General features: G+C 70.8%; 58 protein-coding genes and 1 pseudogene (2 of these 59 cut by a window edge). 28 read left to right on the top strand and 31 right to left on the bottom strand.

The window, feature by feature from the left end:
- Positions 1-1275, bottom strand: partial view of an elongation factor G gene (gene fusA / locus HNR30_RS12580; protein ID WP_181609935.1) — the 5' portion only. 669 nt of this gene lie to the left of the window's left edge; the window shows 1275 of its 1944 coding nt (coding positions 1-1275); the start codon lies at positions 1273-1275; its stop codon lies off the left edge, out of view.
- Between the two features lie 249 nt (positions 1276-1524).
- Entirely contained in the window at positions 1525-1992 is a 468-nt protein-coding gene (locus HNR30_RS12575) for a Clp protease N-terminal domain-containing protein (protein ID WP_181609934.1), read from the bottom strand.
- Positions 1993-2175: 183 nt separating this feature from the next.
- Here HNR30_RS12575 and HNR30_RS12570 point away from each other — a divergent pair, with 183 nt between their 5' ends.
- The 5 genes from HNR30_RS12570 (at position 2176) to HNR30_RS12550 (ending at position 6207) form a co-directional block, all read left to right on the top strand.
- Positions 2176-2805 (top strand): DedA family protein, encoded by a 630-nt coding sequence (locus HNR30_RS12570; RefSeq protein ID WP_181609933.1) that lies wholly within the window; start codon positions 2176-2178, stop codon positions 2803-2805.
- Positions 2789-3901 carry a sensor histidine kinase gene (locus tag HNR30_RS12565; RefSeq protein ID WP_181609932.1) on the top strand — a complete coding sequence of 371 codons (1113 nt, stop codon included), beginning with the start codon at positions 2789-2791 and terminating at the stop codon, positions 3899-3901. The genes HNR30_RS12570 and HNR30_RS12565 overlap by 17 nt, the downstream gene beginning before the upstream one ends.
- A complete protein-coding gene (locus HNR30_RS12560; RefSeq protein WP_181609931.1) occupies positions 3892-4536 on the top strand; it encodes a response regulator in 645 nt (214 codons plus the stop codon). The genes HNR30_RS12565 and HNR30_RS12560 overlap by 10 nt, the downstream gene beginning before the upstream one ends.
- Before the next feature lie 121 nt (positions 4537-4657).
- Positions 4658-5740 (top strand): winged helix DNA-binding domain-containing protein, encoded by a 1083-nt coding sequence (locus tag HNR30_RS12555; protein WP_312894371.1) that lies wholly within the window; start codon positions 4658-4660, stop codon positions 5738-5740.
- An 11-nt stretch (positions 5741-5751) separates the two neighbouring features.
- Positions 5752-6207, top strand: a complete 456-nt coding sequence (locus HNR30_RS12550; protein ID WP_181609930.1) for an SRPBCC family protein — start codon at positions 5752-5754, stop codon at positions 6205-6207.
- A gap of 19 nt (positions 6208-6226) precedes the next feature.
- On the opposite strand, the gene HNR30_RS12545 is transcribed toward HNR30_RS12550, so the two are convergent.
- On the bottom strand, positions 6227-6934 hold the full coding sequence (locus HNR30_RS12545; protein WP_181609929.1) for a CTP synthase C-terminal region-related (seleno)protein: 708 nt from the start codon (positions 6932-6934) through the stop codon (positions 6227-6229).
- A 70-nt stretch (positions 6935-7004) separates the two neighbouring features.
- On the opposite strand from HNR30_RS12545, the gene HNR30_RS12540 reads away from it, so the two are divergent.
- On the top strand, positions 7005-7937 hold the full coding sequence (locus HNR30_RS12540; protein ID WP_181609928.1) for a LysR family transcriptional regulator: 933 nt from the start codon (positions 7005-7007) through the stop codon (positions 7935-7937).
- A 2-nt stretch (positions 7938-7939) separates the two neighbouring features.
- On the opposite strand, the gene HNR30_RS12535 is transcribed toward HNR30_RS12540, so the two are convergent.
- Complete coding sequence (locus HNR30_RS12535; protein WP_181609927.1) at positions 7940-8899, bottom strand: CE1 family esterase; 960 nt, start codon at positions 8897-8899, stop codon at positions 7940-7942.
- A 78-nt stretch (positions 8900-8977) separates the two neighbouring features.
- Between HNR30_RS12535 and recD2 the strand changes: the two genes are divergently transcribed.
- Entirely contained in the window at positions 8978-11185 is a 2208-nt protein-coding gene (gene recD2, locus HNR30_RS12530) for an SF1B family DNA helicase RecD2 (RefSeq protein WP_312894370.1), read from the top strand.
- Here recD2 and HNR30_RS12525 read toward each other — a convergent pair.
- Entirely contained in the window at positions 11160-12431 is a 1272-nt protein-coding gene (locus HNR30_RS12525; protein ID WP_181609926.1) for an acyltransferase family protein, read from the bottom strand. The two genes, recD2 and HNR30_RS12525, sit on opposite strands and share 26 nt — an antisense overlap.
- Before the next feature lie 178 nt (positions 12432-12609).
- Here HNR30_RS12525 and HNR30_RS12520 point away from each other — a divergent pair, with 178 nt between their 5' ends.
- Positions 12610-13755 (top strand): L,D-transpeptidase, encoded by a 1146-nt coding sequence (locus tag HNR30_RS12520; RefSeq protein WP_181609925.1) that lies wholly within the window; start codon positions 12610-12612, stop codon positions 13753-13755.
- Here HNR30_RS12520 and HNR30_RS12515 read toward each other — a convergent pair.
- Entirely contained in the window at positions 13752-14666 is a 915-nt protein-coding gene (locus HNR30_RS12515; RefSeq protein WP_181609924.1) for an alpha/beta fold hydrolase, read from the bottom strand. The genes HNR30_RS12520 and HNR30_RS12515 overlap by 4 nt on opposite strands.
- A gap of 34 nt (positions 14667-14700) precedes the next feature.
- Positions 14701-15909, bottom strand: a complete 1209-nt coding sequence (locus HNR30_RS46745; protein ID WP_220133424.1) for a sigma-70 family RNA polymerase sigma factor — start codon at positions 15907-15909, stop codon at positions 14701-14703.
- A 158-nt stretch (positions 15910-16067) separates the two neighbouring features.
- Between HNR30_RS46745 and wrbA the strand changes: the two genes are divergently transcribed.
- Positions 16068-16679, top strand: a complete 612-nt coding sequence (gene wrbA / locus HNR30_RS12505) for an NAD(P)H:quinone oxidoreductase (RefSeq protein ID WP_181609923.1) — start codon at positions 16068-16070, stop codon at positions 16677-16679.
- A gap of 16 nt (positions 16680-16695) precedes the next feature.
- On the opposite strand, the gene HNR30_RS12500 is transcribed toward wrbA, so the two are convergent.
- Entirely contained in the window at positions 16696-17397 is a 702-nt protein-coding gene (locus tag HNR30_RS12500) for a TetR family transcriptional regulator (RefSeq protein WP_181609922.1), read from the bottom strand.
- A gap of 79 nt (positions 17398-17476) precedes the next feature.
- On the opposite strand from HNR30_RS12500, the gene HNR30_RS12495 reads away from it, so the two are divergent.
- Positions 17477-18406 (top strand): alpha/beta hydrolase, encoded by a 930-nt coding sequence (locus tag HNR30_RS12495; protein ID WP_181609921.1) that lies wholly within the window; start codon positions 17477-17479, stop codon positions 18404-18406.
- Here the strand turns inward: HNR30_RS12495 and HNR30_RS47640 are convergent.
- The 3 genes from HNR30_RS47640 to HNR30_RS49195 all read right to left on the bottom strand — a co-directional run bounded on the left by HNR30_RS47640 (position 18385) and on the right by HNR30_RS49195 (position 19613).
- A complete protein-coding gene (locus HNR30_RS47640; protein WP_246378035.1) occupies positions 18385-18543 on the bottom strand; it encodes a hypothetical protein in 159 nt (52 codons plus the stop codon). The genes HNR30_RS12495 and HNR30_RS47640 overlap by 22 nt on opposite strands.
- Before the next feature lie 702 nt (positions 18544-19245).
- On the bottom strand, positions 19246-19464 hold the full coding sequence (locus HNR30_RS47635) for a hypothetical protein (RefSeq protein ID WP_181609920.1): 219 nt from the start codon (positions 19462-19464) through the stop codon (positions 19246-19248).
- Complete coding sequence (locus HNR30_RS49195; RefSeq protein WP_181609919.1) at positions 19458-19613, bottom strand: hypothetical protein; 156 nt, start codon at positions 19611-19613, stop codon at positions 19458-19460. Before HNR30_RS49195 ends, HNR30_RS47635 begins: the two co-directional genes overlap by 7 nt.
- 51 nt (positions 19614-19664) lie before the next feature.
- Here HNR30_RS49195 and HNR30_RS50085 point away from each other — a divergent pair.
- Positions 19665-21326 (top strand): annotated as a pseudogene (locus HNR30_RS50085) (LuxR C-terminal-related transcriptional regulator); the annotation flags it as partial.
- A 24-nt stretch (positions 21327-21350) separates the two neighbouring features.
- Here the strand turns inward: HNR30_RS50085 and HNR30_RS12475 are convergent.
- The 4 genes from HNR30_RS12475 to HNR30_RS12460 all read right to left on the bottom strand — a co-directional run bounded on the left by HNR30_RS12475 (position 21351) and on the right by HNR30_RS12460 (position 24661).
- Positions 21351-22043: a carboxymuconolactone decarboxylase family protein gene (locus HNR30_RS12475; RefSeq protein ID WP_181609918.1), complete on the bottom strand. Its 693-nt coding sequence runs from the start codon at positions 22041-22043 to the stop codon at positions 21351-21353.
- 12 nt (positions 22044-22055) lie between these two features.
- A complete protein-coding gene (locus HNR30_RS12470; protein WP_220133422.1) occupies positions 22056-22868 on the bottom strand; it encodes an SDR family oxidoreductase in 813 nt (270 codons plus the stop codon).
- Between the two features lie 108 nt (positions 22869-22976).
- Entirely contained in the window at positions 22977-23339 is a 363-nt protein-coding gene (locus tag HNR30_RS12465; protein WP_181609916.1) for a hypothetical protein, read from the bottom strand.
- Entirely contained in the window at positions 23336-24661 is a 1326-nt protein-coding gene (locus HNR30_RS12460) for a DUF8832 domain-containing protein (protein WP_181609915.1), read from the bottom strand. Before HNR30_RS12460 ends, HNR30_RS12465 begins: the two co-directional genes overlap by 4 nt.
- A gap of 123 nt (positions 24662-24784) precedes the next feature.
- Between HNR30_RS12460 and HNR30_RS12455 the strand changes: the two genes are divergently transcribed.
- A complete protein-coding gene (locus HNR30_RS12455) occupies positions 24785-25357 on the top strand; it encodes an HXXEE domain-containing protein (protein ID WP_181609914.1) in 573 nt (190 codons plus the stop codon).
- Positions 25358-25443: 86 nt separating this feature from the next.
- Positions 25444-26196, top strand: a complete 753-nt coding sequence (locus tag HNR30_RS12450; RefSeq protein ID WP_181609913.1) for an SDR family NAD(P)-dependent oxidoreductase — start codon at positions 25444-25446, stop codon at positions 26194-26196.
- A 67-nt stretch (positions 26197-26263) separates the two neighbouring features.
- On the opposite strand, the gene HNR30_RS12445 is transcribed toward HNR30_RS12450, so the two are convergent.
- Positions 26264-26764: a GNAT family N-acetyltransferase gene (locus tag HNR30_RS12445; RefSeq protein WP_181609912.1), complete on the bottom strand. Its 501-nt coding sequence runs from the start codon at positions 26762-26764 to the stop codon at positions 26264-26266.
- A 21-nt stretch (positions 26765-26785) separates the two neighbouring features.
- Between HNR30_RS12445 and HNR30_RS12440 the strand changes: the two genes are divergently transcribed.
- Positions 26786-27541, top strand: a complete 756-nt coding sequence (locus tag HNR30_RS12440; RefSeq protein ID WP_181609911.1) for an MBL fold metallo-hydrolase — start codon at positions 26786-26788, stop codon at positions 27539-27541.
- On the opposite strand, the gene HNR30_RS12435 is transcribed toward HNR30_RS12440, so the two are convergent.
- On the bottom strand, positions 27483-28208 hold the full coding sequence (locus HNR30_RS12435) for a phytanoyl-CoA dioxygenase family protein (protein ID WP_220133421.1): 726 nt from the start codon (positions 28206-28208) through the stop codon (positions 27483-27485). The genes HNR30_RS12440 and HNR30_RS12435 overlap by 59 nt on opposite strands.
- A gap of 200 nt (positions 28209-28408) precedes the next feature.
- Complete coding sequence (locus tag HNR30_RS12430; protein WP_220133420.1) at positions 28409-29308, bottom strand: radical SAM protein; 900 nt, start codon at positions 29306-29308, stop codon at positions 28409-28411.
- A gap of 104 nt (positions 29309-29412) precedes the next feature.
- On the opposite strand from HNR30_RS12430, the gene HNR30_RS12425 reads away from it, so the two are divergent.
- The 4 genes from HNR30_RS12425 to HNR30_RS12410 are packed head-to-tail and all read left to right on the top strand — an operon-like array spanning position 29413 to position 31734.
- The gene (locus tag HNR30_RS12425) at positions 29413-29736 is read left to right on the top strand and encodes a DMT family transporter (RefSeq protein ID WP_181609910.1); all 324 of its coding nucleotides are present in this window, start codon (positions 29413-29415) and stop codon (positions 29734-29736) included.
- A gap of 50 nt (positions 29737-29786) precedes the next feature.
- Entirely contained in the window at positions 29787-30344 is a 558-nt protein-coding gene (locus HNR30_RS12420) for a GNAT family N-acetyltransferase (RefSeq protein WP_181609909.1), read from the top strand.
- A complete protein-coding gene (locus HNR30_RS12415; protein WP_281389585.1) occupies positions 30329-31444 on the top strand; it encodes an aminotransferase class V-fold PLP-dependent enzyme in 1116 nt (371 codons plus the stop codon). The genes HNR30_RS12420 and HNR30_RS12415 overlap by 16 nt, the downstream gene beginning before the upstream one ends.
- A complete protein-coding gene (locus HNR30_RS12410) occupies positions 31441-31734 on the top strand; it encodes a DUF952 domain-containing protein (protein ID WP_181609908.1) in 294 nt (97 codons plus the stop codon). Before HNR30_RS12415 ends, HNR30_RS12410 begins: the two co-directional genes overlap by 4 nt.
- 19 nt (positions 31735-31753) lie before the next feature.
- Here HNR30_RS12410 and HNR30_RS12405 read toward each other — a convergent pair whose 3' ends face one another.
- From HNR30_RS12405 to HNR30_RS12395, 3 genes are all read right to left on the bottom strand, one after another.
- On the bottom strand, positions 31754-32581 hold the full coding sequence (locus tag HNR30_RS12405; protein WP_181609907.1) for an ABC transporter permease: 828 nt from the start codon (positions 32579-32581) through the stop codon (positions 31754-31756).
- Between the two features lie 94 nt (positions 32582-32675).
- A complete protein-coding gene (locus HNR30_RS12400; RefSeq protein WP_181609906.1) occupies positions 32676-33431 on the bottom strand; it encodes an ABC transporter permease in 756 nt (251 codons plus the stop codon).
- Positions 33431-34357: an ABC transporter ATP-binding protein gene (locus tag HNR30_RS12395; RefSeq protein ID WP_181609905.1), complete on the bottom strand. Its 927-nt coding sequence runs from the start codon at positions 34355-34357 to the stop codon at positions 33431-33433. The genes HNR30_RS12400 and HNR30_RS12395 overlap by 1 nt, the downstream gene beginning before the upstream one ends.
- Before the next feature lie 77 nt (positions 34358-34434).
- Here HNR30_RS12395 and HNR30_RS12390 point away from each other — a divergent pair, with 77 nt between their 5' ends.
- A complete protein-coding gene (locus tag HNR30_RS12390; RefSeq protein ID WP_181609904.1) occupies positions 34435-34788 on the top strand; it encodes a nuclear transport factor 2 family protein in 354 nt (117 codons plus the stop codon).
- 76 nt (positions 34789-34864) lie between these two features.
- Here the strand turns inward: HNR30_RS12390 and HNR30_RS12385 are convergent, their stop codons facing one another.
- Positions 34865-35002 (bottom strand): hypothetical protein, encoded by a 138-nt coding sequence (locus HNR30_RS12385; protein WP_181609903.1) that lies wholly within the window; start codon positions 35000-35002, stop codon positions 34865-34867.
- Positions 35003-35328: 326 nt separating this feature from the next.
- Between HNR30_RS12385 and HNR30_RS12380 the strand changes: the two genes are divergently transcribed.
- The 5 genes from HNR30_RS12380 to HNR30_RS12360 all read left to right on the top strand — a co-directional run bounded on the left by HNR30_RS12380 (position 35329) and on the right by HNR30_RS12360 (position 39733).
- Positions 35329-35790, top strand: a complete 462-nt coding sequence (locus HNR30_RS12380) for a hypothetical protein (RefSeq protein ID WP_181609902.1) — start codon at positions 35329-35331, stop codon at positions 35788-35790.
- 60 nt (positions 35791-35850) lie between these two features.
- Positions 35851-36105, top strand: a complete 255-nt coding sequence (locus HNR30_RS12375) for a hypothetical protein (RefSeq protein WP_181609901.1) — start codon at positions 35851-35853, stop codon at positions 36103-36105.
- Between the two features lie 112 nt (positions 36106-36217).
- The gene (locus tag HNR30_RS12370) at positions 36218-37117 is read left to right on the top strand and encodes a hypothetical protein (RefSeq protein ID WP_181609900.1); all 900 of its coding nucleotides are present in this window, start codon (positions 36218-36220) and stop codon (positions 37115-37117) included.
- A gap of 70 nt (positions 37118-37187) precedes the next feature.
- Positions 37188-38714, top strand: a complete 1527-nt coding sequence (locus HNR30_RS12365; RefSeq protein ID WP_181609899.1) for a helix-turn-helix domain-containing protein — start codon at positions 37188-37190, stop codon at positions 38712-38714.
- Positions 38715-38737: 23 nt separating this feature from the next.
- Positions 38738-39733, top strand: coding sequence for a phosphotransferase family protein (locus HNR30_RS12360; RefSeq protein WP_181609898.1), 996 nt, complete (start codon positions 38738-38740; stop codon positions 39731-39733).
- On the opposite strand, the gene HNR30_RS12355 is transcribed toward HNR30_RS12360, so the two are convergent.
- Positions 39730-40056 carry an ArsR/SmtB family transcription factor gene (locus HNR30_RS12355; RefSeq protein ID WP_181609897.1) on the bottom strand — a complete coding sequence of 109 codons (327 nt, stop codon included), beginning with the start codon at positions 40054-40056 and terminating at the stop codon, positions 39730-39732. The genes HNR30_RS12360 and HNR30_RS12355 overlap by 4 nt on opposite strands.
- Positions 40057-40250: 194 nt before the next feature.
- Between HNR30_RS12355 and HNR30_RS12350 the strand changes: the two genes are divergently transcribed.
- Positions 40251-41228: a tyrosine-type recombinase/integrase gene (locus HNR30_RS12350; RefSeq protein WP_312894374.1), complete on the top strand. Its 978-nt coding sequence runs from the start codon at positions 40251-40253 to the stop codon at positions 41226-41228.
- Between the two features lie 244 nt (positions 41229-41472).
- On the opposite strand, the gene HNR30_RS12345 is transcribed toward HNR30_RS12350, so the two are convergent.
- The 6 genes from HNR30_RS12345 to HNR30_RS12320 form a co-directional block, all read right to left on the bottom strand.
- Positions 41473-42471, bottom strand: coding sequence for a hypothetical protein (locus HNR30_RS12345; protein WP_181609895.1), 999 nt, complete (start codon positions 42469-42471; stop codon positions 41473-41475).
- Entirely contained in the window at positions 42468-43235 is a 768-nt protein-coding gene (locus tag HNR30_RS12340) for an RNA polymerase sigma factor (protein WP_181609894.1), read from the bottom strand. Before HNR30_RS12340 ends, HNR30_RS12345 begins: the two co-directional genes overlap by 4 nt.
- 270 nt (positions 43236-43505) lie before the next feature.
- A complete protein-coding gene (locus HNR30_RS49190) occupies positions 43506-45308 on the bottom strand; it encodes a carbamoyltransferase family protein (RefSeq protein WP_181609893.1) in 1803 nt (600 codons plus the stop codon).
- Between the two features lie 142 nt (positions 45309-45450).
- On the bottom strand, positions 45451-48756 hold the full coding sequence (carB, locus tag HNR30_RS12330; protein WP_181609892.1) for a carbamoyl-phosphate synthase large subunit: 3306 nt from the start codon (positions 48754-48756) through the stop codon (positions 45451-45453).
- Positions 48743-49858 carry a glutamine-hydrolyzing carbamoyl-phosphate synthase small subunit gene (gene carA, locus HNR30_RS12325; RefSeq protein ID WP_181609891.1) on the bottom strand — a complete coding sequence of 372 codons (1116 nt, stop codon included), beginning with the start codon at positions 49856-49858 and terminating at the stop codon, positions 48743-48745. Before carA ends, carB begins: the two co-directional genes overlap by 14 nt.
- 55 nt (positions 49859-49913) lie before the next feature.
- Complete coding sequence (locus tag HNR30_RS12320) at positions 49914-50168, bottom strand: helix-turn-helix domain-containing protein (RefSeq protein WP_181609890.1); 255 nt, start codon at positions 50166-50168, stop codon at positions 49914-49916.
- Positions 50169-50234: 66 nt separating this feature from the next.
- Here HNR30_RS12320 and map point away from each other — a divergent pair, with 66 nt between their 5' ends.
- Positions 50235-51002: a type I methionyl aminopeptidase gene (map, locus tag HNR30_RS12315; RefSeq protein WP_181609889.1), complete on the top strand. Its 768-nt coding sequence runs from the start codon at positions 50235-50237 to the stop codon at positions 51000-51002.
- Positions 51003-51026: 24 nt separating this feature from the next.
- Positions 51027-53399, top strand: coding sequence for an ATP-binding cassette domain-containing protein (locus HNR30_RS12310; RefSeq protein ID WP_181609888.1), 2373 nt, complete (start codon positions 51027-51029; stop codon positions 53397-53399).
- Here HNR30_RS12310 and HNR30_RS12305 read toward each other — a convergent pair.
- Positions 53365-54150 carry a MerR family transcriptional regulator gene (locus HNR30_RS12305; protein ID WP_181609887.1) on the bottom strand — a complete coding sequence of 262 codons (786 nt, stop codon included), beginning with the start codon at positions 54148-54150 and terminating at the stop codon, positions 53365-53367. The two genes, HNR30_RS12310 and HNR30_RS12305, sit on opposite strands and share 35 nt — an antisense overlap.
- A 55-nt stretch (positions 54151-54205) precedes the next feature.
- Between HNR30_RS12305 and HNR30_RS12300 the strand changes: the two genes are divergently transcribed.
- The gene (locus tag HNR30_RS12300) at positions 54206-54991 is read left to right on the top strand and encodes a MerR family transcriptional regulator (RefSeq protein ID WP_181609886.1); all 786 of its coding nucleotides are present in this window, start codon (positions 54206-54208) and stop codon (positions 54989-54991) included.
- Here the strand turns inward: HNR30_RS12300 and HNR30_RS12295 are convergent.
- Positions 54936-55045 carry the 3' end of an alpha/beta fold hydrolase gene (locus HNR30_RS12295; RefSeq protein ID WP_181609885.1) on the bottom strand. The gene runs 739 nt beyond the window's last position, so the window shows 110 of its 849 coding nt (coding positions 740-849); its start codon lies off the right edge, out of view; its stop codon occupies positions 54936-54938. The genes HNR30_RS12300 and HNR30_RS12295 overlap by 56 nt on opposite strands.

Raw genomic sequence — 55045 nt, 5'->3', positions numbered from 1 at the left:
CTCGCCCAGGCCCGACAGCAGCCGCTGCCCGGTCTCGGCGTCGGTGCGCACGGCCAGCGACGGGTCCTGCTCCACCAGCCGTGCCAGCGCCGTGGCCAGCCGTTCCGACTCGCCCGCCCGCCTGGTCTCGATCGCCACCGACACCAGCGGCTGGGCGGCCTGCGGCGGTTCGAGCAGGACCGGCGCCTCGGGCGCGCACAGCGTCGTGCCCACCCGAGCGCCACGCAGGCCCGCGACCGCGACGATGTCACCGGCCTCGGCCTGCTCGGCCTCGGTGTGGCGGTCGGCCTGCACGCGCAGGATCCGGCCGATGCGCTCGCGGCGGCCGCTACCGGCGTCCAGCACCGTCTCGCCCCTGCGCAGGGTGCCGGTGTAGACGCGCACGAACGCCAGGCGTCCGGCCAGCTTGAACACCAGCGCCGACAGTGGCCGCCCGGCCTCGCCCTCGGGGCCCGGCAGGAAGGCCGCCACGGCGTCGAGCAACGGCTCGATGCCGCGGTTGCGGTAGGCGGACCCGCACAGCACCACCACGGCCGAACCCGCCAGGGTCAGCTCGCGCAGCGCCGCGTGCAGCGTGGCCGCCGACAGGGCGCCGGTGGCGTAGAACTCCTCCAGCGCCCGCTCGTGCAGCCCGGCCACCGCCTCCTCCAGGCCCGCGCGGCGCCGTACGGCCTCGGCGGCCAGCTCGGGCGGCACCGGGCCGTCGGCCAGGACGCCCGTCTCGTCCCACCGCAGCGCCCGCATCGTCAGCAGGTCGACCACGCCGGTGAAGCCGTCCTCGCGCCCGATCGGGAACTGCACCGGCAGGGGAGCCGGGTGCAGGCGTTCGCGGATCGAGGTGACGGCGGCGTCCAGGTCGGCGCCGGCGCGGTCCATCTTGTTGACGAACGCGATGCGGGGCACGCCGTGCCGGTCGGCCCGGCGCCACACCGCCTCGCTCTGCGGTTCGACGCCGGCGACGGCGTCGAACACCGCCACCGCGCCGTCCAGGACGCGCAGGCTGCGCTCGACCTCGTCGGAGAAGTCGACGTGGCCGGGGGTGTCGATGAGGTTGACACGCACCTCGCGCCAGGTGCAGCTGACGGCGGCGGCGAAGATCGTGATGCCGCGTTCGCGTTCCTGGGCGTCGAAGTCGGTGACGGTGGTGCCGTCGTGGACCTCGCCGCGCCGGTGGGTGGCGCCGGTCAGGTACAGCACACGTTCGGTGACGGTGGTCTTGCCGGCATCGACGTGGGCGAGGATGCCGATGTTTCTTACTTCGCGGACAGCACGCATGGCTGTGACAGGTCCTTTCGAGCAAGGATCTGGACAGGACAGCGCGATTGACGGCCCCCGGGTCGAGGGGGGCCGAGCCGGTGTCGGCCGCGCAGCCGCTACCGGGCTGCCGGAGAGATCAGGATCACCTCGTGGCGATGCCGGGAAACGCGGGCGACGCTCAGGTACGGCACGGCGTTCTTCCTCCCGCTCGGCCACGGATGATCAGGGGGCGAGCATAACCACACCCGCCCCGGCCGGGGAAACGATTTACCGGGCGTCCAGCGCGTGCAGCGTGGAGGCCAGCAGGGCGGCCCGGTCGATCCCGGCCAGCCGCAGCGCCCGCGGCACCACGCCGGTCTCGGCGCGCACGATGCCCAGCAGCACGTGGACCGGCGTCCCGCGGCGTCCGGCGCGCGCGGAGAAGCCGCGGTGCAGGGCGGTTCGCGCCGTGGCGCCCAGGGCGGGGCGGCGCGGGGCGGCGGGCCTGGGCACGTGCAGGCCGCCCAGGGCGATCCCGGCCGCGGCCAGGCTCAGCTCGAACTCGCGGTCCAGCGCCTCGCGCAGCCGTCCGTGGTCCAGCTCGAAGGAGGCCAGCACCTCGGCGGCCGCGCCGCCGGGCAGCGCCGTCATGGCCAGGAGCAGGTGCTGGGCCTCGATGGTGGGCGCGGCCTCGGCGCGTGCCTCGCTCTCGGCCTTGGTCAGCATCGCCCGCACGTAGATCCCGATCGCGCTCATGTCGTCAACCGTAGATGACGACCTCCAGGCGCGTCAACTTTAGTTGACGTTCAGTGTTACGTACGATGTGGGTGATCCTCGCCCGTCATGGGGCAGGGGGAGGACCGCACTGTGGTTTTCCTCAGGATGAAGACGGAAGTACGCCCCATTACCCCTGGATCACGGAATTTCTAACGTCATCACATGAGCACTTCAATCGCCGACTGGGCGACCGGACTGATGGAGAGCCTCGGCGCGCCCGGGGCCGGACTCGCGATCGCGCTGGAGAACCTCTTCCCGCCCCTGCCGAGCGAGGTGATCCTGCCCTTGGCCGGCTTCACCGCCGGACGCGGCGGCATGAGCCTCGTCGAGGCCCTGGTGTGGACGACGGTCGGCTCACTGGTCGGCGCGCTGGCCCTGTACGGCATCGGCGCCGCCCTGGGCCGCGAGCGCATGCTGCGCATCGCCGAGAAGCTGCCCCTGATCAAACCCTCCGACATCGAACGCAGCGAGGCCTTCTTCAACCGCCACGGCGGCAAGGCCGTCTTCTTCGGCCGGATGATCCCCATCTTCCGCAGCATGATCTCCATCCCGGCCGGGCTGGAACGCATGCCGCTGCCCCGCTTCATCCTCCTGACCACCGCCGGCAGCGCCCTGTGGAACACCGCCTTCGTCATGGCCGGCTACCTGCTCGGCGAGAACTGGGCCCTCGTCGAGGGCTACGTGGGCATCGCCACCAACGTCATCATCGGCCTGGTCGTCCTGGCCATCCTCGTCTTCGTCGGCGTGCGCCTGGCCGAGCGCAGCAAGGGCGAGCATGCCCGCCGCGACTAGGCTGCTGGCCTCCGTCGCTCTGGGCGCCCTGACCACCCCCCTCGACCTGCTGCTGGTGCTGGCGGCCCTGCTGCGCCCCAAGGCCCTCACCAGGCCCGCGGGCGCGCTGGCCGGATGGCACCTGCGCCGCCTGCGCCTGGACGACGACCTCGGCGCAGGCTCTCCCGGCCAGGTGCGCGAGCAGGTCCGCCGCTACCTGGCCATGCGCTGGCCGGTCGGCCTGCTGGGCGCGATCGTGCTCGCCCTGCTGCTCGTCGGCCTGGCCACCGCCGCCCAGCTCGCCTGGGCCTGGAGCCGCGGCGAGGCCGTCGACGGCATGCACCTCAGCCCCGGCCTGGGCGCCTACGTCGCCGTCGGAGGGTTCGTCCTGCTCTTCCTCAACGTCTGCGGCATCGTCGGCGTGCACGCCCTCGACACCGAACTGGCCCGCCGCCGCCTGGGCCCCGCCTCCACCGAGGCGCTGCAACGCCGCATCGCCGAGCTGGCCCACACCCGCTCCGCCATGCTGGCCGCCGTCGACTCCGAACGCCGCCGCATCGAACGCGACCTGCACGACGGCCTGCAGCAGCACCTGGTCGCCCTGGCCATGCTCATCGGACGCAGCCGCCGCCCCTCCTCCGACCCCGCCCTGCTCGCCCAAGCCCACCAGCAGGCCCAGCAGGCCCTGGCCGAGCTGCGCGAGGTCGCCTGGCGCATCTACCCCAGCGGCCTGGACAGCCTCGGACTGGCCGACGCGCTGCAGGGCATGGCCGAACGCACCCCGCTGCCGGTCACCATCCGCTGCGACCTCGGCACCCGCCCGCCTCGCGCCGTCGAGGCCGCCGCCTACTTCGTCGCCAGCGAGGCCATCACCAACGCCGTCAAACACGCCGGCGCCACCCACCTCACCATCGACGTCACCACCCACACCGCTCCGCAGAACGGGACCGCCCGCGTGCACGTCACCATCCGCGACGACGGCCGAGGCGGCGCCGACCCGTCGGGCACCGGCCTGTCCGGACTGGCCGGACGCGTGGCCGCCCTCGACGGCGCCTTCCACCTGTCCAGCCCCGCCGGCGGGCCCACCACCATCACCGCGGTGCTGCCATGCGCGTGATCCTCGCCGAAGACTCCACGCTCCTGCGCGAAGGCCTGGTCCGCCTGCTGTCGGAGGAAGGACACCAGGTCCTGGCCGCCGTCGGCGACGGCGAGCAGCTCCTGGCCGCCGTCGACGCCGACCAGCCCGACATCGTCGTCGCCGACGTGCGCATGCCTCCCGGCCACACCGACGAGGGACTGCGCGCCGCCCTGCGCATCCGCACACGCTGGCCGCAGGTCAAGGTCCTGATGTTGTCGCAGTACGTCGAGAAACGCTACGCCGCCGAACTCATGAGTTCCGACGTGTCCGGCGTCGGCTACCTGCTCAAGGACCGCGTCGCCCAGGTCTCCGACTTCCTCGACGCCCTGGAACGCGTCGGCGCCGGCGGCGCCGCCTTCGACCCCGAGGTGGTACGGCAGCTGCTGTCGCGCACCACCCAGACCGACCCCCTCTCACGCCTGACGCCCCGCGAACGTCAGGTGCTGGAGCACATGGCGCAGGGCCTGACCAACGCCGCCGTCGCCGAGGCCCTCTTCGTGTCGCAGAGCGCCGTCGAAAAGCACGTCAACGCCGTCTTCGACAAGCTCGGCCTGGCCCACACCAGCGGCTACAGCCGCCGCGTCCTGGCGGTCCTGCGCTTCCTGGAGTCGTGACCGCCTTCCTGGGATCGTGACCGCCTTCCTGGAGTCGCGATCGCCTTCCTGGAGTGACCGCCCAGGAGCTTCGCGCACTGTCGGTGGCGCCTTCTAAGGTGGCGCCTTCTAAGGTGGCTGCGTGACCTCCGCGATCAGCCTGCGCGCACTCAACCGCGCCACCCTCGAGCGCCAGCTGCTGCTGCGCCGTCACCCCATGCCCGCCCTGCAGGCCGTCGAACACCTCGTCGGCCTGCAGGCCCAGGCTCCCTTCCCGCCCTACTTCGGCCTGTGGTGCCGCCTGTCCGGCTTCGACCCCGACCACCTGTCGCAGCTGCTGCTCGAACGGCAGGCGGTGCGCATCGTCCTCATGCGCGGCACCGTCCACCTCGTCAGCGCCGACGACTGCCTGTTCCTGCGCCCCCTCATGCAGCCGCTGCTGACCCGCTACCTGCAATCGGCCTACGGCACCCGCCTGGCCGGCGTGACCCCCGAGGAGGTCCTGGCCGCCGGTGAGGAACTGCTGGCCGCCGGTCCGGTCACCGCGGCCGCTCTGGGCACCGCGCTGGCCGAGCGATTCCCCGCCGCCAAGGCCGCCGACCTGGCCCAGATCATGCGCAGCCTCGCCGCGCTGGTGCAGGTGCCGCCGCGCGCCGTGTGGGGCAAGGCGGGCCAGACCCGCTACGCCACCGCGCAGGAGTGGATCGGCCGCGCCCTGCACACCGACCCCTCGCCCGAGCTGCTGGTGCGCCGCTACCTGGCGGCGTTCGGCCCGGCGAGCGTCGCCGACATGCAGGCCTGGTCCGGCCTGACCGGGCTGCGCGAGATCGTCGAGCGGCTGCGCCCGCAGCTGGTCACCCTGACCGGCCCCTCCGGCACGGAGCTGTTCGACCTGCCCGGCGCGCCCCGCCCCGGCGGCGACGTGCCGGCGCCGGTGCGGCTGCTGGCGCCCTTCGACAACCTGCTGCTCAGCCACGCCGACCGCACCCGCGTCATCACCGACGCCCAGCGCAAGCGCGTCATCACCATCAACGGGCAGGTGCTGGGCACCGTCCTGGTCGACGGGTTCGTGGCCGGCACCTGGAAACGCGACAAGGGCGTGCTCACCGTCGAACTCGACGACAGCCAGCCGTCCGCCGTCGTGGAGGAGATCGAGGCCGAGGCGCGCTCCCTGCTGGCCTTCGCCGAGCCCAAGGCCGCCCACGAGATCCGCGGCCTGGCATGATGGATGCTCTGATGGACGAGCACGAGGCGAACAGCGCGGTGGTGGCCGCCGCGCTCGAGACCGGCGCCGGCCCCGAGCGGGTCTTCGACGTGCTCGTCGACTGGCCGCGTCACGCCGAGTGGATGTTCCTCACCTCCGCCCGGGCCCTCACCGGGGGCGGGCGCGGGGTGGGCTCGTCGATCGTGGCCTTCACCGGCCTGGGGCCCGTCGGGTTCTCCGATCCCATGACGATCACCTCCTGGCGGCCGCCCGAGCTGATCGTCATGGAGCACACCGGGCGCGTCGTGCGGGGCGTCGGCGTCATCCGGGTGCGGGCCCTGCCCGGCGGCGGTTCGCGCATCATCTGGGCCGAACGCCTGCACCTGCCGTACGGCAGGGCGGGCCTGGCCGCCTTCAGCCTGGCCAAGCCCGTCATGCGGGCGCTGGCCGTGCACTCCCTGCGCAAACTCGCCCGCCTGGCCTCCTGAGCCGCGCGCGGATTCGGTGCTACGCGGGCTGGGCGGCCCGGTGGCGTTCGGCGGCCGCGGCGGCGAAGGCGCCGATCACCGGGTGCGCCCGGCGTCCGTCACCGGCCAGCTCGGGCTGGAACAGCGTCAGCACGTAGAACGGGTGGCCCGGCAGCTCCGCCGCCCGCACCTCGCCCTCGTCGTCGTGGCCGACGAACCGCAGCCCGTGCTCCTGCAGCACCGGCAGATAGTCGGCGTTCAGCCCGAACGCGCAGTGGTAGCGCTCCAGCGTCCGCTCACCGCCCATCAGCCGCGCCAGCCGTGAACCGGCCGCCAGCCGTACGGGCGCCTCGTGACCGGCCAGCGAGCACGCCAGCGGCCGGATCAGCAGCCCGTCGCCGCCCTCCGGCGTGTTCTCGCCGTGGGCCACCCGCAGCCCGCACACGTTCCTGGCGAACTCCAGCACCGCGTGCTGGAAGCCGCCGCACGTGCCCAGCAGCGGGATGCCGAGCTCGCGCGCGGTCCGCGCTGCCTGCACCGCCCCCTGCTCGCTGCGATACGGGCTGCCCGGCACGATCCACACCCCGTCGAAGCCCGACAGGTCGCCGACGGTGTCGGTGGGGATCCAGTAGGCGTCCAGCGTCAGCCCTTCCTGCTCGCGCAGGGCTTGCAGCAGGACGGGGATGCGGCCGTGGGCGCGTACGGCGGGGGAGCGGTCGCCCACCAGGGCGATGCGGGGCTGTGTCATGCCTCTATCCTGGCCACACCCGCCCGATCAACTCCAACGATGATTCGCCATCTGCCCATTAGGAGCGCTGATGGAGACGCACCTGCTGCGGACGTTCGTGACGGTCGCCCGTCTCGGCTCCTTCTCCGCGGCCGCCGAGGAGCTCGGCTACACGCAGTCGGCCGTCTCCCAGCAGATCGCCGCGCTGGAGCACGACCTGGGCGTGGTGCTGCTGGCCCGCAGGCCCGTCGCGCCGACGGCGGCGGGGGAGCGGCTGCTGGAGCACGCCGGGCCGCTGCTGCTGCGGGTGCAGGCGGCCCGCGCCGACGTCACCCGCGCGATCAGGCCGCACGGGCCGGTCCGGCTGGCCCTGACACCGCTCGCCCTCCCCCAGCTCACGCCCCAGCCCGCCGCTACTCAGCCCGCCGCCTTCCAGGCCGCTACTCAGCCCGCTGCCTTCCAGTTCGTCGTGCCCCGTGGGGTCGCCATCAGCGTGCACGTCACCGACGCCGAGCACGCCGCACGCCTGGTCGCCTCCGCCGAAGCCGACCTGGCCCTCGTCGACGGCATCGCCGCCCCCACCGACCCGCTGCCCGCCCCCGCCACCGCGCCCCTGCACGCCCAGGGCGTCGCCGAACACCCCCTCGTCATCGCCCTGCCCGCCGCCCACCCCCTGGCCGGGCGCCCCGCCCTCGACCTGGCCGACCTCGTCGACGCCCTGTGGATCGACGCCCCCCAGATCTGCGGCCCCCTGTCCCGCCTGCGCGCAGCCTCAGGACTGGACGGTTTCCGCACCGGCCTGCACTACACCGGCTGCGACACCCGCACCCTGCTCACCCTCATCGCCGCCGGCCACGGCCTGGCCATCCTCCCCGCCGGCGCCGCCCAGCATCCGCATGCCGTACAGGGCGTCCCCCTGGCCGGGCCGCGCCTGGTGCACCGCGTCGAGCTCCTGCACGGCGGCCACCTGCCGCCCGGCCCGGCCGCCACCCTCGCCGAGCACCTGGCCTCGGCCCTCGCCTGACCTCAGCGCGCCGGCGCGGCGTCGAAGGCGTCCAGCAGCACCTCGTTGGCCGCCAGTCCGGCGGTGACGCCCAGGCGCGCGACCGGCTGGGCGCCTGGCCAGGTGTGCCCGGCCCCGCGCAGCGTGTACAGCTTCACGCTCACCCCGCCTCGGCATCCCGACCACCCGGAACCGGCCTTGCGGCAGCCCATGGCCGTCGCCCACGCCGCGACGCTGTCGGTTACCGGCCGCAGGTTGATCATCTTGCCGAGCTCGCGCAGCCGCCCGGTCCGCTGCGAGAACGGATGGCCGCCCTTGAACGGCACGATCGTGTCGTCGGTGCCGTGGAAGGCCACGATGGTCGTCGGCCGCGCCGTCGCGCACGGCGGGATGATGTTGACGCCCGCCACCGGCGCCACCCCGGCCAGCCGCCCCTCCAGCCCGCAGATCAGTCCCATCGACATGCCGGCGCCCATCGACATGCCCGCGGCGAACTCCCGCCGCCCGTCGACGCACAACCGCCGCTCCAGCAGGTCCAGCACCGCCCCCAGGAAGCCGCTGTCGTCGGGGCCGAACAGTCCCGGCAGGCCCCAGCCGAGCCGGTCGGGCGCGGCGTCGGGGGTGGCGACGATGTAGCCACGGGCGGTGGCCCGCTCGGCCAGGCGGCTGTAGCCGTTCTGCTGCAGGGCGTTGCTGCCCAGGCCGTGCAGGTTGAGGATCACCGGCCGAGGGCCGTCGTGGCGGGGCAGGGCCAGCAGGGAGGTGCGCTTGACCCCGTCGTGCTGGATCGTGTGCCGCCCGGCCTTCAGCCCTTGACCGCCGTCGCACCCACCAGGGGAACTCCCGGGCGTGATCACAGTGGTCGGCTGTGCCGTCGGCTGCGTCGTCGGCTGCGTCGTCGGCTGTGCTGTCGGCTCACTCACGGTGCACCCGGTCAGCGTCACGAGCGCCACGACCGGACCCAGCAGCATGCCGTAGCGCACGTCCCGACCTCCCCATCGCCTGCTCGCAGTGTGCACCGTCGCGGCGAAGATCGCGCCGCTCGCCCTATCCTGGAGCGCGTGCAGCCCGAGCGCCCGCGTCCCGTCCAGCTCAACGCGATCCTGGAACGCATCACCTTCCAGAGCGAGGAGACGGGCTACACCATCGCCCGGGTGGCCACCGAGCGGTCGGGCCCCGACCTGCTCACCGTCGTCGGCCCGCTGCTGGGCGCGCAGGTCGGCGAGTCGCTGCGGCTGGAGGGCCGCTGGGGCTCGCACCCCAAGTACGGCCGGCAGTTCGAGGTGTGGTCCTACCAGACGGTCCTGCCCGCCACCATCCAGGGCATCCAGCGCTATCTCGGCTCCGGACTGATCAAGGGCATCGGCCCCAAGATGGCCGAACGCATCGTCGCCCACTTCGGCACCGACACCCTCGACGTCATCGAGAAGAGCCCGGAGAAACTCGTCGAAGTCCCCGGCCTGGGCCCCAAACGCACCAAGATGATCGCCAAGGCCTGGGACGAACAGAAGATCATCAAAGAGGTGATGATCTTCCTGCAGGGCGTCGGCGTCTCCACCTCCATCGCCGTGCGCATCTTCAAGCAGTACGGCGAAGCCTCCATCACCGTCGTCAAGAGCCAGCCGTACCGGCTCGCCGACGACGTGTGGGGCATCGGCTTCAAGACCGCCGACACCATCGCCCAGGCCGTCGGCATCCCCCACGACAGCCCCGAACGCGTCAAGGCCGGCCTGCGCTACACGCTGTCGCAGGCCGCCGACGACGGCCACTGCTACCTGCCGGCCCCCAACCTCGTCGCCGACGCCGTCAAGATCCTCGACGTGCCCGCCGACCTGGTCGCCGCCTGCCTGGAGGAGTCGATCACCGCCGAGGAGGTCGTGCGCGAGAGCGTCCCGGCCGGCGACAGCGCCGTCCCCGCCATCTACCTGGTGCCCTTCCACCGCGCCGAGCAGAGCCTGGCCGCCACCCTGCTGTCCCTGCTGCACAACCGCCACGACCGCCTCAAGGCCTTCCACGACGTCGACTGGGCCAGGGCCGAACAGTGGCTGCACGGCCAGACCGGCGCCGACCTCGCCCCCGAACAGCGCCAGGCCGTACGGCTGGCGCTCACCGAGAAGCTCGCCGTCCTGACCGGCGGCCCCGGCTGCGGCAAGTCCTTCACCGTGCGCTCCATCGTCTTGATGGCCCGCGCCCGCAAGGCCAAGGTCATCCTCGCCGCCCCCACCGGACGGGCCGCCAAACGCCTGGCCGAACTGACCGGCCACGAGGCGACCACCGTCCACCGCCTGCTGCAGCTGCGGCCCGGCGGCGATGCCACCTTCGACCGCGACAACCCCCTGCAGGCCGACCTCATCGTCGTCGACGAGGCCTCCATGCTCGACCTGCTGCTGGCCAACAAGCTCGTCAAGGCCGTGCCGCCCGGCGCGCACCTGCTGTTCGTCGGCGACGTCGACCAGCTGCCCTCGGTCGGCGCGGGCGAGGTACTCAAGGACCTGCTCGCCGCGCCCGACATCCCCCGCGTCCGGCTCACGCAGGTCTTCCGCCAGGCGGCGCAGTCGGGTGTGGTCACCAACGCCCACCGCGTCAACGACGGCCGCCACCCCGTCCTGGAGGGCATGAACGACTTCTTCCTCTTCCCGTGCGACGAACCCGAGGACATCGCCGCCCTCACCGTCGACGTCGTCGCCCGCCGCATCCCGCGCAAGTTCGGTCTCGACCCGCGCCGCGACGTGCAGGTCCTGGCGCCGATGCACCGCGGGGCCGCCGGGGCCGGGGCGCTCAACCTCGCCCTGCAGGACGCTCTGACCCCCGCCCGCGACAACCAGCCGGAACGCCGCTACGGCGGCCGCGTCTACCGCGTCGGCGACAAGGTCACCCAGCTGCGCAACAACTACGACAAGGGCGCCGCGGGCGTCTTCAACGGCACCGTCGGCGTCGTGGTCGACATCCGGCCCGAGGAGTCGAAGCTGACCGTCCTGACCGACGAGGACGAGAACGTCGACTACTCCTTCGACGAGCTCGACGAGCTCACCCACGCCTACGCCGTCTCCATCCACCGCTCCCAGGGCAGCGAGTATCCGGCCGTCGTGGTGCCGCTGTCCACCAGCGCGTGGATGATGCTGCAGCGCAACCTGCTCTACACCGCCATCACCCGGGCCAAGAAGCTCGTCGTCATCGTCGGTTCACGCCGCGCCCTGGGGCAGGCGATCCGCACCCGCGGCGCCGGCCGCCGCCACACCGGGCTCACCCACCGCCTGTCGCCCGGCTGACTCCCTGGCTGACCTCCTGGCCGGCCGGGTGGCCGGCCTGCCGGTTGACCCACCGTCTGCCCAGGCGCTGCGCGGGCGCCTCCACCCACCGCCACGTCAGCGCGCTCAACCCCAGCAGCGCCGCCACCGCCGCCGCCAGCACCGCCAGCCGTACGGCAAGCGGGCCGTCCTCGGCCACCACCTGGCGTGCGGCCTGCAGCAGCAGCGGGTGCAGCAGGTACAGCGAATACGACACCACGCCCAGCCACGCCGTCCAGGCCGGCACCGCGCGCCGGCGCAGCCCCATCGCCACCGCGAACGTCACCCACGCCGCCGCCACCGCCAGCGCCTCGGCCATCCGCTCACGCCCCGGCGGCATCAGCCCCCAGCCGAGCGCCAGCGCCACCCCCGCGACCGGCACCAGCAGCGTCCACGCCGCCCGCCGCCACGGGATCTGCCCCGACTCCGCGCGCCACAACGCCGTGCCCGCGAACATCGTCGCCAAGATCAGCAGCCCCGTGTGCGGATAGGGATACTCCTGATTGACCCCCAGCACCACCACCAGCGCCCCGATCAGCACCAGCGCGCCCGCCCGCCGTACCCTCGCCCCTCCGGCCAGCACCGCGCCCAGGCCCGCCCCCAGCACGCCCACCACCGCCAGCGTCGCCGCCAGCATCCGGCCGGACCCGCCCGCCGACAACGCCGCCCACGGCAGCCCCGCCACCGCGCCCGCCACCGCCGCCCCGCCCAGCGCCAGCGCCCACGTCACGCTGCGCCCCTGCAGCCCGAGCGTGAACAGCGCCGTCACCAGCAGGTAGAACACCATCTCGAACGACAGCGTCCACAGCACGTTGACCAGGTTCGCCCGGTTCAGCAGATCCTGCAGCATCGTCACGTGGCCCACCGCCATCGCCACCGGCCGCTGCCCCCACCACTCGTGCACGCCCACCCAGCCCAGCGCCGCCAGCAGCACGCTGCCGGCCACGCACACCGCCCACAACGGGTACAGCCGCATCACCCGCGAGATCCAAAAGCCCCGCACGCTGCCGCGCCGCTCCAGCGACGCCGGCACGATGTAGCCGCTCACCAGGAAGAACACCATCACCCCGAAGGTGCCGAACGCGAAGCGGTCCTTGGGCACCTCGCCCAGCAGCGGGTCGATGGCGTGCTCGAACACCACCACCAGCGCCGCCACCCCGCGCAGCGCGTCGAGCCACGCCAGCCGGCTGGTGCGGGCCGGAGCCGTAGGGGAAGCGGCAGTCAGCATCCGGTCATCGTAATTGACCATGCCCTGACTGCGGCGAGTGATCGAAATGTGACTGAACTCTCCAGAAGCTTGCAGCGTCACACAAATAGGAGCATTAAGGTTTGGCATGCACATGGCATGCCTGGGGGAGAGGGTGGCAGTGAAGTTTGCGCACGGTTGGCGGAAAGGCGTCGCTCTGATGCTGCTCGCGGCGGCGACAGCGGCGTGCTCAGGCACCAACGCGGCCACCGGGAACGGTCCCGGCACCGCGGGCCAGGCCGCCACCTCGACCCCCACCCCGCAGGGCCCCGTCATCAAGATCAGCCCTGCCGAAGGTAAAGCGAACGTCAACCCCGAGAAAAAGGTTGTCGTCGCCGCCATCGGCGGCCCGCTCGACGAGGTGAACCTCCAGGCCGACGGCCAGAGCCTGGAAGGCGCCTTCAACGCCGACCGCACCAAGTGGGTCTCCAGGACGCCGCTCAAGCCGTCCACCAGCTACACCGTGGCCGCCACCGCCGGCCCCACCACGCAGCAGGCGACGTTCACCACCGCCAAGCCTGCCCGGTCACTGACCGTCATCGACGTGACCCCCGCGGTCAAGGGCGAGAAGGTCGGCGTGGGGGCGCCGATCATCGTGCGCTTCAACACCGCCGTCACCGACAAGAAGGCCGTCGAGCAAGCCCTGCAGGTCGAGGCCGAAAAGCCCGCCGAGGGCGCCTGGCGATGGATCGCCGACGACCAGGTCATCTACCGCACCGCCAAGTACTGGCCCGCCCACCAGACCGTCACCTTCACCGCCGCCATCACCGGCGTACGCGGCGGCAAGGGCCTGTACGGCACCGCGGACATGACCAAGACCATCGAGATCGGCGCCAGGCGCATCTCCACCCTCGACGTGCGCAAGAAGGTCATGTACGTCCGCGAGGACGGCAAGCTCGTCCAGACCATGAAGGTCTCGGCCGGCAACGCCACCACCCGCGAATACACCACCACGTCCGGCGTGCACCTGACCATGGAGGCGGTCAACCCGGTCTGGATGGAGTCGCCCGGCCGCAAGAAGGGCGACCCCGGCTACTACAAGGTGCTCATCAACCACGCCGTGCGCATCTCCAACAGCGGCGAGTACGTGCACGCCAAGGACAACGTGTGGGCCCAGGGCGTGCGCAACGTCAGCCACGGCTGCGTCAACGCCCGCCCGGACCAGGCCAAGTGGTTCTACTCCAACAACCAGCGCGGCGACATCGTCGACATCAAGGGCACCAACCGCAAGCTGGAGTGGAACAACGGCTGGGGGTTCTGGCAGCTGTCGTTCAAGGAGTGGAAGAAGGGCAGCGCCCTCGACTAGCTCGTGAGGAAGCCCGCCAGCAGGGCGTTGACCTGCTGCGGGGCGTCCTCGTGCACATTGTGTCCCGCTCCTGGCACGACGTGCACGGTGGCGGCGGGGATGCGCCTGCCGTAGTCGTGGGCGTAGGAGGCGGGCAGCCACTGGTCCTGTTCGCCCCAGATCACCAGGGTGCGGGCGCGCAGCCGGGCCAGAGCGGCGTCCGTGGCGGTGTAGTCCTGGGTACGGGCCAGCCGGACGAACGCCTCCCGCTTGTCGGGGCGAGACAGCCAGTGCCAGGTCTCGTCCACGACCTCGGCGGTGACGCGGTCCTGGCGGGCGAAGGCGGTGCGCAGGCTCTTCTCGAAGTCGGAGCGGCCCATCAGCTTGACCGCGAGCTCGCCGACGACGGGCACGGAGAACAGCCGCGTCTGCGAGGCCAGCGGCTTGTCCAGCCCGGGGGAGTCGAGCAGGGCCAGCCGCTCGACACGGCCCGGGTTGTGCTCGGCGTAGTAGAGCGACCAGGCGCCTCCCCAGGAGTGGCCCACCAGGGAGACGGCCGGCAGCCGCGCCGCGTCCAGGAACGTTCCCAGGGCGCGCGCCATCGAGGGGATGTCGTAGGCGAACTCCCCCTTCACCGTCGTGTAGCCCTGACCGGGAAGGTCGACGGCGTACACGGTGTGCTCGCGGGCCAGCTCCGGGATCGTGTCGCGGTAGGAGTAGAGCCACTGCGCGCCGCCCGCCACCAGCACCACCGGAGAACCGCTGCCGGTCTTGCTGTAGTGGAAGCGCGCCAGGGCGGTGTCGAGGTAGCTGCTTTCGTACGGCGAGCGGTAGCCCTCCACGGCGGCCGGCTGCCAGCCGTACGCTCCGAACAACGTCACGGCCACCAGCACCGCGACCAGCGCCGTCACCCATCGCACCCAACGCCTCATGATCATCCTTAGGGGTGAGGAAAGTGTCACCCCGTCAGGACGGGGCGGGCCGGTCGTTTGTGACAGCGCCTGTCGTCCACGGGCGCAGTTTGTCGGGGTTGCGCACCACCCAGATGCGCCTGATCCGCCCACCGGCCACGTCGAAGGCGTACACGGCCACCGTCGTGCCGGCATGCTGGGCGACCAGGCCGGGCCGGCCGTTGACGGTGCGCTCGGCCATCGTCAGGCCCGGCGCCGCAGCGGCCAGGCCGATCAGCAGCCGCGCCACCCGCTCGCGTCCCTCGACCGGGTCGAGCACGGCGCTGACGAGCCCGCCGCCGTCGCCGGTGGCCTTGACGTCGGGGTCGAGGACGGCGATGAGGGCGGCGATGTCCTTGGCCTGCCAGGCCCGCCGGAACGCCGCCACGACGCCGGCGTCGCGCGCAGCCGTGGGCACGGCGGCGCGTGCGTTGGCGGGGTCATGGGCGGGGTCATGGGCGGGGGTGTTGGAGCGGGCGGCTGCGGGGACCGCTGGGGGAGCGGCCGTGGAGCCAGCCGTGGAGCCAGCCGTGGAGCCAGCCGTGGAGCTGGCCCCCGGGCCGGTCGCCGGGCCGGTCGCCGGGCCGGTCGTGGTGGGGGCCGTGGAGCTGGCCCCCGGGCCGGTCGCCGGGCCGGTCGTGGTGGGGGCCGTGGAGACGGTCGCGGAGACGGCCGAGGTGGTGAGGGTGGTGCCGGGGCGGGCGTTTCGAAGGCGGCGGCGGGCCGAGGAGGCCAGCTGGCGGCATGCGGCCGGAGTCCGGCCCACGATCTCCGCCACCTCGGCGAAGCTGTAGCGGAAGACGTCGTGCAGGACGAACGCCACCCTTTCCGCCGGCGTCATCGATTCGAGCACGACGAGGAAGGCCATGTTGATCGACTCGTCGAGGGTGACCTGATCGGCCGGGTCGGCCCCGGAGAGCCGCCCTGCGGCCCGTTCGGCGGGCGCGGGCAGCGGTTCGGGGATCCACGCGCCCACGTAGCGCTCTCGGCGGGCGCGGGCCGAGGCCAGCAGGTTCAGGCAGATACGGCTGGCGACGGTCGTCATCCAGCCGCCGACCGACTCGACGGCTTCGCGCTGCGTCCGGGGCAGGGCGTACCAGCGCAGGTAGGTCTCCTGGACGACGTCCTCGGCCTCCGACAACGAGCCGAGCAGCCGGTAGGCGAGGTTGATGAGCCGCCGCCGCTCGCTCATGATCGCGTGCAGGCTCGGGTCGTTGACGGTCATGGGTGTCGCGGCCTCCTGGTCGTGACGTTCGCTGACACCTCTACGACAAGACGGCGCCCCGGAATGTGAGCCGGCCCCGCCTGACATCTGGCCGGGCTGTCTTGTCGTAGAAGTCGCAAGCGTCCACGACACACCGCCCGGAAGGACCTCAGGCGACCATGCAACCCGTCAACGCCGCGATCATCTACTACAGCGCCACCGGCACCGTTCACGCCCTGGCCCAGGCCGCCGCCGAGGGGGCGCGGAAGGCGGGCGCGACGGTGCGTCTGCGCAAGGTCGCCGAGAGCGCCCCGCCGGAGGCGATCGCCGCCAACCCCGCCTGGGGCCGGCACCTGGACGACACCCGTGACATCGCCGTGGCCGGCCACGACGACCTGGACTGGGCCGACGTGGTGCTCTTCGGCACCCCCACCCGCTTCGGCAATCCGGCCAGCCAGCTGCGGGCCTTCATCGAGACCACCGGGCCGCTGTGGTTCCAGGGCAGGCTCGCGGGCAAGGTGTACTCGGCCTTCACCGCCTCCAACACCCCCCACGGCGGGCAGGAGTCCACCCTGCTGGCGCTGGGCAACACCTTCTACCACTGGGGCGGCGTCATCGTGCCGCCCGGCTACACCGATCCCGTCCAGTTCGCCTCCGGCAACCCCTACGGCACCTCCCACGTGGCCGGTGACGGCCCGCCCACCGACGTGATCCTGCAGGCGGCCCGACACCAGGCCCGGCGCGCCGTCGACATCGCCGCGGCACTCAAGGCCGGACGTCCAGTCTCATAATCAAATCTCTCTATCTTTAGTTTTTGAGATGGCGGTACATGGTCGCCCTCGACACCTCGAACCGGGCGGCCACCTCCTCCACCCCCAAGCCGCCGGCGTGCAGCTGCCTGGCCTGCACGATCTGCTCGTCCGACAGCAGGGCGGGCCGCCCGCCGTTGCGCCCCCGGGCACGCCCGGCCACCCGGGGAGCGGGCGGCGCGTCCAGCAACGCCCTGGCGCCGTCCAGGATCAGCGCCCGCAGCCGCTCGGCCGGCTCGTCACGGAACAGCAGCACCGGATCGGCCAGCCCGGCCACCACCTGGCAGGCGCGCACCCGCTCCTCCAGCCCGCCCCCCGGCCCCGCCACCAGCTCGTTGGCCAGGGCTATCGCGGTGCGGAAACGGTCGGCGACAGGCGCCTGCACCAGCAGCGTCATATCCCTGACCAGCATCGTGAGCGTCTCGCGGTGGCGCAGGTGCACATCGACGTAGCCCTCGATGGCCCGCCACCGCACCCCCTCGGCGTCCTGCCCCGACTCGGCGGCGGCCAGGACCTCCTCCAGCTCGTCCAGCAGCGGCACGGTCAGCCGCCGCAGGATCTCCTCCTTGGAGTCGAAGTGGTAGTACAGGGCCGCCTTGGTGATGCCCACCTGGTCGGCGATGGACTGCATGGACGTGGCGCGGTAGCCGCGGGCGGCGAACAGGGTGCGCGCCGCCTCCAGAATCCGCTGAGGCGTCATCGATCTCACTTACCTACGGTCAGTTCAGTCGCTAGAGTACCTACCGGCAGTCAGTCTATTTCGCCCGAGGATGATCTGTATGCCCTCCGACGTGTCCTTCACCGCCGACGGCGTCCGCATCGCCGGCCGCCTCTACCTTCCCACCGACTCCGCCGACTCCACCGACCCCTCCGACTCCGCCGCCGGGAGCGGCCCCGTGCCGTGCGTCGTGTTGTGCCACGGATTCAGCGGCACCATGGACCGCCTCTACGACTACGCCGAGCGCTTCGCCGCCGCCGGATTGGCCGCCCTGGTCTTCGACTACCGCAGCTTCGGCGCAAGCGACGGCAGCCCACGCCAGGTGCCCGACATCGACGGTCAGCTCACCGACATCCGCGCCGCCGTCGCCTTCGCCCGCGCCCACCCCCGCATCGCCCCCGGCAGCGTCCTGCTGTGGGGCAACTCGCTGGGCGGCGCCCATGCCATCACCGTCGCCGCCGGCGACCCCGACATCGCAGCCGTCGTCGCGCAGATCCCGTTCAACGGCTTCCCCAAGAAGGTCGAAGGCCGCTCCACCGGCGACACCCTGCGCCTGCTGGGCGCCATCGTCTGGGACGCCCTGCGCGGAAAGCTCGGCCTGCGCCCCCACTACATCCCGATGGTGGGACACCCGGGACAACTCGCCGTCACCGCCACTCCCGAGGCCGAACACCACATCGCAACCCTCACCGGCGGCCAGAAGAGCACCCTGTGGCGCAACAGCGTCGCCCCCCGCGCTCTGCTGGGCATGATGCGCTACCGGCCCGCCGAGGCCGCCGCCCGCCTGAGCTGCCCGCTGCTGGTCTGCGTCGCCGCCGACGACCGCGAGACCCCGCTCGAAACCACCCGCGAACTGGCCGAACGCGCCCCGCACGGCGAACTGCGCGCCTACCCGGGCACCCACTTCACCTTCTACACCGACCCCGCCTTCCGCGACCGCGTCGTCGCCGACCAGATCGACTTCTACCGTCACGCCACCGCGAAAGTGTGATCGCCATGGAGCCCAGCACCGTCCTGCTCGGACGTCAGGCCGAACTGACCGTCATCGACGACCTGCTCGCCCGCCGCACCGGAGTGCTGGTCGTCCGCGGCGAAGCCGGCATCGGCAAATCCGCCCTCCTCGCCCACGCCCAGGCCACCGCGGAGGGCGCGGCACCGGCTCCTTCGGCGGTTCGTTCAACGGCGGATGTCCGCGGGGTCGGCGTCGATGCGGTGGGCGAAGGCGGTGCGGGCGCCACTGCGGCGGCCCGTCCCGCGGCCCCTTCTGCGTCCCGTCCCGCGGCCGATGCGGCGGTCCCTTCTACGGTCTCTTCTGCGGCCGATGCGGCGGCGGCTGCGCAGGCGAGGGTGCTGAAGGTGACCGGCGTGGAATCGGAGTCCGACCTGCCGTTCGCGGCCCTGCACCGGCTGCTGCGCCCCGTCCTGCGCCACGCCGAGTCGCTGCAGCCCCAGCAGGCGGACGCCTTACGCGGCGCGCTCGGCCTCGGCCGCCCCGCACCGGGCGACCGCTACCTCGTCGGCCTGGCCACCCTCAGCCTGCTCGTCGACCTGTCGACCGAAGGCCCGGTCCTGTGCCTCATCGACGACGCCCACTGGCTGGACGGCGAGTCGGCCGACGCGCTGCTGTTCGCCACCCGCCGCCTGTACAACGAACCCGTCATGGTGCTGCTCGCCGCCCGAGACCCCTTCCCCCTGACGGACCTGCCCGAGCTGCGACCGGGAAAGCTGGAACCCGACGCCGCCCGGCAGCTCATCGCCCGGCGGGCCGCCGACCTGCCGCCCGCCGTCCGCGACCAGATCGTCGCCGAAGCCCAGGGCAACCCGCTGGCCCTAATCGAGCTGCCCCGCATGCTCACCCCCGAGCAGCGCGCCGGCACCCTCGTCCCCCTGTTCTTCTCCGTCGGTTCTGCGACGCCGGTGACCGACCGGGTGCTGGGCGGCTTCCGTGACCGGATCGCGGCGCTGCCCGAGGCCACCCGCTCCTGCCTGCTGGTGGCCGCCCTGGATCACGGCAACGCCCTGGATCACGGCAACGCCCTGGATCACCATGAGCGACTCACCCCGGTGACACCCTCGACCCCGACGCCCTCGACACCCTCGCCCGCGCCGCCGCCCGGCTCGGCGCCTCCCTCGACGACCTCGCCCCGGCAGAACACGCCGGCCTCGTCCGCGTCACCACCGCCGGCGTCGCCTTCCACCACCCGCTCGTACGCAGAGCCGTCCTGCTGGCCTGCGACATCGCCGCCCGGATGGCCGCCCACCGCGCCCTGGCCCAAGCCGTCGACGACGACCGCCGAGCCTGGCACCTGGCCGCCTTCACCCCCCACCCCGACGAGGAGGTCGCCGGCCAGCTGGTCGAGCTGGCCGTACGCGCCCGCCTGCGCGGCGGCCAGACGGCCGTGTCGGCGGCCTACGCGCGGGCGGCGCAACTGTCGGCCGACCCCGCCCGCGCCATCCACCGGTGGACCGCCGCGGCCGAGGCCGCGGCGGAGGCGGGCCTGTGGCGGCGCACGGCCGACCTGGTCGACAAGGCCGTGCGCCTCACCGAAACAACCACCACACCCGTCCCCGGCTCCGTCGCCGCCCAGCTCGCCGCCGTCCGCGCCAAACTGGCCGTCGAAGCCGACCGCCCCCTGGACGCCGTCCGGCTGCTGCACCAAGGCGCCCAAGCGACCACCGACATCCCCGCCAAGTTGTCCCTGCTCGGCCTGGCCGGCTACTACACCTGGGCCAGCGCCACCCACCCCGACCAGCAGGCCCTGGCCCGCCGTACCGAAGAACTCACCCCGGCAGGGGAGGGGCTGCCCGCCGTGGTGCGCTCCATCAACACCGCCTTCCGCCTCATCCTCGAAGGCCAACCCGTCGACACCCACGCCCACCTCACCCCCGCCCCCGCCGATCACGTCCCACCCGAGCTGCGCTTCCTCATCGCCTTCCAGTCCCTGCACCGCGCCGACCGGACCGGCATGCTCAGCGACGCCGCCGAACTGGCCGGCAGCTGCCGCGCCCAGGGACGCCTGGGACGCATGCCCCAGGCGCTGACCCTGCTCGCCATCGCCCAGCTGCTCGACGGCAGGCATCCCGCCGCCCGCGCCACCGCCGCGGAAGGCATCGCCCTGGCAGCCGACCTCGGCCAGCCGTTCTGGCGCGGCTACCTGGCCGGCGTCCACGCCTGGCTGTCGGCGCTCGCCGGAGACGACCACCAGGTGGCTGCCCTCGCCGACCAGGCCGTCCACGCCGCCGACCACCGCAACTGGATGCCGGGAGCCTGCTGGGCGCAGTGCGCGCGCGTGATGCTCGACCTCGGGCACGGCCGCCACGACGCCGTCCTGGCCCGGCTGGACGAGGCGATGGCCGGACCCACCCGCCACGCCTTCATCTGGCGCTACCTGTGGCCCGACCACATCGAGGCCGCGATCCGCGTGGGGGACAGGCGGCGCGCGGGGGAGCGGCTGGCCGCCTACGCGCAGTGGGCCGAGGCCACCGGCCGGGCCACGCCGCTGGCCGCCCTGCACCGCGTCCGCGCCCTGCTGGCCCCGAACACCACCGCACCCGCGCTCTTCGAACGCGCCCTGACCCTGCACGCCGACGAGCCGCAACCCTTCGACCAGGCGCGCACCCGGCTGCTGTACGGCGAATGGCTGCGCCGCCACAAGAGCCGCGCCGAAGCCCGCACCCACCTCCACGCCGCCATGGAGGCCTTCGACCGGCTCGCGGCCACCCCCTGGGCGGCCCGCGCCGCCGCCGAACTGCGCGCCGCCGGCTACGCCCTGCCCGACCGGGCCCGCCCCGCCGACCCGCTGGCCGTCCTGACCCCACAAGAACTGCAGGTGGTACGGCTGGCCGTCACCGGCGCCTCCAACCGGGAGATCGGCGCCCACCTGTTCCTCAGCCCGCGCACCGTCGCCTCCCACCTGTACAAGGCCTTCCCCAAGCTAGGCGTCACCAGCCGCGCCGAGCTGGCGCGCCTGCTCGACCGGCTCGAGTCCCAACGCGCGAGCGGCGGCCCAGGCACGCCCAAGACCGAACTCCGCCATTCCCCGAAGCAGATCCCGCAGGGTCTCCTCACCGGCGCCCGCACCCCTGGCCAGCTCGGCGTGCAGAAGCAATGACTCACCCAGCGTCTGGTGCAGCACGTCCACCGCCAGGCACACGATCGCCCGCTCCCTGACACTCAGCCCCGGCCTGGCCCAGCGCTGGGCCAGCTGATCCTCGCTGAAGGCCGCCAGCCCCGCATCGATGCGCTCCAGCTCGCGTACGGCACGCGCCAGCGCCCCGTGCAGCGGCACCGGCTCGATCGGCCCGGCATCGGCCGCCTCCGGCAACCCGAGCTCGACCAGCCGCTGAAAAGCGGAAACAACCACCGGATACCCGACGTACGGCGCCAGATGCCGATACAGCTCCCGGATCGCCTCGGGCTCCACCCCCTGCTCCAGCGCCATCCGCACATGCATCGCCAGCGGCACACCCAGATGCGGATGGCACAGATCCGCCGTCAGGCAGACGAACGCCTTCTCCCGCACCGTCAGATGAGGCAGACCCCACAGATGGTGCCCGGCCCCGACCGCGAGCCTGGCGAACACCGGATCCAGCGAGACCAGGGCATCAGCCCCAGCGAGTGATGTCACGAAACGCTCCGTTCAGGACAGACCGAGCGCCCGCAGGCGCAACCGGTCAAGGGTGTACTGCGGCACGACCCGCCCCAGCGTGCTCATCAGCCGAGACTTCCTGCCGACGGGATAACGCGAACGAGGCCGGCGCGCGGTCAGCGCGTGCAGCACCGCCCGCGCGACCACCTCGGGACTCGACCCGGCACGCTCCTCCCTCAGCCCGCCGGCGACCATCGTCCGGTACGCCGCGCCGTACAGCCGCCTGCCCTCGGCGCCGAGCGAAGCCAGCCGCGGCTCGAGCTCGTCCTCGAGCTTGTCGACGGCATCGGTGTGAATGGAACCAGGCTCGATGAGCACCGCTGCCACCCCGAACGGCCGCAGCTCCATGCGCAGCGCGTCGTTGAGCGAACGGATGGCATGCTTGGAGGAACACAACGGCCCACCGAACGGCAGCGTGATCCAGCTGCCCACCGAACCGACCGTGACCACGCGCCCCTTCGACGCCCGCAACTTCGGCAGCATCACCTGCGTGAGAGCGACCTGGCCGAAGACGTTGACCTCGTACTGCCGCCGCAACGCCTCCAGCGGCACGAACTCCACCGGGCCGGTCACCCCGATCCCGGCATTGTTGACCAGCGCGTCCAGCCGCCCGATCCGCTCACCGGCCGCGGCGATCTGCTCGCCGTCGGTGACATCGAGCAGGACCGGCACGACACCCGGGCCGAGCGCCTCGGCGTCGGCCTCCTTCCGCACCCCGGCATAAACGGTGAACCCCTCCTTGGCCAGCAGCAGCGCGCTCGCCCGCCCGATACCGGTGGAGGCGCCGGTCACCAACACGGACATGCCCATGAGCCCTCCGCGACCCTCGACGCATCGATCAGCTTCATGCCGCCGACGCTAGAACCCGCCCCCGGCCCGCCGCCTCCGTCATCCGACTGAACCGCCACGCCGTCACACCAGTACCGTGACGGTGATCAGCTCCTCGCCCCGCTGTCCCGACACCGTGACCACCAGCTCCCACACGCCGTCCATCGTGAACACCGGCCCCGCGGCGACGAACCTGCCGGGCCCGGCCTCCACGGTCTCCACCGGCGGCAGCGCGTGACCCATGCCCGGCATGACCGCCGCCAGCGTCACCGCCCTGGCCACACCCGACGTCACCCGCACCTCGACCCGCTCGCCCGGCACCACCGTGACGGCATAGCGGGTGCCCGCCGCCTGAACACTGCGCGACCCACCCGCCGTGAGGGCCAACAGCACACCCGCCACCAGCAGGCACAAGGCCGCCCACCTCATCACCGTCGTCGCTGTCATCGCTCCACCTCCACAGTGAACGACCGCGTCACCAGCTCGCCCGCCTCCAGGCACTGCACCCACGCCAGATACCGCCCCGCCCGCGGCAACGTGAACGTGAAACGCAACGCCGACGCGCCCTGCGCCGTCCCATGGACGTGCGCCAGCTGCTCGCCGTCCTCGCTCCTGACGATCAGATGGCCGGGCATGCCCAGCCACGGCGCAAGCGGCCCCCGCACGGCCACATCAACAGTCACCGGACTCCCGGCGACCGGCACAGCGGGGGACAGGCGCGGCACCACGACCTCCCCCGACACGGGCGGCGCCGAACTCTCACCGGAACCCCCGCCAAACACGTCGAACCCGCCCGGCAGCAGCTGCCCGCCCGACTGCCGCCGCTCCATCTCGGTGTGCACCAGGTAGCGACCCGGCCGCGGCACGCTCAGCCGTACCGCCAGCACCCCCGGCGCGACCCGCAGCGGGTGCACGTGCCGGAAGAACGCACCGTCCTGGCTGGTCACCACCACATGGGCCAGAGCCTCGTGGTGGACGGCCAGGTCGTCCACCGGCCGCCCGGTCGCGCCGTCCGTCAGACGCACCGTCAGCGTGAACGCCGCCCCCGCGGCGGGCCTGGCCGGCAGCGTCGACACCCAGCCCTGCGCGTACGGCAGACCAGGGTCGGCGACCGGCCGCTGCGAGGTCGACGGCAGGTACGGCCGCAGCAGCATCACCACGGCCGCCACCGCGGCGGCGGCACTCGCCGCCCCCACCAAGGCAGCGGACATCCTGCCGGCCAGCACCCCGCCCACCAGCAGCAGCCCGAGCGCCAGGACCGCGCCGTCACCCAGCATCGCCCACCACGCGCCACCGGCCGCCGCCACCCGGATCGGGATCACCGAGACCTCGTCACCGACACCGACACCCAGCTCGTACGGCCCGTCATGGTCAGCGCTCAGCACAGCGGTCTGCCCACCCTGCCGCGGCGAGCTCATCGTCACCGAACCGTCCGTCACCGAACCGTCCGTCACCGAACCGTCCGTCACCGAACCGTCCGTCACCGAACCGTCCGTCAGCGAGCCCGCCCACACCGAGTCTGCCGACACGCTCCCGTCCGTCAACGACCGCAACGACAGCCGCACCCGCACAGGCCGGGCAGCCCGGGCATCCACCCGCAACGGAGCCCCACCGCCGATCACCAGCGTCACCTCACCCGAGCCGAAGGTCTGCGTCACCCGCACCTCCTGCCCGGCCCCGACCTCATGCGCCCAAGCCGGAGACGCCGCCAGCAACCCCGCCACCAGCACGGCCCCGGAGGCCGGCACCGCCACCCTGATCCATCTCATGACGCCGGACGCTAGGCCGCGCCCCTCGCACCCCGCGTCGGTCACGCGACTGATGGGTACGGCGACGCGGATCAGTCACCTGACCGACGCGGCTGCCCCCGCCCGCTCCCTACCGTTCCGGCCATGACCCGACGACCTGAACCCTATTCGGCGATCGTGATGGCGATCCTGGCCCTCGCCTTCTGCGCCTGGGCCCTTTCCACCCTGCCCCTGCAGGGCGCGGTGATCCTCGTGGTGGCCAGCGTGCTCGGCTGGAGCGGCTGGATCACCTTCAGCTACACCCGCCCCGTACGATCCCGCAAAGTGATCGCCGTCTACCTGTGCGCGGTCGGATTCCAGCTCATCCACATGGCGGAGGAGTACACCGGCGGCTTCCCCCACGAAATCGTCGAACTGTTCAACTCGCCACGCGACTGGCCCGAGAAGGAGTTCCTGCTGGTGTTCGTCTTCGGATTCGGCGCCCTCTACTTCTTCGCCGGCGCCGGAGCCCTCTACCGGATCAGGGTCGCCAACTTCTTCCTGTGGTGGTACGCCCTGGGCGCCGGCCTGCTCAACGGCATCGCGCACTTCGTCTTCCCCATCATCAAGGGCGGCTACTTCCCCGGCCTCTACACCGCGGCAGGCCACCTGATCATGAGCGCGCTGCTGATCACCTTCCTGGTCCAGGAGAACCGCCGCCTCAAAGCGGAGGTGTGACACACCTCGCATCCCGCACCCGTCACACCACCCACCGCGGCGGCATCTCCATGAAGACCAACACGCCACCACGGTAGGGACCACCCATGAACCAGCCCCCGATCGCCCTCATCACCGGCGCCGCCACCGGCATCGGCCGCGCCACCGCCGACCTGCTCGCCGCCCGGGGAACGACCGTCCTCATCGGCGCCCGCGACCCCCACCGCGGCGAGCGGGCCGCCGCCGCCATCCGCGCCACCGGCGGCCACGCCCACGCCCTCACGCTGGACGTCACCGACGCCGCCACCGTGCACGCCGCCGCCTCCTGGATCGACGACCGCTTCGGCCGCCTCGACGTCCTGGTCAACAACGCCGCCATCACCGGATCAGGTCACGCCGCCCCGCAGGACGCCCGCGACCGCGCGCCCAGCTCCGTCGACGTGGACCTGGTCCGCGCCGTCTTCGACACCAACGTCTTCGCCGTGATCACCGTGACCAACACGATGCTGCCCCTGCTGCGGCGATCTGCGGCCGCGCGCATCGTCAACCTGTCGAGCCACTCCGCCTCGCTGACCATGACCGCGCAGGTCGACGGCCCCCTGTCAGGGCTGACATCGGCCGCCTACTCCCCGTCGAAGACCGCCCTGAACGCGCTCACCCTGCAGTACGCCAACGAGCTGCGCAAGGACGGCATCCTCGTCAACGCCGCCGCCCCCGGCTACGTCGACACCGCCATCAACGGCCACACCGGCGTGCTCACCCCCGCCCAGGGCGCCGCCATCGTCGTGCGCCTGGCCACCCTCGGCCACGACGGCCCGACGGGCGCCTTCCACAGCCAGGAAGGCCCCCTGCCCTGGTAACCGGCCACCGCCCGTGAGGGGCCCACCTCCCACGGGCCGCCTGTGAGGGCCCGCCTCCCGCGGGTCCTCACACCTCCATGCGCAACACCATCCCCGGCCACTGACCCACCGTGAACGGCTCCTCCCGCACGAACCCGCACCCCTCGTAGAACCGCACCAGATCCCCGCCGTCACCGGCATAGCAGTCCACCCGCAACACCCGCCTGCCGCGCGCCCTGGCCTCCCGCTCGGCCCACTCCAGCAACCCCGCACCCACCTTGCGCCCGGCGAACGCCCGATCGATCACCAGCGCCTGCACATACAACTCCGGCTCAGGCGACGCCTTCACATACGACGGCGGCACCTCACCCACCGTCACCGTCCCCGCGGGCACCCCGTCCAGCACCGCGATCCGCATGCCACCCGACGCCGCCCACGCCCGCACCTGCTCCTCACGCTTGGCGTTGCCGGTGAACGGCTGATCACCCCACTGCCCCGTACGGCCCCGCGCCACCATCCACGCCACCGCGCTGTCGAACATCGCCAGCACCGCGGGCACATCGCCCGCATCCCCGACCCGAATTTCCATCCGCCGACCATACTGGGACAGATGAAGATCCATCACCTCAACTGCGGCTCCATGCGGCCCCGCGGCACCAGCCCCACCGTCTGCCACGTCCTGCTCATCGAACACGACACCGGCCTCGTCCTGGTCGACACCGGCATCGACACCCACATCCCCCTGGTGTCGAAATGGCTGCTCAACCCCGCCCTCGACCCCGTACAAACCATCACCGCCCAGCTCAAAGCCCGCGGCATCAACCGCACCGACGTCACCGACATCGTCCTGACCCACCTGGACTTCGACCACGCCGGAGCCCTGCCCCGCTTCCCCCACGCCCGCATCCACCTGCACGCCGACGAGCACACCGCCCGCACCCACTCCCGCTACCAGCCCGCCCAATGGGCCCACCACCCCCGCTGGACCACCTACCACGGCGCCGGACAGCCCTGGATCGGCGGCCTCACCGCCCTACCCCTCGACGGCCTCGACGACCTGTTCCTCGTCCCGCTGCCCGGCCACAGCCCAGGCCACTGCGGCGTCGCCGTCCACACCGGCGGCCCGACCCCCTGGCTTTTGCACGCCGGCGACGCCTACTTCAACCGCCACCCCGACCGCCCCACCCGCCTGAGCGAAGCCATGGTCGCCACCCACCATCGCACCCGCCAAGCCACCCGCCGACGCCTCGACCACCTGCCCGCCGACACCGTACGCGTCTTCAGCGCCCACGACGCCGCCGAACTGGCTACCCTCGCAACGCCCGCGCCAGCAGATTCGCCCCCTCCACCACCACCGGCTCGGTGAGGAACACCGGCGACTGCGCCATGAACCGCGGCACACCACCCCGATGCTCATCGGCGGCGTGCACCGTGAACGGATGCACCAAGAACACATCCCCCGGCTCACCGGTCGCGTGCGCCACCGGGAATCCACGGCTGGCCTCATCGACCACCGGACCCGCCTCCATCGGATCCAGCACCCGCCCCTCCAGCGCCGCCGCGACCGCCCGATGCGAACCCACCCGGATCCGCGTCGGCGCGTCATCGGCACCCACCGACGACAACAACGTCAGCAGCAACATCGTCTGCGGACGCCCACCGGTCGCATACCCGCCGTCCGGCAGCACCACATTCGCATCGATGTGCCAGCCCCGATCGTCGATGACCGCCCTGCCAGGGAACCGCACCGGAATCATTCCCAGCGCACCCCGCGGCGCCCAGCCGCCCTTCCCGCACACCACATCCAGCGCCTCAGCCACCAGATGACTGCGCGCCACCTCACCCAGCGGCCCCTGACCCGTCATGTCCGACGCCCACACCACCGGCTCATCCCACCCGGAAGCGTCGTCGGGGGAGCGGCCGATCTGCGCCCACACCTGCGCCCGCGCCGCATCGGCGAGCTCACGCGGCGACGCGCCCGTCAGCTTGACGAAACCGTCACGGACGAACGCCTCAACGTCGATGATCTGCATGCCCACCACCGTAGCCACCAGGTCAACCGAATTCAGACCAGCCTTTCAGACCAGCCCTCCGCAGCCCGACCCTTCCAGCCCAGCCCTTCCAGCCCAGCCCATCCGGCCTCGCCCTTCCGGCCCGGTCCTCTCCAGGCAAGCCCTCTCCAGGCCGCCCTCATCAGGCCAGCCTCTGCAAGCCGCCCTCCGCAAGTCGCCTTTCAGACCAGGCTCAGCTGGTCGAACGGCCGCGCCACCACCGGCGCACCCACCGGCGCCATCCCATACGAAGCCGCCAGCTGCGCGATCTGCCCCACGATCCGCTCCTCATACGCCGCCGACGGCACCCCCGAACGGTCGTACAACTCCTCATACCGCGCCACCAGCGCCGGATGCCGCTCACCCAGCCACTGCAGGAACCACTGCCGCGTCCCCGACGGCAACCGCAACACCACCGGATGTACCCCCGCCGCCCCCGACGCCGCGATCCGCCGCACCGTCGCCGCCAGCTGATCACCCGCATCCGTCAGCAACGGCAACACCGGCGCCATCAGCACATGCGTCGCCACCCCCGCCTGCGCCAGCGCCGACACCAGCTCCAACCGCGCCTGCGACGAGACCGCACCCGGCTCCGTCGCCCGGCGAATCCGCTCATCGACCGACGCGATCGACACCGCCACCTGCGTGCCCGACCGCGCCAGCACCTCCACATCACGCAACACCAGCGGCGACTTGGTGTACACCGTCAACGCCACCCCCGCCCGCGCCGCCGCCGCCACGATCTGCGGCATCAACCCGTAAACCCGCTCCGCCTCCTGATAGCAGTCACCACTGACCCCCACCGCCAGCGGCTGACCATCCCAGCGCTGCACCTCACGCGCGAACCGCGCCGCCGCATTGGCCTTCACCACCACCCGCGTGTCGAAGTCACGCCCGGCATCCAGCCCCAGCCGCCGATGACCACCCCGCGACACACACCCCAGACAGGCGTGCGCGCACCCCCGGTACGGCGAGACCGCCCACCCCTGCGGAATCCCCGCCCAGTCCGGCACCCGCTCGATGATCGTGCGCGCCTGGGTCTCGAAAAACCCGCCACGCAGCACCGACCGCCGCTCGATCAACGGCCGATCGTCTCGAGCCTTCTCCACAAGCGAAAGCGCGTCCCAACCCACACCACCCAATGGAACACGTATTCGAGCAACCCCGCAAGCTAATGTGCACAACCATGGCCTGGATCCTGCTCGCCCTCGCAATCGCCACCGAAGTCCTCGCCACCACCGCCCTCAAACTCAGCAACGGCCTGACCAACTGGTGGACCGCCGCCGTCGTCCTCGGCTACGGCGCCTCCTTCACCCTCCTGTCCCAAGCACTCAAACTCCAGCTCGAAGTCGGCACCGCCTACGCCGTCTGGTCCGGCGCCGGCACCGCCGCCATCGCCGTCATCGGCGCCCTGTTCCTCGGAGAAAGCCTCACCCTCCCCAAGATCGCCGGCATCGTCCTCATCATCGGCGGCGTCGTCGTCCTCAACCTCGCCGGCACCTCCCACTGACCCAAAAACCCCTTCGCACCCCCACAAACCCCCTCCATAGACTCGAACCCGTGCTGAAGCCCGAATACCCCATAACCACCGAGCGCCTCACCCTGCGCCCCTTCACCCACGACGACCTCGACGCCATCCACGCCTACAGCAGCCGCCCCGACGTCGCCCGCTACCTCTACTGGGAACCCCGCGACCGCGCCGCCGCCCAGACCTACCTCGACAAAGCCGTCAACCGCACCACCATCAACGCCGAAGGCGACATCATCGACCTCGCCGTCACCCGCAACGACACCGGCCAGACCATCGGCAGCGTCCTGCTCATCCTCACCAGCCACACCCACCGGCAAGGCGAAATCGGCTACATCCTCCACCCCGGCCACCACGGCCACGGCTACGCCACAGAAGCCGCCCGCGAAATGCTCCGCCTCGGCTTCGACGACCTCCACCTCCACCGCATCATCGGCCGCCTCGACGCCCGCAACACCGCCTCCGCCCGCGTCCTGGAAAAACTCGGCATGCGCCGCGAAGCCCACCTCGTCGAAAACGAACACGTCAAGGGCGAATGGTGCGACGAAGCCATCTACGCCATGCTCCGCCGCGAATGGCAAGCCCGATGACCAACCCCACCGAGCCCATCGGGCCCTCCGGCCCCTCCGGTCCCACCGACCCCTCCGGCCCCTCCGGTCCCACCGACCCCTCCGGCCCCGCGGGCTACAGCCACCTCTTCGACGCCCACCCCGGCTACCTCAACACCGCCAGCTACGGCCTGCCACCCCGCACCGCCACCGACCACCTCACCACCGTCCTCGACCAATGGCGCACCGGCTCCACCGACTGGCACCCCTGGGATGCCACCGTCGGCCACGCCCGCACCGCCTTCGCCCACCTCATCGACGCCGACCCCGCCGACATCACCATCAGCTCCACCGCCAGCCAGATCATCTCCACCATCGCCACCGCCCTGCCACCCCGCGCCCGAGTCCTCGTCCCCGACATCGAATTCACCAGCAACCTCTACCCCTGGCTCACAGCCGGCGCCACCGTCGAAACCGCCCCACCCGACCGCCTCGCCGACGCCCTCCACCCCGGCATCGACGCCGTCGCCTTCAGCCTCGTGCAATCAGCCACCGGCCACGTCGCCGACCTGCCCGCCATCACCACCGCCGCCCGCGACGCACGCGCCCTCGTCATCGCCGACGCCAGCCAAGCCGCCGGCTGGCTCCCCATCACCACCACCGGCATCGACGCCCTCGCCTGCGCCGCCTACAAGTGGCTCCTGGCCCCACGCGGCGCCGCCTTCGGCTACCTCTCACCGGCCCTGCGCGAACGCATGACCCCCCTGGCCGCCAACTGGTACGGCACCGCCGACCGCGACAACGGCTACTACGGCCTGCCCATGCACCTGGCACCCGACGCCCGCGCCTACGACCTGTCACCCGCCTGGTTCAGCTACGTCGGCGCCGCCCCCGCCCTCGACCTGCTCAACCACATCGGAGTGCCCGCCATCCACCGCCACAACCTCACCCTGGCCAACCGCCTGCGCACCGGCCTCGGCCTGCCACCCTCCGACAGCGCCATCGTCAGCCTCGACATCGACGGCACCCGCCTGCACCAAGCAGGCATCCGCGCCGCCACCCGCGCCGGCCGCACCCGCCTGTCCTTCCACCTCTACACCACACAAGCCGACGTCGACGCCACCCTGGAAGCCCTCACATGACCCACACGATCTACCACCTCGCCTACGCCACCCACTGGGCCGACGCGGGGGAGACCTACACCCACTCCACCCGCGGCCGCACCCTCGCCGACGAGGGCTTCATCCACTGCAGCACCGACCTCGACCAGCTCCACCAGGTCGTCACCCGCTACTACGCCGACGTCGACCCCGCCGACCTGATCGTCCTGCACATCGACCCCACCGGGCTCGACATCCGCCTCGAAGGCGGCTTCCCCCACCTGTACGGCCCGCTGCCCCGCTCAGCCGTTCACGCGCACAGCGCCCTCTGAAACGGCCCCGCTCAGCCGTTCACGCGCACAGCACCCTCTGAATCCGCCGCGCCGCCAGCCACAACCCCGCCGCCACCATCACCACCAGATACGCGGCATGCCCCAGCAGACCCCACCCGACCTGCCCCAGCGCCAGCCCACGCACCAGCTCCACCGCATGGAACAGGGGAGTGGCCGCCACCACCGCCTCCAGCACCGGCGGATAGGCGCCCACGGGGGAGAAGGTGCCGGAAAACAGGAACAACGAGAACTGCGCCGCCGTCAGCAGATCGAAATCCTGCCACCCCCGCATGAACGTCGACGCCGCCATCCCCACCGCGCCGAACGCCAGCCCCACCAGCAACGTCGCGGGAAAAGCCGCCAGCGCCCACCACGGCTCGGCCAGATCGAAGACCACCATCACCACCAGGAACGCCGCCGTGTAGAACGCGCTACGGATCATCGCCCACGACAGCTCACCCAGCGCCACCTCGAACGGCCGCACCGGCGTCGCCAAAATCGCCTCGAACGTCTTGGCGTACTTCATCTTGAAGAAGAAGTTGAACGTCGTCTCCGCCAGCGCGCCGTTCATCGCCGACGCCGCCAGCATCGCCGGAGCCACGAACACCGCATACGAGATCACCCGCCCATCACCCAGCGGAATCTCACCCACCAGCGCACCCACGCCGACACCGATCGACAACAGGTACAGCAACGGCTCGAAGAACCCCGACAACAACACCAGCCAGTACGACGCCCCGCTGCGCAACGCCCCCACATTACGGTTGACCACCGCGCCCACCCGCCGCGGCGACACCCCCTGATCCAGACTCCGCACCAGCCGCCGGGCCACCGCCACCGACATCATCGCAAGCCCCTCATCCCGCCCTCAGCACGCTTCATCCCGCCCACACGCCCCACCACGCCAACCAAACGCCCGACAACCAAACGCCTGATCACGCCTAATCACGCAGCCTGCGGGCGAACGCCACCCGCGCCCACCACAACCCGCCCACCACGAACGCCCCCAGCACCGCCACATGCGCCCACGCCGGCCACGGCGTCACCTCACCCAGCGTCGCCCACCGGCACAACACCACCGCATGCCACAACGGCGACACATACGCCAGCACCCGCAACCAGCCCAGCTGCTCCACCGGGAAGAACACCCCGGAGAACAACGTCGCCGGAATCATCACGAACCGGAACAACAACGCGAAGTAGCTGTCATGCTCGATCGACGCCGCGAACGCCGTCACCGGAGCCGCCACCGCCACCGTCAACACCGCCGCCACCAGCGGCGTCACCAACGCCCACGGCGAGGCCAACCCCCCGAACGGCCACACCACCAGCAGGAACACCGCCACCGCGATCTGCACCCGAACCACCAGATACAGCAACCAGCCCCGCAACATGTCCCAGATCGACACCCGCGTCGCATACATCGCATGCGCCGAACGATCCCACTTGAACGACCCCAGCACCGGATACGTCGACTCACCCAACGCCATCTGGAACGCCGTCGACGCCAGCACCCCCGGCACGATCCACTGCGCGTAACTCACCCCGCCGAGCTCGCCCACATACTGCCCCACCCCCAGCCCGATACTGGCCAGAAACAACAGCGGCAACGCGAACGACGAGAACAACGACGCCCGCCACAACCGCTTGTACAGCACCATGTAGCGCTCGAACACCGCATACGTCGCCGACGCCATCAGTCGACCAACGTCCGGCCGGTCAAGTGCAGGAACACATCCTCCAGCGACGAACGCCGCACCAGCACGCTCGACGGCGTCAACCCCCGCCGATGCACCTCGTTCACCGCCGCGTCGCCGTCCTTGGCATACAACAACAGGCGATCGGGCAACGGATCCACCCGCTCACCCACCCCCTGCAGCAACGGCACCAACCCCGCCAGCTCATCGAGCCCGAACCTCAACTCCACCACCTCGGGGGAGGAGTAGGCCTCGATCAGCTGACGCGGCGACCCCTCCGCCACGATCCGGCCCCGGTCCATCACCACCAGCCGATCACACAACTGCTCGGCCTCATCCATGTAGTGCGTCGTCAGAACCAGCGTCACACCCCGCTGCTTCAACCGGAACAACCGCTCCCACAGCAGATGACGCGCCTGCGGATCCAACCCCGTCGTCGGCTCGTCCAGCAACACCAGATCCGGATCGTTGACCATCGCCCGCGCGATCGTCAACCGCCGCTTCATCCCGCCCGACAGCGGCTCCACCAGCGACGACGCCTTCTCCGTCAGCTGCGCGAACTCCAGCAGCTCCTCCGCCTTGGCCCGCGCCTGCGCACGGCTCAACCCGAAATACCGGGCATACGTTGTCAGGTTCTCCCGCACATTCAGATCGGGATCCAGATTGTCGAGCTGCGGGCACACCCCCAGCCGCGCACGGATCGCCGGACCCTCCACCCGCGGATCACGCCCCAGGATCCGCAACTCGCCCGCCGACGGCATCGACACACACGAGATCATCCGCATCGTCGACGACTTGCCCGCCCCGTTGGGCCCCAGGAACCCGAACGCCTCCCCAGGCGCCACCTCGAGGTCGATCCCGTCGACCGCCGTGAAATCACCGAAGCGTTTGACCAGCCCACGGGCCTGGATAAGAGGTTCAGCCACGGTAGGAGAGACTAAACGTCGCCTCCGACACTTCCGCAACCAGATAACCGCCGAGCCAGCCAAAGAGGGAACAGCTCATGGACCCCCGCACCGCCGCCCAGCACTTCGCCGACACCTGGCAACACGGCTGGACCCACCACGACGTCGACGCCATCATCGCCCTCTACACCGACGACGCGGTCCACACCTCGATGCCCTTCCGCCCCCCGCACACCGGCAAAACCCAGATCGCCGCCTACATCAGGCGATCCTTCGAGGCCGAACACTCACCCCGCGTCGTCTTCTCCACCCCGCTCGTCGACGGCCCGCACGCCGCCATTGAATACCACGTCACCGCGGGGGAGACCACCCTGGCCGGCTGCGTTTTCGTCACCTTCGACAACGACGGCATGGCCGTACGGACCCGCGACTACTGGCACGAAACCCCCTGACCCGCCCCGGCGGCCGGGGGAGAGGCTCCTTGCCAGCCCGGCAGCGACACCAGCCGCTCCAGGCCGTCACAGACTGTTACAGCGGCACGCGCACCGACGGAGCGACCTGCTGCGCACCCATCGGGGGAGCCTGCATCGGGTTCTGCATCGGGTTCTGCACGGGCATCGGCCGCACCATCTGCCGCGTCGCCTCCTCGGCCGGCGAAACCGGCATGGGACGCTGCTGAGCGCACCCGCCACGGCAGTATCCGTTGGTGACGATGAGCCGGCCACGCAGCGGCGTGTACGAGTCACGCCCTGTCGCCGGAAGAACCCCCTGGCACACCTGGCACAAGACTGCGTCGTTCCCCACGGGTGTACTCCTTTATCCAGATGTAGCTACTGCCAATCAGACTAAAGAGGTACATCACAGAAGTGTCGCAATTCCACGAGCCGTCAAGAGACCGGTCAGAAACCTCTACTTGACATAACGTCCATTATCAAGCAAACACACGATCACATACAGCCAGCCCCACACCACACCGGCATAGGCTGTCCACCATGAATCTGGGTCCCACCGAGATCCTCCTCTTCCTCGCCATCCCCACCATCATCATGGGATTCGGCGTCGTCCTCGTCGCCAGGAGCGCCAAGGCCAGAAGCAGAGCCAGCATCCCACGCCGACACCTCGACCCACACGAACTCGACACAACCGTCCAGACACTCGTCACCGACGGCCAGCACGTCCAAGCCATCAAACTCGTCCGCGAACACACCGGCATGCGCCTCATCGACGCCAAAAACCTCGTCGACGGCGTCGCCCGCGGCCAATCCCTGCTCCAGCACCCCGCCATCCAACGCCTCGCACCCAGACAACCCCACATCGCCCCCTACGGCCCCGACCTGGCCACCCGCGTCCGCGACCTCAAAGCCGCAGGACGCACCGACCAGGCGATCTTCCTCGTCCGCGGCGAAACCGGCATGGACGAGGAAGCCGCCACCAAGTTCGTCGACATCCTCTGATCACAAGAACGCCCACAAAGACCCTGACCACGCGGCATCGCAGCGCGTTACGATCGAGACATGCCGAGCCTGGCGATCTCCACCACGGGCCTGATCCTCCTCACCGTCCTGGTGACTTTGGCGATCATCGCCCTGATCCTCCTGGCGGTGCGTTTCGTGCACCACCCCCGCAACAGTCTCACCGTCAGCGAGCACCTGATGGACCAGGCTCGCGAGCTCAAGGCCCATGGCCGGATGGACGACGCGGTGTTCCTGGTCCGCGGCGAGGCCGGGATGAGCCATCGTGCCGCGGTCCGCTTCGTCCGCCGTCTTTAACGCCCCAAATCCGGAAATATACCGAAACCATACAGAAGGTGGATTCTGTCTGGTTTGGAATACCTTTCGTTGACCGTGAACCGACCGGGCGCCCGCTGTCGTCTGAGCCGTTGTGAAGTTGCCACGGCTCGTCACCCTCGCCCTCTCGGCCCTCATGGCGGCCGCCGTCGTGACGCTCCTGGTCACGACGCCTGCCGTACCCGGCCATGGCCCGCCGTCGCCATGCCCCTCTCGCTGGGACGGCGACCGGTTCGGCGGCTGGGTTCCCGAGACGTCCCGTCTCGCTGGCGTGGACGACGTGCTCGTGCCCGGCTCCCCCGTCGAGGTGCTGTTCTGCGCCTACTCCGGCGAGAACGTCGAGGCGCGGAGGCCGCTCACCGGATCCCGTCCGGTGGCTGGCGCTGACCGGATTGCCCGTGACCTGTCGTTCCTGGCCGCGACCCCAGACTCGGCACTCTCCGTCTGCACGGCGATCGGAGGGCGTGCGACCAGCTATCTGCTGCGCTTCACCTACGGTGACGGCGCCGTGGTGTGGGTGGGCAGCGCCGATGAGCCCACTTCCTGCGCGACCACGACGAACGGGACGGTCACCAGCCTCGTCTACATCGGCGAGTCGTTGACCGAGGCGTACGACAGTGGCGGCTGGGAACTCCCCAGGGCTGACAGCGCCTGCGACAGCGGCGGGCGGCGCGGTCAGCATGAGCGGCTGGTGCCGGAGGGGGCGACGTCGGTGGTGGTGTGCCGGCGTGTGGCGGACACGTGGACCGGTTCGCGATACGGCGAGGCGGAGGCGCGCAGGCTGGCCGGGTTGCTGAACGCTTCGCCGGCCTACCCTGGCGAGCCGGGTGGGTGTATAGGGCCTCCTGGTCTGTTTCGTGTGGCCTTCGGCTATCCGGAGGGTCCCCCGGCGTCCGTGACGGTGCGGGGCGGGTGTGCTTTCACGGCGCTGCTGGTGGCGGAGGTGGGCGAGCCGGTGTGGCGGGAGGTGCGCCTACTGGCCTCGCACGGCTGAGGTTGCTCCTCTCCCCCGTCCGGCGCATGTGAACCTGGTGCATCTCATATGTGAGATATGGTTGCCGGTTATGGCAGACGACTACCTGGGCCGCATCGGCCGCCTGATCCGTGACGCACGTCAGCACCGTGGCTGGACTCAGCTTCAGCTGGCGGATGCGCTCGGTACGTCGCAGAGTGCGGTGAACCGGATCGAGCGCGGCAACCAGAACATCAGTCTTGAGATGATCGCGCGGATCGGTGAGGCTCTCGACAGCGAGATCGTGTCGCTGGGGTATGCGGGTCCGATGCATCTGCGGGTGGTGGGTGGTCGCCGGTTGTCGGGGGCGATCGACGTGCGGACGTCGAAGAACGCGTGTGTGGCGTTGCTGTGTGCGGCGTTGCTGAACGACGGGCGGACGATTCTGCGCAGTGTGGCGCGGATCGAGGAGGTGTACCGGATCCTGGAGGTGTTGTCGTCGATCGGGGTGCGGGCGCGGTGGGTGAACGGGGGCGATCTGGAGATCGTTCCGCCGTCGCGGCTGGAGCTGGAGGCGATGGACACCGAGGCGGCTCGCCGTACTCGTAGTGTGATCATGTTCCTGGGGCCGTTGATGCACCGGTTCGAGCAGTTCACGCTGCCGTATGCGGGTGGGTGTGATCTGGGGACTCGGACGGTTCAGCCGCATATGACGGCGCTTCGGCAGTTCGGGCTCGAGGTGGCGGCGACGCAGGGGTTCTATCACGCGCAGGTGGATTCGTCGGTGTCGCCGACGCGGGCGATCGTGTTGACCGAGCGGGGCGACACGGTGACGGAGAACGCGCTGATGGCGGCGGCGCGGCATGACGGGGTGACGGTGATCCGTAACGCGTCGTCGAATTACATGGTGCAGGATCTGTGCTTCTTCCTGGAGGAGCTGGGGGTCAAGGTCGAGGGCATCGGGACGACGACGTTGACGGTGCACGGGGTGCCGGTGATCGATCGTGATGTCGACTACTCCCCCAGTGAGGATCCGGTGGAGGCGATGTCGCTGCTGGCGGCGGCGGTGGTGACGGGGTCGGAGCTGACGATTCGCCGGGTTCCGGTGGAGTTCCTGGAGATCGAGCTGGCGGTTTTGGAGGAGATGGGGCTCGATTGCGAGCGGGGGCTGGAGTATGCGGCGGCCAATGGCCGTACGCGGCTGGTGGATCTGACGGTTCGGCCGTCGAAGCTGGTCTCCCCCATCGACAAGATCCATCCGATGCCGTTTCCTGGGCTGAACATCGACAATGTGCCGTTCTTCGCGGCGATCGCGGCGTCGGCGCAGGGGTCGACGTTGATTCATGACTGGGTGTACGACAATCGGGCGATCTATCTGACGGAGCTGACGCGGCTGGGGGCGTCGGTGAAGTTGCTGGATCCGCATCGGGTGCTGGTGGAGGGTCCGACGCGGTGGCGGTCGGCGGAGATGATGTGTCCTCCGGCGTTGCGTCCTGCGGTGGTGGTGCTGCTGGCGATGCTGGCGGCTGAGGGGACGTCGGTGCTGCGGAACGTGTATGTGATCAATCGGGGGTACGAGGATCTGGCCGAGCGGCTGAATGCCGTGGGGGCTCGGATCGAGACCTTCCGCGACATCTGATCGGGGTGCTCTCCCCCGCTGGTGTGGAGTCGGTGCTGGGTGCCCGGGTGGTGGACTGGGTGCCCGTGCGGCCGTGGGCGGTGGCGCGGGTGCTGCTCGATGACGGCCGTCGGGTGGTGGTCAAGGGTGATCGGGGTGTGCACCGTACGGCGGGGCGGCCGGAGCGTGAGGCGGCGGCGTTGCGGTTGCTGGCGGAGGGGCTGGGGGTGGTTGTGGCTCCTGGGGTGCTGGCGGCGGGGTCGTCGTGGGTGGTGATGGAGGATCTGTCGCCGCGGGTGGCGTTGGATGGGTTGATCCGGCGTGATGGGGTGGGTCCGCATCGGGGGCGGTTGGAGGCTTTCGCGCGGGTGCTGGGGACTTTGGGGGCGGTGAGTGCGGGGCGGGTGTCGTCGTTCGGTCCGCGCGAGTGGCCGCCTGCTGGGTTGCCTGCTGGGTTGCTGGAGGCGGGCGTGGCGCTGGAGGGGGCGGCGTTGCGGGAGTTCGGGCTGGCTGTGGGTGTGCTGGCCGAGCCTGGGCCGTTCGAGGCGCTGAGTCATGGGGACGCCGAGGCGAACAATGTGCTGGTGTGTGCGCTGGGTGAGCCGGATGAGCGGCTGATCGACTTCGAGTTGTCGGGCAGGGCGCACGCGGTGCTGGACGCGGTGGGTTTTCATGTGCCGGGTCCGGCGTGGATGGCGGTCGGTGGCGCGGGTGAGGTGTATCGGCGGGCGCTGGCGGCCGGGGTGGCGCAGGCCGAGGACGACCGGGTGTACGGCGAGGCGCTGGGCGCGGCGTGTTTGATGTGGGCGGTGGCGCGGTTGCGGCGCTGGCCTGTGCTGGATGGGCGGCCTGCCGGTGATGACAGCCGGGTGCAGTTGGTGTCGACGCTGGAGGCCGCGGCCGGGGTGGCACAGGTGTGGCGGGTGTGGCCGGCGCTGTCGGGGTGGGCATGGCGGGTGTCGGCGTGGTTGCGGCGCCGGTGGGCGGATGCCGATGTGGATGTGGCGGCGCTGGCGCCTTATACGGTGCGGCGGGGCTAGGCGGGGGTTTGCGCCTGGTGGTCGCGGGCGCAGGCGTCGAGGAGTCCGGGCAGGAGCTCGTCGATGTCGTCGCGGCGCAGGGTGTTCATGCGGGAGGTGCCGGCGTAGTGCTGGCGGATGAGGCCGGCTTCGCGCAGCACGTTGAAGTGGTGGGTGGCGGTGGAGCGGGCGACGGGGATGTCGAAGTGGCCGCAGCTGATGGGGTCGGTGGCCAGGTGGAGCTGGGCGACGATGCTGCGGCGGACGGGGTCGACGAGGGCTTCGAGGACGCCTTGGAGGGTGATGTCGGCGCGGTCGGGGTGGGGCGGGACGCGGCTGGTCATCGGGGCCTCCTCCGGGTTGTCGACGGCCGTCGAATGTCGAAGGTTATCAAACTTCTGTGGTGTGGCCGGTGTACGGCGTAGCGGTGCGGAAACTGTCGGTGGCCGCGGCTACCTTGGGGGCGCTGGGTGGTGCTGTGCGGTGTCGAGGTGGAGGGGGTCGGGGGTTGCGCCCTGCGGAGCTGAACCGGTTGTCGGTGGCCGAGGCGGCCGATCGGTATGTGGAGCTGGTGCGGGCGCGCACGTTGACGGGGGCGTTGTCGCCGTCGACGGCGGAGGTGTATGGGCGTGACGTGGCGACGCTGGTGGAGTTGGCGGGTGCGGAGACGGTGCTCGACGATCTGTCGGGGGCGGATGTCGATGCGATCTTGCTGGCGTTCGCGCGTAAGCCCGATGGGCGGCGGGCGGAGCCTGACGGGCGGTTGCAGAGTGCGTCGTCGCAGGCGCGGTTTCGTCGGTCGATCTCGGCGTTGTTCAAGCATGCGACGTTGGCGGGGTGGGTGCAGATCAATCCGATGACGACGTCGACGGTGATGGCGCGTGAGCGTGGCGGGTTGCGGGCGGAGCGGCGGGCGTTGACGCGGGAGCAGGCGCAGGGGTTGATCGGTGCGGCGGCGTCGGCGTCTCCGGCCGTCGAGGGGCGGCGTGATCAGCGGGTGCAGGTGCGTGACGGGTTGATCGTGTTGTTGCTGGCGACGGTGGGTCCGCGGGTGTCGGAGCTGGTGCGGGCGAATGTGGAGGATTTCTTCACCAACGACGGTGTGCGGTATTGGCGGATCTTCGGCAAGGGTGGCAAGACGCGTGACGTGCCGTTGCCTGGGCTGGTGGGGCAGGCGTTGGACGCGTATCTGGTGGAGGGGCGTCCTGCGTCGTCGGAGAAGGCGTTGTTGTTGTCGTGGCGGGGGCGGCGGCTGGCTCGCGGGGATGTGCAGGGGGTGATCGATCGGGTGCAGCGTGAGGTGGATCCTTCGCAGCGGCGGTCGGTGACGCCTCACGGGTTGCGGCATACGACGGCGACGCATTTGCTGGCGGACGCGGTGGACATGGATGCGGTGCGGCGGGTGCTGGGGCACAGCGATCTGTCGACGTTGGGGCGGTATCGGGATGAATTGCCTGGGGAGTTGGAGGTGGCGATGCGGTCGCATCCGTTGTTGCGGCCTCGCAAGGGCGAGTGAGTGAGTGCGCTTGCCGGGGCGCCTCTCCCCCGGGCTGAGGCTTTGTGGGCTGAGGCTTTGTGGGCTGAGGCTTTGTGGGCTGAGGGTGTGTGGGCTGAGGGTGTGCCTGACCACGGGCCTGTGGTCAGGCACACGCTGTGCCGAGCGCTCCCCTGTCTGGGGGCCGTGAGCCGATTGGCCCGGCAGCCAGGCCCTCCGCTGACCGTGTTCAGTCCGCTGACCGTGTTCAGTCCCCTAACGGTATTCAGTCCCCCGTGGATCCGCCTGTGGCAGGGGTGTACAGCTGTGTGGTGGTCCGGCCGGTGAGGTCCTCGAGTGACACCTCGTGCCGCGACCCGTCCTGCAGGATGACCGTGACGCCCTTGACCCCTCCGCGGGGTGAGGCGTTCTCGTGTGCCTCGGTCGTGGGCGCGTCCGGCCACCAGGCGGCGAAGTAGCCGCCGGCGACGGTGGCGGTCACGGTGCCCTGCGCGTCGGTGAGGAGCTCGACGCCCATTACGTCGTCGCCGACTCGGCCGGTGACGGTGCGTACGCTTTCCTCGCTGGTGCTGAGGACCGAGCCCAGGACGGCGCGTGCCGATCCGGCGGGGACGGGTGGGAGCGGGCGTGCGTCGGGTCCGGGGGTGCTGCCATGGGAGCCGATGAGGTCGCCGTTGAGGAGCAGGCAGGTGATCTCGGCGAGGTGGCTGCTGTTGTCGTTGACGTAGACGAGGGTCCAGGGACCGCGGCCTTCGGTCACCACGGGCCGGAAGTCGAGCCGATGGCCGGTGGTGCGCTGGGCGGCGTCGTGGGCGCTGTCGAGGCACGTGTTCTGGGCGTCGGTGGCGCGGTCGCCGGTGATGGTGTGTGGTGTGGCGGTCCAGGCGGCGATGGCGGAGCCGCCGCCGAAGACGCCGGGCAGGAGGAGTGCTGCCGCGACGCCGAGGGCCAGTCCCCCGGCGAGGGTGGTGAGGCGTCCGACGGTGAGCCGTCCGACGGTAAGGCGTCCGACGGTGATGGCGCGGCGGTGGCGGGTCTGTGGCGAGAGGGTTCCATTAGCGCCGGCCGCGGCGCCGGCCGTGGGGTCCGCCGTGGGACCCGCCGCGGGGGTCGCTGCGGGGGTCGCTGCGGGGGTCGCTGCGGGGTCGGTGGCCGTTATGCGGGCGAGCAGCGCTTGGGCGGCGGGGTCGGTGCTGGGGTCGTGAGCGGCGTGGGTGACGGCGGGGTCGAGGCCGCGCAGGGTGTGGTGGAGGGTGTCGTTCATCGGGTGCTCCGGGAGTCCACGGTGGCGGGCGCCACGGGCTGGCTTGCGGCGTCGAGGCGGGCGTCGAGGTGGTCGTCGAAGGGGGTGAGAGTGGTGCCAAGGGCGGGCATGGCGTCCCTTGCCGCGTCACGCCCGGTGACGTGTGCGGCGTGTGCGGCGTCTCGTGTGGTGTGGGTGGTGTCACGCGTCAAGCCGTACGCGGTGTCAGGCGGGGCGTCCCAGGAGGTGTCGTGGCTGTTGCCCCGGGCGGTGTCGGCGTGGTGGCGTAGGGCGCGGCGGGCTCGGGTGAGTCTCAGCCGGAAGGCGACGGGTGAGATGCCGAGCACGCGTGCGGCCTGCGGGGCGGTGAGGCCGTCCCATACGGCCAGGGCGAGCGCCTCCTGGTGGCGTGGGCTGATGGTGCGCCACGCCTGGACGAGGTCGAGCCGTCTTGCGACGAGGTCGGGGTCGAGCTCGTGGGCCGCGGCGCCGGTGAGTTGGTGGTCGGCGATGCGGATGGTGAGGGCGTGGCGGCGTTGGTCGGCTCGTTGCCCGTTGCGGAGGGTGCGGTTTGCTACGCCGTACAGCCAGGCTCGTGCTTCGTCGGGTGCGGGGGGTATGTCGTCCAGGCGTCGCCAGGCTACGAGGAAGACGTCGGCGACGATGTCTTCGGCGTGGGAGGGGTGGACGCGTCGTTCGACGAAGCGCAGCAGCGCGGTGTAGGTCTGCTGGTAGAGGTGGGCGAAGCGCTGGGTGCGTGGTGGCCCGGTGTCGGTGGCGTTCATGTCTGGGTCATGTCCGGCAGGCGCGGGGGTGTGTCGCGGTGGGCCTGTGGTTGCTCCGGCATGGTGGCGGCGTCTCCGGGTCCGTATGGCGGCCGTCCGGTGTGGCCGTCCGGTGTGGCCGTCCGGTGTGGTGTGGACGACTTTAGGGCGCTGGTGGACGGAGGGCTGTGCCGTACGGCAGGAGCGGCGGGTGTGGGCCGGGGGTGGGCTGGAGACAGGAGATCGCCGGGAGGCCGTCTGGTGGAGCCTCCCGGCGATGCGTCCCTGGGGTCAGGAGCGGTCGGAGCGGCGCTTCCTGACGAGGTGGTTGCCGACGACGAGGTAGTCGATCTCGGTGCCGAGGAAGCAGCTGATCGCGTCGGCGGGTGTGCACACGATGGGTTCGCCGGCGACGTTGAAGGAGGTGTTGATCAGGCAGGGCACGTCGGTGAGGGCGGTGAACTGGCGTAGCAGGGCGGCCAGGCGGGGGGTGTCGTCGTCGGTGATGGTCTGCACGCGGGAGGTGCCGTCGACGTGGATGGCGCCGGGGATGACGTCGGTGAAGTCGGGTTGGACGGGGAAGACGAAGGTCATGTATGGCGAGCGGGTCTTGCGGCCCATGTCGAAGATCTTCGGCGCGTCGGATTCCAGGACGATCGGGGCGAAGGGGCGGAAGGGTTCGCGGTGTTTGACGCGGGTGTTGATGACGTCCTTGATGTCGGGGAAGGCGGGGTTGGCCAGGATGCTGCGATGGCCGAGGGCGCGGGGGCCGTGTTCGATGCGGCCTTCGAACCAGCCGATGACGACCTTGTCGGTGAGGAGTTTGGCGACCTGGTCGATGAGTTCGTCGTCGCCGAGGCGGTGCCAGTCGATCTGGTCGGCGAAGTCGTGCAGGGCGGCTTCGATGGCGGTGTCGTCGTATTCGGGCCCGAGGTAGGGGGTGATGGGCTGGGGTGTCTTGGGTTGTGCGGCGGTGGTGGGGTGGTTGATCCAGGCGTATACGGCCGCGCCGATGGCGACGCCGGTGTCGCTGGCGCCGAAGCTGACGTCCATGTCGGTGAAGTCGGAGCTTTCGAGGAGTTTGGTGTTGTTGACGCAGTTGAGTGCGACGCCGCCTTCGAACAGCAGGTGGCGCAGGTCGGTTTTGGTTTCGAGGGCGCGTAGCTGGTGGCTGGTGACGACGGTGAGCATCTCCTGGGCGGCGGAGGCGAGGTTGGCGCGGTATTCGACGGTGTCTTGCAGGGGGCCGAAGTGTTGTTCGAGGAGGGGGTCGTAGCAGCGGGCGTCGTCGAGGTCGTGGGGCACGGTGAGGGTGTAGCGGCCGTCGTCGTGGAGTTGGATGAAGTGTTCGAGGAAGGGGTTGGGTGTGGGGGGTTCGGCGAAGCCGGACAGGCCCATGATCTTGTATTCGTCGATGTTGGGGACGAAGCCCAGGTAGCGGGTGATGGAGGCGAACAGCAGGCCGATGGAGTCGGTGGCGGTGATGGCCGATTCCTGGAAGATGGTGATCTTTCCGTCGCGGATTTCTCCGGTGAGGGAGGAGAACAGTTCGGCGCGGCCGTCGCTGATGAGGAAGGCGCTGTCTTTGAGTCCGGCGGAGTAGTAGCCGGTCATGGCGTGGGCCAGGTGGTGGGGGACGAAGACGACCTTGTCGGGGTCGGGGGTGAAGCCGGTGCGGGCGGCGAAGTCGGCGAGGACGGCGTCGTGGCCGAGGGCGTCGATGATGAGGGTGCCTAGCCGGCCGAGGAGGTCGAGTTTGGCTTCGGCTTTCATCGGGGTGTGGGCGAGGCCGAGGAGGAGTCCATTGACGACTTCGGTGGAGAAATTCCAGGGAATGGCAATGAGGTCGACGTCGGAGAATTCGATTCCGGCGAACTCGAGGCACCAGGTGACGGAATTGATCGGGAAGTCTGACGTTTTCTTCTCGCGGTTGAGCCGCTCTTCTTCGACTGCGGCGACGAGTTTGCCGTCGACGAGCAGGGACGCTCCGGCGTCGTGGCCGAGTATGTAGTGTTTGTCGATGCCGACGGCGCCGAAGTGCTCAGCAAAGATGCCAGCGCCGCGGGTGAAGCCGTTGCACCCCAGGACAATCATGTTGGCCTTCCTTCTCTGCTTCTGCGCTACGCGGTCTCGGAATATTCGGGCGACTTTCGTGGCCAGCGTAAGGTCGAATGTGAGGGGCCTTCAATAGGAGTGCCGCATCATCGCGGGTGCGTTTCTCATGGGCGGTTGTGAGTTATGTGAATTCGAGTCGGCGTGCGTGTTCCTGGAGGGAGCGCACGCCGATGTCGCCGCGGATCATGGCTTGGATGCCGGCGGCCGCGGCGGCCAGGCCTTGGATGGTGGTGATGCAGGGGGTGCCGCGCAGGACGGCGGCGGTGCGGATCTCGTAGCCGTCGAGGCGGGGGCCGGAGTGGCCTGGGCTGCCGAAGGGGGTGTTGACGATGAGGTCGATGTGGCCGTCGAGGATGGCCTGCACGCAGGAGGGTGAGCCGTCGTCGGGGCTGTCGGGGCTGTCGCTGTGCTTGCGCAGGATCTGGGTGGGCACGTTGCTGCGGCGGAGCACTTCGGCGGTGCCTTCGGTGGCGAGGATCTCGAAGCCGAGGTCGGCGAGGATCTTGACGGGGAAGATCATGGCGCGTTTGTCGCGGTTGGCGACGGAGACGAACACGCGGCCTTTGGTGGGCAGTTCGCCGTAGGCGGCGGCCTGGGATTTGGCGTAGGCGACGCCGAAGCTGGTGTCGATGCCCATGACTTCGCCGGTGGAGCGCATCTCGGGTCCGAGGACGGTGTCGACGCCGCGGAAGCGGTTGAACGGCAGGACGGCTTCCTTGACGGCGATGGAGGCCTGGGGTGGCAGGTTGCCGCCGTCGCCGGTGGGTGGGAGCAGGCCTTCGGCGCGCAGGCCGGCGATGGTGGCGCCCATCATGATGCGGGCGCAGGCCTTGGCGAGGGGGACGGCGGTGGCTTTGGAGACGAAGGGGACGGTGCGGCTGGCGCGCGGGTTGGCTTCCAGGACGTACAGGACGCCGGCGAACATGGCGTATTGCACGTTGAGCAGTCCGCGTACGCCGATGCCGTGGGCGATGGCGCGGGTGGCGTCGCGGATGCGGGCGATGTCGGTGGAGGCCAGGGTGATGGCGGGCAGGGCGCAGGCGGAGTCGCCGGAGTGGATGCCGGCTTCCTCGATGTGTTCCATGACGCCGCCGAGGTAGAGCTCCTCGCCGTCGAACAGGGCATCGACGTCGATCTCGATGGCGACGTCGAGGAACTTGTCGATGAGGACGGGGTGGTCGCCTTCCTGGCGGGCCTGGTGGGCGGCCAGGTAGGCGGTCAGGGTGTGGTCGTCGTAGGTGATGGCCATGCCGGCGCCGCCCAGGACGTAGGAGGGGCGCACGAGGACGGGGTAGCCGAGGTCGGCGGCGATGCGCAGGGCGTCGTCGGCGGTGTGGGCGGTGCCGTGGCGGGGGGCGAGCAGGCCTGCCTCGGCCAGGACGCGTCCGAAGGCGCCGCGTTCTTCTGCGAGGTGGATGGATTCGGGCGGGGTGCCGGCGATGGGGACGCCGGCGTCCTTGAGTGCTTGGGCGAGGCCGAGGGGGGTCTGGCCGCCGAGCTGGACGATCACGCCGGCGACGGGTCCTGTGCGTTGTTCGGCGTGGACGACTTCGAGGACGTCTTCGAGGGTGAGGGGTTCGAAGTAGAGCCGGTCGGAGGTGTCGTAGTCGGTGGAAACGGTTTCGGGGTTGCAGTTGACCATGACGGTTTCGAATCCGGCGCGTGACAGCTCGAAGCTTGCGTGGACGCAGGCGTAGTCGAATTCGATGCCCTGGCCGATGCGGTTGGGTCCGCTGCCGAGGATGATGACCTTCGGGCGGTCGCCGTACGGGACTTCGGTTTCGACGTCGTAGGTGGAGTACAGGTAGGGCGTGGTGGCGGCGAACTCGGCGGCGCAGGTGTCGACGGTGTGGTAGACGGGCCGGACGCCGAGGCTGTGCCGGAAGTGGCGGATGGCGGTTTCGGTGGTGGCGCGGATGTCGGCGATCTGGCGGTCGCTGAAGCCGTGGGCTTTGGCGCGCAGCAGCCGTGTGGTGTCGAGCGGTCCTGCGGCCAGGGCGGTGGCCTGTTCGTGCAGGAGGTGGAGCTGGTCGATGAACCACGGGTCGATGCCGGTCGCCTCGGCCAGTTGCTCGGGTGTCGCTCCGGCGCGGATGGCCTGCTGCATGGTGCGCAGCCGTCCGTCGTGCGGGGTACGGCAGGCCTGCAGCAGGTGTGTCATGTCGCCGGGCTCTCCTGTCCAGGTGAAGGAGGAGTCCTTCTTCTCCAGGGAGCGCAGCGCTTTTTGGAGGGCTTCGGTGAAGCAGCGGCCGATGGCCATCGCCTCCCCCACGGATTTCATATGGGTGGTGAGGGTCTGGTCGGCTCCGGCGAACTTCTCGAAGGCGAAGCGGGGTGCCTTGACGACGATGTAGTCGAGGGTGGGTTCGAAGGAGGCGGGGGTCTGCTTGGTGATGTCGTTGGGGATCTCGTCGAGGGTGTAGCCGATCGCGAGTTTGGCGGCAATCTTGGCGATCGGGAATCCGGTGGCCTTGGAGGCCAGGGCCGAAGACCGGGAGACGCGCGGGTTCATCTCGATGACGATCATGCGTCCGGTGCGCGGGTCGATGGCGAACTGAATGTTGCAGCCGCCGGTGTCGACGCCCACCTCGCGGATGACCGCGATGGCCACGTCGCGCATGTTCTGGTACTCGCGGTCGGTCAGCGTCAGCGCCGGGGCGACGGTGACGCTGTCGCCGGTGTGCACGCCCATCGGGTCGATGTTCTCGATCGAGCAGACGATGACGACGTTGTCGGCCTTGTCGCGCATCACCTCCAGCTCGTACTCCTTCCAGCCGAGGATCGACTCCTCCAGGAGCACCTCGGTGGTCGGCGAGGCGTCGAGCCCGGCACCGGCGATGCGGCGCAGGTCGTCCTCGTCGTAGGCCAGGCCGGAGCCTGCGCCGCCCATGGTGAAGGAGGGCCGCACGACCAGCGGATAGCCCAGCTCCCCCGCCGCGGCCAGGCACTCCTCGAGGGTGCGGCCGATGAGCGAGGCGGCGCTGGAGGCGTTGAGTCCCTGCTCGCGGGCGACCTTGGCGACGATCTCCTTGAACTTCTCGCGGTTCTCGCCGGCCTGGATGGCGTCGAAGTCGGCGCCGATGAGTTCGACGCCGTAGTGGTCGAGGATGCCGGAGGCGTGCAGGGCGACGGCGGTGTTGAGCGCGGTCTGGCCGCCCAGGGTGGGCAGGAGCGCGTCAGGGCGTTCCCTGGCGATGATCTGCTCGACGTAGGCGGGGGTGATCGGTTCCACGTAGGTGGCGTCGGCGAACTCGGGGTCGGTCATGATCGTGGCCGGGTTGGAGTTGACCAGGACGACGCGGAAGCCTTCGGCCTTGAGCACGCGGCAGGCCTGGGTGCCGGAGTAGTCGAACTCGCAGGCCTGGCCGATGACGATCGGCCCGGAGCCGATGACGAGGATCGAGCGGATGTCGTCACGTTTGGGCACGGCTCATGACCTCGCAGAAGTCGTCGAACAGAGTGGAGGCGTCGTGGGGTCCGGCGGCGGCCTCGGGGTGGTACTGCACGCTGAAGGCGGGTGCGCGCAGCAGGCGCAGCCCTTCGACGCAGCCGTCGTTGAGGTCGACGTGGGAGACCTCGGCCGGGCCGTACGGGGTGTCGAAGGGCCCGTCGAGCGGGGCGTCGACGGCGAAGCCGTGGTTGTGGGCGGAGATGTCGACCTTGCCGGTGCGCCGGTCCTGAACGGGGTGGTTGATGCCCCGGTGGCCGTAGCGCAGCTTGTAGGTGGCAAGGCCCAGGGCACGGCCGAGGAGCTGGTTGCCGAAGCAGATGCCGAAGAAGGGGATGTTCGCGGCGAGCACCTGCCGCAGGACGCTCACGTCGGCGGTGGCGGGGTCGCCGGGGCCGTTGGAGTAGAACACGCCGTCCGGGCCGAGCGCCTGGATCTGCTCGAAGGTGGCCGTGGCGGGCAGCACGTGCACCTTGCAGCCGCGCTCGGCCATGCGCCGCGGCGTCATGCCCTTGATGCCCAGGTCGATCGCGGCGACGGTGAAGCGTTTGGCGCCGATCGCCTCGACCACGTACGGCTCGGCGGCCGAGACCTGTCCGGCCAGGGCGGCGCCTTCCATGCGCGGGCTGTGCCGTACCCGTTCGAGCAGGCGGGCGATCGGCTGGACAGGGCGGGTGAAGATGCCGGCGCGCATGACGCCGCGTTCGCGCAGGTGGCGGGTCAGGGCGCGGGTGCCGCGCAGGGCGATGCCGACCACGCCCTGCTCACGCAGGTAGGTCTCCAGGTCGCCGGTGGCGCGCCAGCTGGACACGACGCGGGAGGGCTCGCGCACGACATATCCGGCGACCCAGACCTTCGACGACTCGGGGTCGTCGTCATTGACGCCGGTATTGCCGATGTGGGGCGCGGTCATGGCGACGATCTGGCGGTGGTAGGAGGGGTCGGTGAGGGTCTCCTGGTAGCCGGTCATGCCGGTGGTGAAGACGATCTCGCCGAAGGTCTCGCCGTGGGCGCCGTACGGCACGCCGTGGAAGACGCGGCCGTCTTCGAGGACCAGGACAGCCAGGCCGGACCGACTCATGCTCCGATCGTGTCAGCGGCCCGGTGGCGGCCGGTGGAAGTCTTGCCGGTTTCTTTCAGCCCTGCGGGGCGGGGCTCAGGCGCAGGGCGAGGTGGTCGAGGGAGACGTCGAGGGCTTCGGCGAGGGCGGCGATGGTGAAGAAGGCCGGGGTGGCGATGCGGCCGGTCTCGATCTTGCGCAGGGTTTCGGCGGAGATGCCGGCGAGGGCTGCGACCTCGACGATGCTGCGCTCGCCGCGGGCTTGGCGCAGGAGGGTGCCGAGGTGTTCGCCGCGGCGGCGTTCCTGCGGGGTCATGGGAGGTCGCACCATGCCTGCCAGCCTACCCGTCCGGGATACAAATACCAGCGGGATAAAAATACCGGTATTGTTATCGGCATGGTGGAACTGAAGACGACATCGGAGATCGAGGCGATGCGCCAGGCCGGCCGCGTGGTCGCCGCCGCATTGCAGGCCGTGCGCGAGCGGGTGGCGCCGGGCGTGAGCCTGCTGGAGCTGGACGCGGTGGCCGCGGCCGTCATGGACGAGCACGCCGCCAAGCCCGCGTTCCTGCACTATCGGCCGCATTTCGCGCCGACGCCGTTCCCGGCGGTGATCTGCACCTCCGTCAACGACGTGATCGTTCACGGCATCCCCACCCGGCGCCGGCTGGAGCAGGGCGACCTGCTGAGCGTCGACTGCGGGGTGTACCTGGACGGCTGGGCGGGCGACGCCGCCTTCAGCATGACGGTCGGCGCCGGGCGGGCGGAGGATCTCGAGCTGATCGAAACGGCGGAGGCGGCGCTGGCGGCCGGGATCGCCGCGGCGGTGCCGGGCGCGCGCCTGGGCGACGTCGGGCATGCGATCGCGCAGGTGGCGGCGCGTGGCGGCTGCGGGGTGCCGGACGGTTTCGGCGGGCACGGCATCGGCCGCCACATGCACGAGGATCCGTCGGTGCCCAACCGCGGGCGGCCGGGCCGGGGCATGGTGATGCGGCCCGGGCTGGTGCTGGCCATCGAGCCGATGCTGGTGGCCGGTGGTGACGGCCGCTATCACGAGCTGGCCGACGGGTGGTCGCTGGCCAGCGTGAGCGGGCGGCGCGCCGTGCACGCCGAGCACACGGTGGCCGTCACCGAGCAGGGGCCGCTGGTGCTCACGAGCCTCTGACCCCGATGCGGTAGGCTGTACCGTATGGCGTACGGTCAAGGTCGTATCGAGATCGTCGGCGCCCGAGTCAACAACCTCCGGGACATCAGCCTGTCCATCCCGAAGAACCGGCTGGTGGTCTTCACCGGGGTGTCCGGCTCGGGCAAATCGTCGATCGTGTTCGACACCATCGCGGTGGAGTCGCAACGCCAGCTGAACGAGACGTTCACCCCGTTCGTCCGCAACCGGCTGCCCCGCTACGACAAACCCGACGTCACCGCGATCGCCAACCTGTCGGCCGCGATCGTCGTGGACCAGAAACCGGTCGGCGGCGGCTCCCGCTCGACGGTCGGCACCCTGACCGACATCTCCCCCATGCTGCGGGTGCTGTTCTCCCGCTACGGCACCCCCAGCGCCGGCTACTCCCACGCCTACTCCTTCAACGACCCCGCCGGCATGTGCCCGGCCTGCGACGGCCTGGGCCGCAGCCTGCGCCTGGACCTGGACGCCTTCCTCGACGAGGAACTGTCGCTGCAGGAGGGCGCGATCCGCTTCCCGCCGTTCGGGGTGGGCACCTGGCAGTGGCGGATCTACGCCCACTCGGGCACCTTCGACCCGGCCAAGCCGCTGCGCGCCTACAGCCCCGCCGAACGTGACACGCTCCTGCACGGCGAGGGCTTCACGGTGCGGGTGCACGGCAAGAACGGCAGCGTCAACACGATGGCCTTCGAAGGCCTGGTCACCCGCTTCACCCGCCTGTACCTCAAACGCGACACCTCCGGCCTGGCCGCCCGCACCCGCGCACAGGTGGAGCAGGTGGTACGCGAGGGACGCTGCCCCGGCTGCGACGGGCGGCGGCTCAACGCCGCGGCTCTGGCCACCAGGATCGGCCCGCACTCGATCGCCGACTACGGCGCGATGGAGGTCACCGACCTGCTCGCCGTCCTGCGAGAGCTCGAACACCAGGGTGATGGCGGGCTCGGGCCGGACAATCCCGCGGTCGGCGGCGCGGTGCGTGCCCTGCAACGCCTGGAGGCCATCGGCCTGGGCTACCTGTCGCTGGAACGGGAAACCTCGACCGTGTCGGGCGGCGAGGGCCAGCGGCTGAAAATGGTGCGCCACCTCGGCTCGGCCCTGACCGGCATGACCTACATCTTCGACGAGCCCAGCTCCGGCCTGCACCCGGCCGACGTCGGCCGGGTCAACCAGCTCCTGCTGGCCCTGCGCGACAAGGGCAACACCGTGCTGGTCGTCGAGCACGACCCCGACGTCATCGAGATCGCCGACCACGTCATCGACCTGGGACCCGGCGCCGGAGCGCACGGCGGCACGCTCGTCTACGCCGGAACCGTCGACGGCCTGCGGCGCTCGGCCACCACGACCGGCCGCCACCTGGCCGCCCGCCGACCCCTCAAGACGCAGGTCCGCGAGCCCGCCGGCCACCTGGAGGTGACCGGCGCCGCCCTGCACAACCTGCGCGACGTCAGCGTGCGCCTGCCGCTGGGCGTGCTCACCTGCGTCACCGGCGTGGCAGGATCAGGAAAATCGACGCTGATCGGACAGGTGCTGCCCGCACAGCATCCGCACGCGGTCGTCGTCGACCAGGGCGCCATCGGCGTGTCGGCCCGCTCCAGCCCCGCCTCCCACATCGGCGCGCTGGAACCGATCCGCAAACTCCTGGCCAAGTCCTCCGGACAGCCCGCCGGCCTGTTCAGCTCCAACGCGGCCGGGGCGTGCCAGACCTGCGAGGGACGCGGCCTCGTCCACACCGATCTGGCCTTCATGGACCCGGTGACGACCGTGTGCGAGGCGTGCGGCGGCAGCCGCTTCAACGACGAGGCCAGGCGCCACCGCTGGAACGGCAAGGACATCGTCGCCATCCTGGCCCTCGACGCCGAGCAGGCGTGCGCCTTCTTCGCCGGCCAGCCCGCCCTGGCCGCGAAACTGTCCACGCTGGTGCGGGTCGGCCTCGGATACCTCGCCCTGGGCCGGCCGACCAGCACCCTGTCGGGCGGCGAACGGCAGCGGCTCAAGCTCGCCGGCGAACTGGGCGCCACCACGAACCTGTACGTCCTCGACGAGCCCACCACCGGCCTGCACCCGGCCGACGTGCACGCCCTCGTCGACCTGCTCGACCGGCTGGTCGACCAGGGCAACACCGTCATCGTCATCGAGCACGACGTCGAGGTGATCAAACGCGCGGACTGGGTGGTGGACCTGGGGCCCGGCGGCGGACGCCACGGCGGGACGGTGATGTTCGAGGGCACCCCGGCACAGCTCCTGGCCGATCACGGCTCTGTTCACGGCTCTGTTCACGGCTCTGTTCACGGCTCTGTTCCCGGTTCTTTGACCGCACGTCATCTGCGGCGATCCGTGGCAGAGCTCACGCCTCCCCCAGCGGCACCATCACCTGGGTGACCAGCTCGCCGGGCGGCGTGCGGGCCGGATCGGAGACGTACACCTCGCGGATCGGCCCCGGTGCCGCGACGCCGCGTTCGGCGCACCAGGCCAGCAGCGCGTGGGCGGTCAGGTCGATCTGGTCGTAGGGCCCGACGTGCGTGGCGGCGGCGAAGGAGCCCCCGGGCAGGGTCCGCTCCCCCGGCCCGTCGGTGACCAGGGCGACCTCGACGGTGAGCGGCTCGCTCAGCTCCACCGGGAACAACCCGATGAGCTGCGGCCCCCCGCCACCGACGTCACCGACGTCACCGGCTGCCGGCGTGGCGAGCAGGCGGGCGACGGCCGCCGAGGTGGCGCGGGCGATGTCGCCCGGACCGGACGCCTGCTCGGCCGCGACGACGACCGGGCGGGCAGGCTCGCGGACGATACGCACTTGCGCCGACGGCAGCCCGTCGGCCATCACCCGCTCCAGCGTCGCCAGGGCCCTGCGGCGCCGCTCCAGCTCCGACTCCAGCCCGGCCCGCACCCCCTCCAGCGCGCCTGCCGTACCCGACAGCACCTGCGCCACGACCGGCAGCGGCACGTCCAGCGAGCGCAGCAACCCGATCGACAACGCCTGCCTGGCCTGCCCGGCCCGGTAGTAGCGGTAACCGGTCAGCTCATCGACGCGGGCCGGGCTCAGCAGCCCCAGCTCGTCGTAGTGGCGCAGCTGTTTGACGCTCAGCCGCGCCAGCCGGGCGAACTGCCCGATCGTCAGCAGGTCCTCGTGCATGACCCCAGCCAACCAGGTTGCGCCTCACGTCAGGTGAGGGTTCATGCTGGAGGACATGAGCTTCTCCGTGGGGCAGGTCTCGCGCCTGGCCGGGATCACGGTGCGCACCCTGCACCACTACGACGAGATCGGGCTGCTGTCGCCGACGATGCGCACCGGCGCGGGCTACCGCCGCTACACCGACGACGACCTGGTACGGCTCCAGCAGATCCTGTTCTACCGTGAGCTCGACTTCGGGCTGGAGGAGATCGCCGTCATCCTCGACGATCCGGGCGCCGACGAGCTGACCCACCTGCGCCGCCAGCACGAGCTGCTCCTGCAGCGCCGCGACCGTGTCCAGGAGCTGGTCGCCGCCGTCGAGCTGGCCATGCAGGCACGCACCCAGCACATCAGGCTCACCCCGGAGGAACGTTTCGAGGTGTTCGGCACTTTCCGTCCCGAAGACCACGACGCCGAGGTGGAGCGGCGCTGGGGCGGCAGCAAGGAGTTCGAGCAGTCACGCCGCCGCGTCGCCTCCTACACCAAGGCCGACTGGCTGCAGCTCAAGGCCGAGGCGGCCGGCCTCATCGACGAGCTGGTGGCGGCGATGAAAGCCGGGCTGCCCGCCGACGACGAGCGGGTGCTCGACCTGGCGGAACGGCACCGCGGCCACATCAGCCGCTGGTTCTACGACTGCTCGCACGACATCCACGCCTGCCTGGCGCAGCTGTACGTCGACGATCCGCGCTTCACTGCCGCCATCGACGCGGCGGCGCCGGGCCTGGCCGCCTACCTGAGCCAGGCGATCACGGCCAACGCGGCGAACTCAGCGAACGCAGCCAGGCCGTCAGAGCGGCGTTGACCTCCGCGGGGCGTTGCAGCGGCGGCAGGTGGCCGGTGCCGGGCAGGTCGACGC

It is taken from the genome of Nonomuraea soli (genome assembly GCF_013761175.1).
GTDB lineage: Bacteria > Actinomycetota > Actinomycetes > Streptosporangiales > Streptosporangiaceae > Nonomuraea > Nonomuraea soli.
Note: the sequence above shows the minus strand (reverse complement) of the source record. Positions and strands in the feature narration are given on the sequence as shown.

Excerpts from the sequence above, each read along its gene's own strand:
- HNR30_RS12575 (WP_181609934.1), bottom strand. The coding sequence starts at position 1,992 with ATGAGCGCGATCGGGATCTACGTGCGGGCGATGCTGACCAAGGCCGAG.
- HNR30_RS12570 (WP_181609933.1), top strand. The coding sequence starts at position 2,176 with ATGAGCACTTCAATCGCCGACTGGGCGACCGGACTGATGGAGAGCCTC.
- HNR30_RS12565 (WP_181609932.1), top strand. The coding sequence starts at position 2,789 with ATGCCCGCCGCGACTAGGCTGCTGGCCTCCGTCGCTCTGGGCGCCCTG.
- HNR30_RS12560 (WP_181609931.1), top strand. The coding sequence starts at position 3,892 with ATGCGCGTGATCCTCGCCGAAGACTCCACGCTCCTGCGCGAAGGCCTG.
- HNR30_RS12550 (WP_181609930.1), top strand. The coding sequence starts at position 5,752 with ATGGACGAGCACGAGGCGAACAGCGCGGTGGTGGCCGCCGCGCTCGAG.
- HNR30_RS12545 (WP_181609929.1), bottom strand. The coding sequence starts at position 6,934 with ATGACACAGCCCCGCATCGCCCTGGTGGGCGACCGCTCCCCCGCCGTA.
- HNR30_RS12540 (WP_181609928.1), top strand. The coding sequence starts at position 7,005 with ATGGAGACGCACCTGCTGCGGACGTTCGTGACGGTCGCCCGTCTCGGC.
- HNR30_RS12525 (WP_181609926.1), bottom strand. The coding sequence starts at position 12,431 with ATGCTGACTGCCGCTTCCCCTACGGCTCCGGCCCGCACCAGCCGGCTG.
- HNR30_RS12520 (WP_181609925.1), top strand. The coding sequence starts at position 12,610 with ATGCTGCTCGCGGCGGCGACAGCGGCGTGCTCAGGCACCAACGCGGCC.
- HNR30_RS12515 (WP_181609924.1), bottom strand. The coding sequence starts at position 14,666 with ATGAGGCGTTGGGTGCGATGGGTGACGGCGCTGGTCGCGGTGCTGGTG.
- HNR30_RS46745 (WP_220133424.1), bottom strand. The coding sequence starts at position 15,909 with ATGACCGTCAACGACCCGAGCCTGCACGCGATCATGAGCGAGCGGCGG.
- wrbA (WP_181609923.1), top strand. The coding sequence starts at position 16,068 with ATGCAACCCGTCAACGCCGCGATCATCTACTACAGCGCCACCGGCACC.
- HNR30_RS12500 (WP_181609922.1), bottom strand. The coding sequence starts at position 17,397 with ATGACGCCTCAGCGGATTCTGGAGGCGGCGCGCACCCTGTTCGCCGCC.
- HNR30_RS12495 (WP_181609921.1), top strand. The coding sequence starts at position 17,477 with ATGCCCTCCGACGTGTCCTTCACCGCCGACGGCGTCCGCATCGCCGGC.
- HNR30_RS47635 (WP_181609920.1), bottom strand. The coding sequence starts at position 19,464 with ATGGTGATCCAGGGCGTTGCCGTGATCCAGGGCGTTGCCGTGATCCAG.
- HNR30_RS12470 (WP_220133422.1), bottom strand. The coding sequence starts at position 22,868 with ATGTCCGTGTTGGTGACCGGCGCCTCCACCGGTATCGGGCGGGCGAGC.
- HNR30_RS12465 (WP_181609916.1), bottom strand. The coding sequence starts at position 23,339 with ATGACAGCGACGACGGTGATGAGGTGGGCGGCCTTGTGCCTGCTGGTG.
- HNR30_RS12460 (WP_181609915.1), bottom strand. The coding sequence starts at position 24,661 with ATGAGATGGATCAGGGTGGCGGTGCCGGCCTCCGGGGCCGTGCTGGTG.
- HNR30_RS12455 (WP_181609914.1), top strand. The coding sequence starts at position 24,785 with ATGACCCGACGACCTGAACCCTATTCGGCGATCGTGATGGCGATCCTG.
- HNR30_RS12450 (WP_181609913.1), top strand. The coding sequence starts at position 25,444 with ATGAACCAGCCCCCGATCGCCCTCATCACCGGCGCCGCCACCGGCATC.
- HNR30_RS12445 (WP_181609912.1), bottom strand. The coding sequence starts at position 26,764 with ATGGAAATTCGGGTCGGGGATGCGGGCGATGTGCCCGCGGTGCTGGCG.
- HNR30_RS12440 (WP_181609911.1), top strand. The coding sequence starts at position 26,786 with ATGAAGATCCATCACCTCAACTGCGGCTCCATGCGGCCCCGCGGCACC.
- HNR30_RS12435 (WP_220133421.1), bottom strand. The coding sequence starts at position 28,208 with ATGCAGATCATCGACGTTGAGGCGTTCGTCCGTGACGGTTTCGTCAAG.
- HNR30_RS12425 (WP_181609910.1), top strand. The coding sequence starts at position 29,413 with ATGGCCTGGATCCTGCTCGCCCTCGCAATCGCCACCGAAGTCCTCGCC.
- HNR30_RS12415 (WP_281389585.1), top strand. The coding sequence starts at position 30,329 with ATGGCAAGCCCGATGACCAACCCCACCGAGCCCATCGGGCCCTCCGGC.
- HNR30_RS12410 (WP_181609908.1), top strand. The coding sequence starts at position 31,441 with ATGACCCACACGATCTACCACCTCGCCTACGCCACCCACTGGGCCGAC.
- HNR30_RS12405 (WP_181609907.1), bottom strand. The coding sequence starts at position 32,581 with ATGATGTCGGTGGCGGTGGCCCGGCGGCTGGTGCGGAGTCTGGATCAG.
- HNR30_RS12400 (WP_181609906.1), bottom strand. The coding sequence starts at position 33,431 with ATGGCGTCGGCGACGTATGCGGTGTTCGAGCGCTACATGGTGCTGTAC.
- HNR30_RS12390 (WP_181609904.1), top strand. The coding sequence starts at position 34,435 with ATGGACCCCCGCACCGCCGCCCAGCACTTCGCCGACACCTGGCAACAC.
- HNR30_RS12385 (WP_181609903.1), bottom strand. The coding sequence starts at position 35,002 with ATGCCGGTTTCGCCGGCCGAGGAGGCGACGCGGCAGATGGTGCGGCCG.
- HNR30_RS12380 (WP_181609902.1), top strand. The coding sequence starts at position 35,329 with ATGAATCTGGGTCCCACCGAGATCCTCCTCTTCCTCGCCATCCCCACC.
- HNR30_RS12375 (WP_181609901.1), top strand. The coding sequence starts at position 35,851 with ATGCCGAGCCTGGCGATCTCCACCACGGGCCTGATCCTCCTCACCGTC.
- HNR30_RS12365 (WP_181609899.1), top strand. The coding sequence starts at position 37,188 with ATGGCAGACGACTACCTGGGCCGCATCGGCCGCCTGATCCGTGACGCA.
- HNR30_RS12355 (WP_181609897.1), bottom strand. The coding sequence starts at position 40,056 with ATGACCAGCCGCGTCCCGCCCCACCCCGACCGCGCCGACATCACCCTC.
- HNR30_RS12345 (WP_181609895.1), bottom strand. The coding sequence starts at position 42,471 with ATGAACGACACCCTCCACCACACCCTGCGCGGCCTCGACCCCGCCGTC.
- HNR30_RS12340 (WP_181609894.1), bottom strand. The coding sequence starts at position 43,235 with ATGAACGCCACCGACACCGGGCCACCACGCACCCAGCGCTTCGCCCAC.
- HNR30_RS49190 (WP_181609893.1), bottom strand. The coding sequence starts at position 45,308 with ATGATTGTCCTGGGGTGCAACGGCTTCACCCGCGGCGCTGGCATCTTT.
- carA (WP_181609891.1), bottom strand. The coding sequence starts at position 49,858 with ATGAGTCGGTCCGGCCTGGCTGTCCTGGTCCTCGAAGACGGCCGCGTC.
- HNR30_RS12320 (WP_181609890.1), bottom strand. The coding sequence starts at position 50,168 with ATGGTGCGACCTCCCATGACCCCGCAGGAACGCCGCCGCGGCGAACAC.
- map (WP_181609889.1), top strand. The coding sequence starts at position 50,235 with ATGGTGGAACTGAAGACGACATCGGAGATCGAGGCGATGCGCCAGGCC.
- HNR30_RS12310 (WP_181609888.1), top strand. The coding sequence starts at position 51,027 with ATGGCGTACGGTCAAGGTCGTATCGAGATCGTCGGCGCCCGAGTCAAC.
- HNR30_RS12305 (WP_181609887.1), bottom strand. The coding sequence starts at position 54,150 with ATGCACGAGGACCTGCTGACGATCGGGCAGTTCGCCCGGCTGGCGCGG.
- HNR30_RS12300 (WP_181609886.1), top strand. The coding sequence starts at position 54,206 with ATGAGCTTCTCCGTGGGGCAGGTCTCGCGCCTGGCCGGGATCACGGTG.